At 34.9% G+C, this 57,671-nt stretch carries 54 protein-coding genes and 1 pseudogene (1 of these 55 running past the window's edge); 14 read left to right on the top strand and 41 right to left on the bottom strand.

Going from position 1 to position 57,671, the window contains the following annotated elements:
• Window positions 1-288: 288 nt before the first annotated feature.
• Window positions 289-1,164: a nucleotidyltransferase-like protein gene (locus tag SLH52_RS18810; protein ID WP_320210798.1), complete on the bottom strand. Its 876-nt coding sequence runs from the start codon at window positions 1,162-1,164 to the stop codon at window positions 289-291.
• 191 nt (window positions 1,165-1,355) lie between these two features.
• Between SLH52_RS18810 and SLH52_RS18815 the strand changes: the two genes are divergently transcribed.
• Window positions 1,356-1,721 (top strand): YgzB family protein, encoded by a 366-nt coding sequence (locus SLH52_RS18815; RefSeq protein ID WP_320210799.1) that lies wholly within the window; start codon window positions 1,356-1,358, stop codon window positions 1,719-1,721.
• A gap of 45 nt (window positions 1,722-1,766) precedes the next feature.
• Here SLH52_RS18815 and perR read toward each other — a convergent pair whose 3' ends face one another.
• The 20 genes from perR to SLH52_RS18915 all read right to left on the bottom strand — a co-directional run bounded on the left by perR (window position 1,767) and on the right by SLH52_RS18915 (window position 18,663).
• The gene (perR, locus tag SLH52_RS18820; RefSeq protein WP_250886470.1) at window positions 1,767-2,213 is read right to left on the bottom strand and encodes a peroxide-responsive transcriptional repressor PerR; all 447 of its coding nucleotides are present in this window, start codon (window positions 2,211-2,213) and stop codon (window positions 1,767-1,769) included.
• A 679-nt stretch (window positions 2,214-2,892) separates the two neighbouring features.
• On the bottom strand, window positions 2,893-3,525 hold the full coding sequence (locus tag SLH52_RS18825; protein WP_320210800.1) for a response regulator transcription factor: 633 nt from the start codon (window positions 3,523-3,525) through the stop codon (window positions 2,893-2,895).
• Window positions 3,518-4,564: a sensor histidine kinase gene (locus SLH52_RS18830; protein WP_320210801.1), complete on the bottom strand. Its 1,047-nt coding sequence runs from the start codon at window positions 4,562-4,564 to the stop codon at window positions 3,518-3,520. The genes SLH52_RS18825 and SLH52_RS18830 overlap by 8 nt, the downstream gene beginning before the upstream one ends.
• Window positions 4,561-5,295 carry a cell wall-active antibiotics response protein LiaF gene (gene liaF, locus SLH52_RS18835; RefSeq protein ID WP_320210802.1) on the bottom strand — a complete coding sequence of 245 codons (735 nt, stop codon included), beginning with the start codon at window positions 5,293-5,295 and terminating at the stop codon, window positions 4,561-4,563. The genes SLH52_RS18830 and liaF overlap by 4 nt, the downstream gene beginning before the upstream one ends.
• 154 nt (window positions 5,296-5,449) lie before the next feature.
• Complete coding sequence (locus SLH52_RS18840; RefSeq protein ID WP_320210803.1) at window positions 5,450-6,085, bottom strand: PspA/IM30 family protein; 636 nt, start codon at window positions 6,083-6,085, stop codon at window positions 5,450-5,452.
• 16 nt (window positions 6,086-6,101) lie between these two features.
• Window positions 6,102-6,449 carry a flagellar basal body rod protein gene (locus tag SLH52_RS18845; RefSeq protein WP_320210804.1) on the bottom strand — a complete coding sequence of 116 codons (348 nt, stop codon included), beginning with the start codon at window positions 6,447-6,449 and terminating at the stop codon, window positions 6,102-6,104.
• Between the two features lie 171 nt (window positions 6,450-6,620).
• Window positions 6,621-7,418 (bottom strand): patatin-like phospholipase family protein, encoded by a 798-nt coding sequence (locus SLH52_RS18850; protein ID WP_320210805.1) that lies wholly within the window; start codon window positions 7,416-7,418, stop codon window positions 6,621-6,623.
• A gap of 55 nt (window positions 7,419-7,473) precedes the next feature.
• Window positions 7,474-8,163, bottom strand: coding sequence for a DedA family protein (locus SLH52_RS18855; RefSeq protein WP_320210806.1), 690 nt, complete (start codon window positions 8,161-8,163; stop codon window positions 7,474-7,476).
• A gap of 17 nt (window positions 8,164-8,180) precedes the next feature.
• Window positions 8,181-9,305, bottom strand: coding sequence for an MGDG synthase family glycosyltransferase (locus SLH52_RS18860; protein ID WP_320210807.1), 1,125 nt, complete (start codon window positions 9,303-9,305; stop codon window positions 8,181-8,183).
• A 438-nt stretch (window positions 9,306-9,743) separates the two neighbouring features.
• Window positions 9,744-10,445, bottom strand: coding sequence for an ABC transporter ATP-binding protein (locus tag SLH52_RS18865; protein WP_214480468.1), 702 nt, complete (start codon window positions 10,443-10,445; stop codon window positions 9,744-9,746).
• Window positions 10,442-10,813, bottom strand: a complete 372-nt coding sequence (locus tag SLH52_RS18870; protein WP_214480469.1) for a GntR family transcriptional regulator — start codon at window positions 10,811-10,813, stop codon at window positions 10,442-10,444. The genes SLH52_RS18865 and SLH52_RS18870 overlap by 4 nt, the downstream gene beginning before the upstream one ends.
• A 4-nt stretch (window positions 10,814-10,817) precedes the next feature.
• Entirely contained in the window at window positions 10,818-11,612 is a 795-nt protein-coding gene (locus SLH52_RS18875; RefSeq protein WP_320210808.1) for a hypothetical protein, read from the bottom strand.
• Between the two features lie 312 nt (window positions 11,613-11,924).
• Complete coding sequence (gene bcp, locus SLH52_RS18880) at window positions 11,925-12,395, bottom strand: thioredoxin-dependent thiol peroxidase (RefSeq protein ID WP_214480471.1); 471 nt, start codon at window positions 12,393-12,395, stop codon at window positions 11,925-11,927.
• Window positions 12,396-12,869: 474 nt separating this feature from the next.
• Window positions 12,870-13,496: an FMN-dependent NADH-azoreductase gene (locus tag SLH52_RS18885; protein WP_320210871.1), complete on the bottom strand. Its 627-nt coding sequence runs from the start codon at window positions 13,494-13,496 to the stop codon at window positions 12,870-12,872.
• A gap of 173 nt (window positions 13,497-13,669) precedes the next feature.
• Window positions 13,670-14,377, bottom strand: coding sequence for a pirin family protein (locus SLH52_RS18890; protein ID WP_320210809.1), 708 nt, complete (start codon window positions 14,375-14,377; stop codon window positions 13,670-13,672).
• A 260-nt stretch (window positions 14,378-14,637) separates the two neighbouring features.
• Window positions 14,638-15,081 (bottom strand): MarR family transcriptional regulator, encoded by a 444-nt coding sequence (locus tag SLH52_RS18895; RefSeq protein WP_320210810.1) that lies wholly within the window; start codon window positions 15,079-15,081, stop codon window positions 14,638-14,640.
• Between the two features lie 144 nt (window positions 15,082-15,225).
• Entirely contained in the window at window positions 15,226-15,636 is a 411-nt protein-coding gene (locus SLH52_RS18900; RefSeq protein ID WP_320210811.1) for an ion channel, read from the bottom strand.
• Window positions 15,637-16,075: 439 nt separating this feature from the next.
• Window positions 16,076-16,861, bottom strand: coding sequence for an ABC transporter permease (locus SLH52_RS18905; protein ID WP_214480474.1), 786 nt, complete (start codon window positions 16,859-16,861; stop codon window positions 16,076-16,078).
• Window positions 16,862-16,865: 4 nt separating this feature from the next.
• Window positions 16,866-17,657, bottom strand: coding sequence for an ABC transporter permease (locus SLH52_RS18910; protein ID WP_320210812.1), 792 nt, complete (start codon window positions 17,655-17,657; stop codon window positions 16,866-16,868).
• A complete protein-coding gene (locus SLH52_RS18915) occupies window positions 17,650-18,663 on the bottom strand; it encodes an ATP-binding cassette domain-containing protein (RefSeq protein ID WP_320210813.1) in 1,014 nt (337 codons plus the stop codon). The genes SLH52_RS18910 and SLH52_RS18915 overlap by 8 nt, the downstream gene beginning before the upstream one ends.
• Window positions 18,664-18,837: 174 nt before the next feature.
• Between SLH52_RS18915 and SLH52_RS18920 the strand changes: the two genes are divergently transcribed.
• From SLH52_RS18920 to SLH52_RS18935, 4 genes are all read left to right on the top strand, one after another.
• Window positions 18,838-18,978: a hypothetical protein gene (locus SLH52_RS18920; protein WP_320210814.1), complete on the top strand. Its 141-nt coding sequence runs from the start codon at window positions 18,838-18,840 to the stop codon at window positions 18,976-18,978.
• A gap of 213 nt (window positions 18,979-19,191) precedes the next feature.
• Window positions 19,192-20,487, top strand: a complete 1,296-nt coding sequence (locus SLH52_RS18925) for a glutamate-1-semialdehyde 2,1-aminomutase (RefSeq protein ID WP_320210815.1) — start codon at window positions 19,192-19,194, stop codon at window positions 20,485-20,487.
• Window positions 20,488-20,983: 496 nt separating this feature from the next.
• Window positions 20,984-25,456, top strand: a complete 4,473-nt coding sequence (locus SLH52_RS18930; RefSeq protein ID WP_320210816.1) for a glutamate synthase-related protein — start codon at window positions 20,984-20,986, stop codon at window positions 25,454-25,456.
• Between the two features lie 659 nt (window positions 25,457-26,115).
• The gene (locus SLH52_RS18935) at window positions 26,116-27,201 is read left to right on the top strand and encodes an aromatic acid exporter family protein (RefSeq protein ID WP_320210817.1); all 1,086 of its coding nucleotides are present in this window, start codon (window positions 26,116-26,118) and stop codon (window positions 27,199-27,201) included.
• 135 nt (window positions 27,202-27,336) lie between these two features.
• On the opposite strand, the gene nikC is transcribed toward SLH52_RS18935, so the two are convergent.
• The 9 genes from nikC to fabL form a co-directional block, all read right to left on the bottom strand.
• Window positions 27,337-28,236, bottom strand: a complete 900-nt coding sequence (gene nikC / locus SLH52_RS18940; RefSeq protein WP_320210818.1) for a nickel transporter permease — start codon at window positions 28,234-28,236, stop codon at window positions 27,337-27,339.
• Window positions 28,237-28,248: 12 nt separating this feature from the next.
• Entirely contained in the window at window positions 28,249-29,259 is a 1,011-nt protein-coding gene (locus SLH52_RS18945; protein WP_320210819.1) for an ABC transporter permease, read from the bottom strand.
• A gap of 220 nt (window positions 29,260-29,479) precedes the next feature.
• Window positions 29,480-31,138, bottom strand: a complete 1,659-nt coding sequence (locus SLH52_RS18950) for an ABC transporter substrate-binding protein (protein WP_320210872.1) — start codon at window positions 31,136-31,138, stop codon at window positions 29,480-29,482.
• A gap of 52 nt (window positions 31,139-31,190) precedes the next feature.
• Window positions 31,191-32,159 (bottom strand): dipeptide ABC transporter ATP-binding protein, encoded by a 969-nt coding sequence (locus SLH52_RS18955; RefSeq protein WP_320210820.1) that lies wholly within the window; start codon window positions 32,157-32,159, stop codon window positions 31,191-31,193.
• Window positions 32,134-33,150, bottom strand: a complete 1,017-nt coding sequence (locus SLH52_RS18960) for an ABC transporter ATP-binding protein (protein WP_320210821.1) — start codon at window positions 33,148-33,150, stop codon at window positions 32,134-32,136. The genes SLH52_RS18955 and SLH52_RS18960 overlap by 26 nt, the downstream gene beginning before the upstream one ends.
• 331 nt (window positions 33,151-33,481) lie before the next feature.
• The gene (locus SLH52_RS18965; protein WP_320210822.1) at window positions 33,482-35,242 is read right to left on the bottom strand and encodes an ABC transporter ATP-binding protein; all 1,761 of its coding nucleotides are present in this window, start codon (window positions 35,240-35,242) and stop codon (window positions 33,482-33,484) included.
• Window positions 35,243-35,508: 266 nt separating this feature from the next.
• Window positions 35,509-36,039 (bottom strand): DUF402 domain-containing protein, encoded by a 531-nt coding sequence (locus SLH52_RS18970; RefSeq protein ID WP_214480486.1) that lies wholly within the window; start codon window positions 36,037-36,039, stop codon window positions 35,509-35,511.
• A gap of 411 nt (window positions 36,040-36,450) precedes the next feature.
• Window positions 36,451-36,657, bottom strand: a complete 207-nt coding sequence (locus SLH52_RS18975; RefSeq protein ID WP_320210823.1) for a gamma-type small acid-soluble spore protein — start codon at window positions 36,655-36,657, stop codon at window positions 36,451-36,453.
• Between the two features lie 76 nt (window positions 36,658-36,733).
• Entirely contained in the window at window positions 36,734-37,483 is a 750-nt protein-coding gene (gene fabL / locus SLH52_RS18980) for an enoyl-[acyl-carrier-protein] reductase FabL (RefSeq protein WP_320210824.1), read from the bottom strand.
• Window positions 37,484-37,639: 156 nt separating this feature from the next.
• Here fabL and SLH52_RS18985 point away from each other — a divergent pair, with 156 nt between their 5' ends.
• Window positions 37,640-37,816, top strand: coding sequence for a hypothetical protein (locus SLH52_RS18985; protein WP_320210825.1), 177 nt, complete (start codon window positions 37,640-37,642; stop codon window positions 37,814-37,816).
• 32 nt (window positions 37,817-37,848) lie between these two features.
• On the opposite strand, the gene mutY is transcribed toward SLH52_RS18985, so the two are convergent.
• Entirely contained in the window at window positions 37,849-38,943 is a 1,095-nt protein-coding gene (mutY, locus tag SLH52_RS18990) for an A/G-specific adenine glycosylase (RefSeq protein WP_320210826.1), read from the bottom strand.
• Between the two features lie 41 nt (window positions 38,944-38,984).
• Window positions 38,985-39,278 (bottom strand): hypothetical protein, encoded by a 294-nt coding sequence (locus tag SLH52_RS18995; RefSeq protein ID WP_320210827.1) that lies wholly within the window; start codon window positions 39,276-39,278, stop codon window positions 38,985-38,987.
• A 144-nt stretch (window positions 39,279-39,422) separates the two neighbouring features.
• Here SLH52_RS18995 and SLH52_RS19000 point away from each other — a divergent pair, with 144 nt between their 5' ends.
• The 3 genes from SLH52_RS19000 (at window position 39,423) to SLH52_RS19010 (ending at window position 40,979) form a co-directional block, all read left to right on the top strand.
• Window positions 39,423-40,400 carry a metal-dependent hydrolase gene (locus SLH52_RS19000; RefSeq protein WP_320210828.1) on the top strand — a complete coding sequence of 326 codons (978 nt, stop codon included), beginning with the start codon at window positions 39,423-39,425 and terminating at the stop codon, window positions 40,398-40,400.
• A 215-nt stretch (window positions 40,401-40,615) separates the two neighbouring features.
• A complete protein-coding gene (locus tag SLH52_RS19005) occupies window positions 40,616-40,780 on the top strand; it encodes a small, acid-soluble spore protein K (protein ID WP_214480493.1) in 165 nt (54 codons plus the stop codon).
• A gap of 37 nt (window positions 40,781-40,817) precedes the next feature.
• A complete protein-coding gene (locus SLH52_RS19010; RefSeq protein ID WP_214480494.1) occupies window positions 40,818-40,979 on the top strand; it encodes a YpzG family protein in 162 nt (53 codons plus the stop codon).
• A 43-nt stretch (window positions 40,980-41,022) separates the two neighbouring features.
• On the opposite strand, the gene SLH52_RS19015 is transcribed toward SLH52_RS19010, so the two are convergent.
• Window positions 41,023-41,352, bottom strand: coding sequence for a YfhH family protein (locus tag SLH52_RS19015; protein ID WP_320210829.1), 330 nt, complete (start codon window positions 41,350-41,352; stop codon window positions 41,023-41,025).
• A gap of 296 nt (window positions 41,353-41,648) precedes the next feature.
• Complete coding sequence (locus SLH52_RS19020) at window positions 41,649-43,313, bottom strand: L-lactate permease (RefSeq protein ID WP_320210830.1); 1,665 nt, start codon at window positions 43,311-43,313, stop codon at window positions 41,649-41,651.
• Between the two features lie 560 nt (window positions 43,314-43,873).
• Here SLH52_RS19020 and SLH52_RS19025 point away from each other — a divergent pair.
• Window positions 43,874-44,545 (top strand): SDR family NAD(P)-dependent oxidoreductase, encoded by a 672-nt coding sequence (locus tag SLH52_RS19025; RefSeq protein WP_320210831.1) that lies wholly within the window; start codon window positions 43,874-43,876, stop codon window positions 44,543-44,545.
• Window positions 44,546-45,027: 482 nt separating this feature from the next.
• Here the strand turns inward: SLH52_RS19025 and recX are convergent, their stop codons facing one another.
• Window positions 45,028-45,855: a recombination regulator RecX gene (recX, locus tag SLH52_RS19030; protein ID WP_413785563.1), complete on the bottom strand. Its 828-nt coding sequence runs from the start codon at window positions 45,853-45,855 to the stop codon at window positions 45,028-45,030.
• A gap of 91 nt (window positions 45,856-45,946) precedes the next feature.
• On the opposite strand from recX, the gene SLH52_RS19035 reads away from it, so the two are divergent.
• The 3 genes from SLH52_RS19035 (at window position 45,947) to SLH52_RS19045 (ending at window position 47,536) form a co-directional block, all read left to right on the top strand.
• Window positions 45,947-46,855, top strand: a complete 909-nt coding sequence (locus tag SLH52_RS19035; RefSeq protein ID WP_320210833.1) for a TIGR01777 family oxidoreductase — start codon at window positions 45,947-45,949, stop codon at window positions 46,853-46,855.
• 132 nt (window positions 46,856-46,987) lie between these two features.
• On the top strand, window positions 46,988-47,119 hold the full coding sequence (locus tag SLH52_RS19040; RefSeq protein WP_214480500.1) for a YfhE family protein: 132 nt from the start codon (window positions 46,988-46,990) through the stop codon (window positions 47,117-47,119).
• A gap of 225 nt (window positions 47,120-47,344) precedes the next feature.
• Window positions 47,345-47,536, top strand: coding sequence for a YfhD family protein (locus SLH52_RS19045; RefSeq protein WP_320210834.1), 192 nt, complete (start codon window positions 47,345-47,347; stop codon window positions 47,534-47,536).
• Between the two features lie 159 nt (window positions 47,537-47,695).
• Here SLH52_RS19045 and SLH52_RS19050 read toward each other — a convergent pair whose 3' ends face one another.
• The gene (locus SLH52_RS19050; protein ID WP_320210835.1) at window positions 47,696-48,184 is read right to left on the bottom strand and encodes a DoxX family protein; all 489 of its coding nucleotides are present in this window, start codon (window positions 48,182-48,184) and stop codon (window positions 47,696-47,698) included.
• 404 nt (window positions 48,185-48,588) lie between these two features.
• Between SLH52_RS19050 and SLH52_RS19055 the strand changes: the two genes are divergently transcribed.
• Window positions 48,589-49,410 carry a Cof-type HAD-IIB family hydrolase gene (locus SLH52_RS19055; RefSeq protein ID WP_320210873.1) on the top strand — a complete coding sequence of 274 codons (822 nt, stop codon included), beginning with the start codon at window positions 48,589-48,591 and terminating at the stop codon, window positions 49,408-49,410.
• A 96-nt stretch (window positions 49,411-49,506) separates the two neighbouring features.
• On the opposite strand, the pseudogene SLH52_RS19060 reads toward SLH52_RS19055, so the two are convergent.
• The 5 genes and pseudogenes from SLH52_RS19060 to SLH52_RS19080 form a co-directional block, all read right to left on the bottom strand.
• Window positions 49,507-49,968: pseudogene (locus tag SLH52_RS19060) on the bottom strand (GNAT family N-acetyltransferase); the annotation flags it as partial.
• A 418-nt stretch (window positions 49,969-50,386) separates the two neighbouring features.
• Window positions 50,387-51,322, bottom strand: coding sequence for an aldo/keto reductase (locus SLH52_RS19065; protein WP_320210836.1), 936 nt, complete (start codon window positions 51,320-51,322; stop codon window positions 50,387-50,389).
• 145 nt (window positions 51,323-51,467) lie between these two features.
• Window positions 51,468-52,799 (bottom strand): glycoside hydrolase family 30 protein, encoded by a 1,332-nt coding sequence (locus SLH52_RS19070; RefSeq protein WP_320210837.1) that lies wholly within the window; start codon window positions 52,797-52,799, stop codon window positions 51,468-51,470.
• A gap of 13 nt (window positions 52,800-52,812) precedes the next feature.
• Entirely contained in the window at window positions 52,813-56,004 is a 3,192-nt protein-coding gene (locus SLH52_RS19075; RefSeq protein WP_320210838.1) for a cellobiose phosphorylase, read from the bottom strand.
• 307 nt (window positions 56,005-56,311) lie between these two features.
• Window positions 56,312-57,671: the 3' portion of a response regulator gene (locus SLH52_RS19080; protein ID WP_320210839.1), read on the bottom strand. It continues 167 nt past the right edge of the window; the window shows 1,360 of its 1,527 coding nt (coding positions 168-1,527); its start codon lies beyond the right edge, outside the window; its stop codon occupies window positions 56,312-56,314.

Below are 57,671 nucleotides of genomic sequence, written 5' to 3' on the forward strand. Positions count from 1 at the left end.
GCCGCCAGCGTTCGTCCTGAGCCAGGATCAAACTCTCCAATAAAGTTTGATTGCTCATTTGTTCAAAAAAATTAACGTTGACGCTTTTGTTTTGTTTAGTTTTCAAAGAACATTTTTTCAAGTTATCGCTCATAAGCGACTTTTTTAATATAACATTTTCAAATTGTTATGTCAATAACTTTTTTTAGTTTGTTTTTATGTTTTGCTGCTTTAAAACATTGTTCCGCAGCGACGAATATAAATATATCACGGGGATAATTATACGTCAATATGCTTTTTTATATTTTTTTAATTACTTTCTACAGAATAACATCTGTGATAAATATGTTGACCTTTTGTTTCCACCTTATGCACATGAATATATCCACGCTCTATTAAGAATTCTATCATAATAGAAAGGTCTATTGAATAATGAGTAAGCTGTGAATGATTCATTATATCTTCATAAGTCCATGGTTCATCTTTGCTTGATAAAACCTCAAGTAAATGTTCAGAGCCTAGCTCAATTTTTGAACTAATAAGAAAATCACTAGCTAAAAATAATAACTCTAAATTTTTTTCTAATGTTTCTTCACCTTCAATTAATTTCTCATATAACTTATAAATCTCAGGTTCAATTTGTTTCACTTGTCCCCAAACAAGAACCTCAGGATGAAATCCATTTTCAACAACCGCTAAACGGGCAAGATGATGCAGTGCATGAACAACATAATTAAACGCATCTAGATATTGCTTAGAGTCATAAAATTTTTTACCTTCTAAATATCTTCTAATTAGTTTAGCAAATTCTACGCCCATTTTTAGTTTACGGTAGTCTCTAGGAAACATCTCTAACTCATTTCTAAGGTTGTGAATGTATTCATTTCTATCAAATAAAACCCGTCCATTCATTAACCATTCAATAACTTTTCTATTAGAGCCTAGCAATACCCATTCATTTAATTGGTTTTCATCTACAATATGTAAGGCAGCTTTGTTCTCGTTGAATTCATAATGTTTAATTTGAACCGATTGTTCTGAATCTTTAATAATGACTAATAACACAGCATCAAATGTATCGGTGATAGAACTAACAGCTTCTCCCTTTTTTTCTACGATAATTACACCTATTGTATTTTTATGACTCGCTCTTTCCTGATAAATGGGACGAAGTATATCTTCCATTTTAAGTTCCTCCCTTTTTTGATAATTATTTATTCGATACTAATTTTAAATAACCTTTAATTTTTGAAGTTATTAATATAGAAACTATTGATATCAATAAATATACTCTCTTATGTCTATACAATGCAATTGTTAAGCGTGTACATTTCTATTTTAGTTATGCTATATTATTAAATTAGGAGGTTGACGGCATGGCTAAAAAATATTCAAATAAAATAAACAAAATACGCACATTTGCTCTTAGTTTGATTTTTATTGGGGTTCTTGTAATGTATGGTGGTATATTCTTTCGGTCATCAGTTGTTGCGATGACTGTCTTTATGATTTTAGGTCTTCTATGTATTGTAGCTAGTACGGTTGTTTACTTTTGGATTGGTATGTTATCTACAAAAACTGTTCAAGTAGTGTGTCCATCATGCCAAAAGACAACAAAAATGTTAGGTAAAGTAGATATATGTATGTATTGCAACGAACCGCTAACTCTTGATCCATCACTTGAAGGAAAAGAATTTAATGAAAAATATAATAAGAAAGACAAAAAAACAATTACAAAATAACATCTTATAAGATAAAAGCTGATAGTCTTTTCGACCATCAGCTTTTTAGTGCTTTTTATTTTGTTGACAATCTTCACATACTCCGTAAACTTCCATACGGTGATGGCTTACTTTAAATCCTGTCACATGTTCCGCTAATGCTTCTACCTCATCCAATCCAGGATAATGGAAATCAACAATTTTACCACATTCCTCACATATCACATGGTAATGATCTGTTGTAACATAATCAAATCGGCTGGATGCATCTCCATATGTTAGCTCTTTAACTAAACCTACTTCACGGAACACCCTTAAGTTATTATATACTGTTGCTACACTCATATTAGGAAATTTACCTTCAAGCGCTTTATAAATATCGTCAGCAGTTGGGTGTGACACATTATGGATAAGATACTCAAGAACCGCATGACGTTGTGGGGTAATTCTAACCCCTGTTTGCTTTAACGCCTCAAGAGCTTCTTTCAATTGGTCATGATGGGACACCGTCATGCACCTCTCTCCTAAAAAAGATTCTTACTTTATAATATTTATAATTAGTCTACATTGTTATACTCAGTTTTGTCAATATATACACCTTTACTATATGAGATGAAATCTAATTTTACGCATTTTTCGAAAAAAATAATTCAAATTATTTAATTATTAACCACTTTTCAAGATTTATTCGGACTAGTTATTGTTTTACCTACTAATGCAAAACAATTATGCTACTAGCGTTTAGGCTATGACTAGCGGATAGAGCCTATTCTACATTGTTAATTTTACCAAGAAGTTAACGAAATGATCCTTCTTCACTTCAAATGAATAACAAGCCCCTAACTTCTTGATACACAAAGCTGCCTTCGCATTAATTGCTACTTTTCGTAATAAGAACGATACGAGAATATAAATAATGTTTGAAGCAACTTTCCTTCCCTAAAGGTTATAAAAAGCATATAATAAGCATCAGTTAATCGAATGTAAGTAAAAAAGCAACAAAGTTAACGAAAAGAGCCATACACAAAAAAATGCGGAACTATATCCCGCAAAATGAATTGTATTGAATACTGAGGAGGTATGCCCTACAATACTATCATACTCAACTAAGATGAATTCGTTTGGATGTTTGCCCCTATACAAAAAAAGATAGGCTTTAAGGTGAGATTTAACAGGGGTAATATGTATATGATTACTTAACTAACGAGTGCTTAAAAGCATAAATCACCGCTTGTGTTCGATCTTGCACTTCCAATTTACTTAAGATGTTACTAACATGTGCTTTCACCGTTTTTAATGCAATATATAACTCATCAGCAATTTCTTGATTTGTTTTCCCCTCTGTCATCAATAATAAAATTTCCATTTCTCTACTTGTTAGTTCTTCATGTAGAAGCTGCACATTTTTTTGTCGCATTTTCCGCATCATCTTCCCTGTTACTTCAGGTTCAAGGACTGACTGACCACGATACGTTTCTCGCACTGCATTAGCAATTTCATTAGCTTTTGAAGTTTTTAATAAATAGCTCGTTGCACCAGCTTCTAAAGCAGGATATACTTTTTCATCATCTAAAAAACTCGTAACAATAATAATTTTAGCTTCTGGCCATTGATCGATGATCATCTGAGTTGCTTCTATCCCATCCATCTCCTTCATTACTAAATCCATAAGTATGATATCTGGACGTAATGAAAGTGCAAGTTCAACGCCATCCCTCCCATTATCGGCTTCTCCGACCACCTCTATGTCTGATTGGGCAGATAAATATGATGACACACCTATACGAACCATTTCATGATCATCAACAAATAATACTTTAATCACCAGCTTCTCCCTCATTTCTTAATATCGGTATTTTCACTTCAAGACGGGTACCATTATTTTTCACACTTACTATATTCATCGTACCACCTATTTCGATCGCCCGTTCATACATGTTCTGTAATCCATAAGAACCTGCTTTCGTTTCCTCCACGTCAAAGCCCACTCCATCATCTACTACACGTAAAATAATTAGTTCATCTCTTTGAATCAATAACACTTCAAGTTTAGTAGCCTTCGCATGACGCAATGTATTTGATAGCGATTCTTGTAAAATTCTGAACAGGTGATCTTCCACTCCTTTTTCCATAGGTGTCTCTTCAATTTTCCATTGGATTGACATTGATACTTTTTGGGATAATTCCACTAATAGCATCTCAATCCCTTCTTGAAGAGACTTCCCTTTTAGAGCAGCTGGTCTCAAATGAAGTAACAGGGCACGCATTTCTAGCTGGGATTGATGAATCATTTGTTCAACCATTTTTAACTGTTTCGTTTCACGCTCATTTGAAAGGGGATTTGCTTCGTTAATCGCAGACATTAACATAGATGCTGCAAATAGCTGTTGGCTAACTGAATCATGTAATTCACGAGCTAAACGATTCCTCTCTTGAGAAATCATTTCTTGAATTCGTTGCTCTTGATCCTCCACTATTTCATTAGCTAGCTTTCGTGATAATTTAGTCTGTTCCGACATCTTTCTTTGGATGTTGTCCATTCGATCATGAATAGCTTGAATTTCACTGAGTGGAGCTTTTTCATCTACTTTTATTTTGTGACCAGTTTCCATTTGATGAAGCATACCACTTATTGATATAAGTTGCTTTCTCCAAGATAATCCAGAGATCGCGCCAAAAAGAAGCCCAACAATAATACTTGTTACAACAATAAATAGTACAAACGGTATCTCCATTATTTCTTTCTTCCACAAAACGCTCCATTCTGGTAATGGAAATACTAGAAATGTACCAATCAATGTCACTAGTAAGACAATCATTGACATACTTAAACCAATAATCAGCTGCCTTTGGATTGCATTCATACTCGCTTCACCTCAATATTCCCCACTATCATTGAGGTAACAATTTTTATTTTCTGGTCAACATTATCATATTGAGGGGTTTGTAAGCTAAACACTTGATTAAACATATTAGCATCATGTACTTCAAACACCGTTGATGAACCAATGAAAACTGAATGGCGAATACTAACTTCTAAATCATATGGTATAAGAACTTCAATATTACCTATAAAATTTCTAATAAAGATAATTGTTTCTCCCTTAGGAAGAACAGTATAACTTAAATCTATTACGGTGTTACCAATACCAGCTTGAATATTAACATCGTTCCATTCATATACATGAGATGGTGTTTGTTGTTGCCCAATTAAAATATTTTTCATAAGAGGTGAACGTGTAATTAATGTTTCCTCAGAAGCTATCATTTCAGGTTCTTTTATTGTTGGCTTAATAGTAGATGGTTCTTTTTTCGATTGTACGAAACTATTAATTAAGAAGATAATGATGACCAACAGCAAGAGTTTAAACGTCATCATCCCTGTTACACTTAATAATGTAAAAAGCAACCCAAACCAAAACAGAATTTTCCCACTAGCCTTCGGCATACGTTTGCGGCCAATATAAATTAAACTTATTGATACGATTAGAGAAAAGATAACCCCACTGTTAAAAAATGAAACCTCTAGCAGTAGCATAGCGATTATTATTACTACAATCCAGCTTAATTGTTCAGTAGTTATTTTATTAAACATGGGCTTACTCCTCTCTGTATAAGACCTCTTCTTTAATATTGTATGGCTACTCGATAGAGCTCACACTATAAGTCAATTTTTAGAGCCGAAAAGGCGCAGTTACCTACGCCTTCTAGCATACCATGTCTAGTCTAGAAATTTGAATGCGTTTCTTCTAATTTACTTCTTTTTTTGCTTCCTTTTCTAATTGAGCAATCCGTGCATCAATTGTGTTTCTAAAATATGAACTATTCATATCATGTTCTAATCGATCTAGATAATTATCTATCTCTTCAAATTTAGTGAAAGGACTGTTCGTTGCGTCATTCGAATTTATTACTTTGTTCATACGGTGATGTGCACGAGTAATATTCTCTCGACCCATAAGCTCCATTCGTCTAATGTGCATATCTTTTACCTTATGCTTCATTTCCTCATATTTTCGTTCAAGGACATCTACTTGTTGAGTAGCTTCTGTAAGTAAGTTATTTAAGCGGTATGCTCGCTCTTCATATTGAGCTTGCTCTTGTACTGCGAAATCATATAATTCTTTTTCATCTGCTTGAGAAGCGATTTCAGCTTGTCGTTTTCTTTTTTCTGCAAATTGTTTTGCATGCTTATATTCGCGAGTAAATTCATCTTTTAATGTATATTGACGTTCTAATAATTTGCGGGCTTTTTCTGTTTCTTGCTCACATTGTCGCAAATACTGATTTAAAACCGCCACAGGATTTTTATGTTCTTTTCTATCTAGAGCATCATGTAAATCTGCTTCAATACTACTTCTTATCCTTGAAATTATGTTAGCCATCTCTCGTCATCTCCTTTTAATTATATCTTTTCATTTCTGACCATTGTTTTTCGAAATTTACAAAGGGATCATCTGTTTCTTCAATCGTATCTTGACTAGCATTCCATTTTTTATACACAATATATAAAACATAAGCGGCTGCAAAACCAATAACAGCTGGAATGTGTGACCCAACGATCATAAGAATCACAATACCGATTAACGCCCATCCGAATTTAGCGAATGTAGATTTAGTTTTCATAAACTGTTTGAAAACTAAATAGAGGATGAGAAGATTAATTGCTAATCCAACCATTGGTCCAAGTGATGAAATTAACACCATTGCAGCTATTCCACCGATTATAAACAAACCAACATTTTTCATTATTATGTTCCTCCTTTCTTAAGTCCATCATATCTATATTTACACTTTTTCATAACGCGCCTGCGCTCTATTTTCTATTAAGACTCAAGTCCTAGTAACGATAAGACCCTAATGTCCATTCATAGTGATATGCGTTCTCATTCTATATAAAAAATCCATTTAAACCCAGTATTAAACAACCTTCTGCTTATAAATATTAGCAACATTCTCACGAGCATTCATATTTAAACTAGAAAAAGCTCCACACGCTTGTTGCCTTCCTAATTCAATAAATCTGTCCATAGATTTTCTCTCAGAGCGAGCGACCCCTTGAAGGTCAATATTAATGATTAAATCTGCATACTTCTCTACGAGCTGGCTTGTATGATATTTACTTGCAACTCCTATATATCTTGAAAGCTGATGAAAAATATGTTTTGGGTTACTGTCTTTTGATCCTTTAATGCTCACCGCTGTAATATGTTGGGCCCCCATATCTTTCACCACATCTACTGGATTATTATTTAAGATATAACCATCAACGAGCAGTTGATTTCCATGTTTTACAGGTGCAAATATACCAGGAATAGCGATACTTGCATGAATCGCCTTAGCAACTTCACCTGACTTGATAATAACCAGTTGTCCAGAAATAAGGTCTAAGCTTATAATTGCTAATGGTATGTCAAGATCTGAAAAATGCTTACCATTTGTAAGCTGAACTAACTTTTCATAAATACGTTTTCCTTTTACCCATCCTTTTCTGCCCACTTGTATATCTAACATTTTCCTTATTGATAAATCTTCTAGCTCATGTTCCATTTGTTCTGGTCTCATCCCGCATGCATATAAACCCGCAATTAATGCACCTGCGCTCGTACCAGCAATATGTGTAATATCTATGTTTTGATATTGTAGTTCATTTAGAACTCCAATATGTGCTGCTCCCCTTAAAGAGCCTCCACTCAGTGATAAACCAGTTTCCATCATTAATTACTTCCTCCTGTTTCTATAATTTTTCATATTAGAGATGGATAGGAGCGAATTATTTCATTACCTCTTTTTTTCTCTCCTCACGGACCCCACGAACTAACGTATCGAACACCGGAGCTAAGTTCTGTTGCTTTTCACTGTCTATCATATCCATTTTTTGAACTTGCTCCTTCACTTCATTAGTATTGTTTGTTACCTTCCACCATATATATAAACCATAAATAAACAGCACTACGATCAAGAATGAATAAATATAAACCTGGTATTCTTTGAAAAAATCTCTTATTGCTATTTCGTTCCCAATCTTGCCTATTAATAACACCGAAAATGACCATGGTAAAATACCTAAAAATGTATGAATAGTATAAACGCTAGCCTTCACTTCGCCCATTCCTGCTATATATGAAATATAATTCCCCATACCAAATGGTCTAGATAAAGAAATACTCCAAGTCCCGTACTTTTGAAACCAACACCTGGCTTTGTTAATCCCCTTTTGAAGTTTTTTAGGAAATATAGAACTCATTTTTAAACCAATTAAATAAGGAATGAAGCTTGCCAATGTATATATCATTGCCATGCCAATTGAAATAACAACCAAATTAACATAGCTAGGGTTTAATAAAAATCCATACGATAATACAACTATTACCCCAGGGAAAGGTAATGAAGATCCTTCTAAAAACATTGAGATGAATAAACCAACAACTCCTAAATTTTGGACAATTTCAACAAAACTCAACTTAAAATGCCTTTCTTTTAGCCAACGTAACCAACCTCTATGCGGTTGGTCGTTTTCATAATTTGCAATAGTTGTTCATACGGGTTATGAAAACTTTGAACATGTTCTTCTATTCTACGTTGATGTTCTTCCCAGTTTTCTTTATTATTTAATTTGTCCATAAGTTGTTGATTTAGTGGGGTATTAGTATTTAGTTTGTACACGAGTGCTTTCTCTTGTAGGTATGCCAAATTAAAATCTTCTTGACCTGGTAAGGCAGATTCTATAAAGATAGGTAACCTTTTTTGCAAAGCTTCACTGACAGTTACTCCGCCAGGTTTCGAAACAATTGCATCAACATCTTCGTATAAGTCATTCATTTTTTCTCTAGAAGAGATATATGGATATGGAGTAATATAGGGGTTCTTGCTATTTTTGAGATCTTGAAACAGTTTTTCATTTTTACCACATAATACAGAAAATTGAGTTGTTTCTCCTATATCAACTTTACTCAAGAAGTCTGTTATATTTCCTAAACCACTACTACCACCTGATATGAGAATATGATATCTCTCCTTTTGCTTAAACTGCCTGTTCATGCCATTGAATACTTCACTAATTGGTATACCAGTCAATATAATTTTATCTGGTGATATTCCATTTTCATCTATTAAATATGTTTTCATTTGTTCGCTTGAAACAAAGTGAAAATCAACACCTTCTCTTCCCCATACATTATTAATAAAAAAGTCAGTATAAACATTGACTAAAGGTATGTCGATTTTATTTTTTACTTTTAAACGACTAACTAAAAATGATGGAAAGCCATGTGTAGCTACTATTAAATCAGGTTTCTCTTCCTGCAGGAGTTTTTCCATATTCTTTAAAAAGAGTAACTCATACCATTGTAAGGAGTAGTTTTTAGATGTTGAGTATCCAAAGTTTTTATAAACCCATTCATAAGAGTGCGGAGCTAGTTTAATCCATTTCAGGTAAAACGAAGTAATAAACTTTTCTAAAGGAGGATTTGAATGACTAAGCAAATCTACCTTCTTCGTTTTTACATACTGGTTATGATAATTAATTGAATGAATGAAAGCCTCTGAAACTTGATGATGCCCCGATGGCATTCTTAACAATGGTAAAAATAAAACTTTTTTCATATTTATTTCTCCCTTCTCTTCCACGTATATTGAATTCACTAAGATATTCATCTATTTAAGTTCCATGGTGTAATTGGACTTCTATACAGCACCTATACAAGTTTGATTGACCGTGTAGAAAAGCCTCTCTTCCCAATTCCAATATTCACGTTAACTTAAACAAGCTCACCCTGGATTTAAGACTCACAACTTTACGTAATTCAATCTTAGCTAATACAAGGTTTTTACATAACGTGCCAGAGTATTATACTTCTCTAAGACTTAAGGCTTATAGCTAATTAAGACTAACAATCAAGCTGTTACATTCAGTTTTGAATATACTTAAAATTCAGAAAAATAAACCTGCGCAAATCTTACGCATGAAAAAAAATAACCTCCCCATCCTTTCGTCATATATCTAGGTGAAGGGAGGTACATTTATTTTCTTTTTCAAAATCCTCAACTACTTTTAGGTTCATGTAAACTTTTCAAATAATCTACTATACCAATATTTTTTTCCTCATGTAAATGCTCAACATCAGTAATATTAACTACATTACCATCTCTAATTACAACAACCGTATCCAGTAAAGGTTCAACTTCATCCACTTCATGAGTTGTTATAATAACAGTTTGTTTTTCCAAATTGATAAACGATATGAGCCCTTTGACAACTGACTCTCTTACCATAGGATCTAGCCCTGAAAAAGGTTCATCCATTAATATATAAGGTACATCCCTAGCTAGAGATAACACGATTTTTAATCGACCTCGGTTCCCTTTAGATAAATGCTTAACCTTTTGATTTGGATCTAACTTCATAAACTTCATAATCTCAAAAGCTTTGGATAACTGAAAATCTTCAAACTGAGTTGCAAAAAATTCTATTGTCTGCTTGACGGTGTAAAATGGATAATAATCGTCTAACTCAGATAAATAGGTTACAACATGACAAATTCGTCTGTCAGCTTGCATATTACCTACTTTCACAAAGCCTTGCGAAGGTTGTATTAATCCAGCCATCAACTTCAAAAGGGTGGATTTCCCACTGCCGTTCTCGCCGATAATTCCTATAATCTTACCTTCAGGAAATGATAAACTTACATTATGCAAAGCTGTTTTACCGATATATTTTTTCGTAACATTTTGTAATTCAATCATTTCATATTCTCCTTTACCATAAAGGATTGGATGTCTCTTATAATTTCATCTTGCTTAAATCCCATTGCAGTCATTTCTTGAATGAATTTCATAATGTGATTTGATTTAAGCTGTTCTCTTAACATTTCCAGCCTTTCTTCACTTTCTGATACAAAAGTCCCTTGCCCTCTTCTCGTTTCCACAATACCCACCCTTTCCATTTCGCTATAAGTTCGTTGAACCGTATTCGGATTTACCCCTGATTCAACTGCCATTTCACGAACTGATTTTAATTTATCACCCGGTTTTAACTCTCCCCTAACAATCTTATGACTAATCCGGTCTACTAATTGCATATAAATCGGTCTATTTGCTTGAAAGTCTTCCATTACTTTATACCTCCAACTTCTTGTCAATAAGCCATGATGATATGAAAAACAAACATGCGGTGAATATTAAGAAAAACAAGAGTGAACCTGCATAGATTGCTCCACTAACAAAAATACTAGGATAATATATCTCATAAGCACCCCACTCTAACATTACCTCGATGATTGATAAATTCATCAAAGAGTTAAAGAAATAAAGTGATACGATAATGATAAGGAAAAGTATTAATTTGGATCCTTTACCTATTCTAGTTTTAATGAAACGGTATATTACCCAAAAAAAGAGAACGGTGATTGAAAGTACTGTTGAGATACTAATAATATAGAACATCTCTAGCGAGGCAAAATTAAATATTTCAGCCAAAATTGGTGATTGTAATTCTCCGTATAGCGGAATGAAGTTAATTAATATAAAAATGATGATTGTTGCTTGTGAAATGATTAATGCACAAAAGCCATTTAAGAATTTACTAGCTATTAACTGAAACGATGGTTGAGGATTATGCAGCCATAAATGCATTTTTTTTGCTTCTTTATTCAAGCTAGAAAACATATATACACTTAAAAATAAGACATGCAATACACTAATAGTTAACAACGGAATAAATTTAATTAAATGATCATCTATCACCTCTAACCCATTAAGTCCAATATCAAAGTTAGACCATGATAATTTTGAATAAAGGTACCACCCTAAAACAAAGGCTGCTGTATTTAAAATTAAAACAGCGACTAAATGACTTCTCATTAGTAAAAAATCTTTTTTCAATAACCCACTAAAGGAACTTGTTCCTACCATTTCGCTACCTCCTAATAATTTTATTCAATAATTGTTTTAGTGTTCTAGTTACATAGTACACCGTAACAATATAATTGTCAATATATGGACAAGTCTAAAATGGCATAAAAAAAGTGTAGAGAAATTATGTATCTTCTCTACACTCTTAAAGTAAGTCTTTTTTGCATTAATTGTTGTTTTTCGTACTAAACACAACTCGTACCATCTCTCTCCCATAAAACGATAACAACCGAATATGACCGCTCCTAGTCGTTTGGTATTATTAGCAACAAATGAAGAGAGCCTTATGAAAAACCGATTGATTTACCTTTGTTATTGTAAGTTATCCTTTATAAATTGTAGAGCTGATTCTACATGGTCTTTCACTCTAACTTTTCGCCATTCTTTTACCACATTTCCTTCTTTATCAATGACAAAAGTTGATCTTTCAATTCCCATATACTCTTTACCAAAGTTTTTCTTCAACTTCCAAACATCGTATTCTTCAGCAACTTTATGGTCTTCATCAACGAGTAATAAGAAAGGTAATCCATGCTTTTCAATGAATTTCTTATGCCTTTCGATTGGATCCGGGCTAATCCCTAGAATTACTGTATCTAATTCAGTAAACTGTTCATGTCTATCCCTGAAATCACACGCTTCGGTTGTACACCCAGGTGTCATGTCCTTTGGATAAAAATATACTACAACATTTTTTCCTAAATAATTTGATAGTTTTACTTCTTCACCAGTATTTGATAATAGTTGAAAATCAGGTGCTTTTTGATTAAGTTCTAAGCTCATAGTATGCCTCCATATATTAGCGACTGACATAGCTCGCCTTTTTTGAACACTTCTATGTAAAGTTTAACGCTAATAGGACAATAAAAACAAATGAATTGTTTTCAAACTCAAATACATATCTGTTCTATATGTAAATACTATTAATACTGAGTAATGAAAGCTATTATGCTTTTATGTAATGGCTGTTTTCGCATTGATTGTTGCTTGTCGTACTATGAACAGAATACGTATAAACCAAGTATTCGCTGCATCTTTTCATATTTAAATTGAAGTCAATTGCATAAAATTATTAATTGTTTGTCTAAATTAGTTTCAATGTCAACAAAGTTTACGAAAAGGGCTCGTAATTGACAGCATTTTAGTGAGGGATTTGGAAGTTGGATACATTTTAATTTATTAATACGATTACAACACCTTGGTAAAGCAACAATAAAAAAACCACGTCGCTAATGTGACGTGGTTTTTTTGTCATTATTAAAATGTTTTTGCTACTTCTTTTGCTTTGTTAGCCGCATTTTGGAAAATGTTCTCGGCATTTGAAGGGTCAAAGTTAACACCTTCAACTACAACTGTTTGGAAATTTTGAATGCCTATGAAGCCCATAACAGTTTGTAAATGGCTTACAGTATGTTGCGCACTTGCTGCTGGACCTTCTGAATAAATTCCCCCGCGTGCTTCTAATAAAACAACTGGCTTATCTTCTAATAACCCCACTGGACCATTTTCAGTATATTTGAATGTCTTTCCAGCAATTGAAATTGTATCAATATAAGCTTTTACCATCGGCGGAAAACCAAAATTCCACATTGGTGCAGCAAAGATCACTTTATCAGCTGCTATAAATTGATCAGTTAACTCATTCATTCTACCTACTTTTTCTTGTTCAGTTGCAGTAAGCTCTTCTTGTGCTGCGAATTTCCCCCATGCAGATAACACATCACCATCAATAAAAGGGATATTTTCATTATATAGATCTAGCTCAATAATCTCGTCATTTGGATTTTCAGTTTTATACGCATCAATAAAAGCACTTGCTAAGCGTAATGAATATGAATCTTTCTCTTGTTTTGGATTTCCTTTTACAAATAATACTTTTGTCATTTTTTCTACACTCCCATTATTAGTTTTAAATTTATTTATAATATTATTAATAAATCCCATTGTTTATCCTCCTCATTAACATGTAGAAGTCAATAACCTAATTGGTTAATCACTTCCAATAAGGCATCACCTCCAATATTGTGACAACCTATGATTTCCTAAAGTGTGCTAAGTTATGCAGGCAAATCAATTAGCATAAACCGTGACTGACCAACCCCATCTATTTTTAGAGACGTTACGTCTACAATACGCGCTGAATCTCTCTTATTTAATGTTGTATTTCCATTAAGAAGTAACTCTCCCTCAATGACGAAAATGAGCGTTTTTCTATCTTTATCTTGTGTAAACGCTATAGCGTTATCTGACTCTAAATCAGCTAAATAGATCGTTAGGTCTTGATTAATATGTGCTACTTTACTATTGTTAGGATGATTAGCGACAACAGGTAGTAAATGGTTCTTCATCGCTCCTATATCAAAAGCTGTCTTTTCATATGAAGGAGTTACACCTTGTTCTTTCGGGAAAAACCAAAGCTGCAAAAAGTTAACATCTTCTTCACTTGATGGATTGACCTCCGAGTGAAATATTCCAGTCCCTGCTGACATTCGTTGAATTTCACCGAAAGTCGTCGTTGCCTTATTACCTTGACTATCTTCATGTTGTAATTGCCCTGATAAGACGATTGAGACTATTTCCATTTCCTTATGTGGATGTTTCCCAAAGCCTCGTAAAGGAGCTACAACATCATCGTTAAGTACACGTAATGGACCAAAGGATTCATTTTCTGGGTCATGATATTCCGCAAAGGAAAAACTTAAATGCGTTTTCAGCCATCCATGATTCATCTCATGTCTTGAATTAGCGGGAAATTTTTTAATCATATTCTCTCACCCCTTCATAATAGTGTGTAAAACTTATTTCAACTCAAACCAAAACCTCATACAAATATAATCTAAATATAGAATTCTTTAATTAGAGATATATTTACAAAAAATATTAATTACCATAAACATCTCAATTCTATATATTATTAAATCGAGGTATCATTCGACTATTATTAACACAATTGAATTGTCATGAATTAATATATCACGAATTCAAGATAAATGCAACCAAAAAAAATTTTGTCTCTAAATATTAACTATGACTGCGAAACATGAAACCCTACTTTTTTCCATAATCCAATCATTATTTGTTTTTCATCTTCTGAAAGCACAGAGAAAATCTCATCAATGACCTTTTTATGTTTCGGAAATATATCGTCCATTAACTCGACCCCAGCTTTGGTTATTGCCGCATAAGTTACACGACGGTCTTTCGGACAACCCTTTCGTTCAATAAGCCCTTTTTGCTCTAATTTGTCAACAACATACGTTATACTTCCACTAGCAATTAAGATATGCTCCCCTATTTTCTGCAATGGAAATTTTTCTTTATTATATAATAAATCCAGCACACCAAATTCAGTTGTGTTTAAGCCATAGCTTTTAACATCTTTACTGACAACATCTACAATAGAACGCTGTGCTTTTGACATTACAACAAAAAGCTTAAGTGCAGAATTAATTTCTTTATTTTCTTCCATTATATCAAACCTCTCAATATCCAATATCTTGAATTCATTATACATAACACATCTTTCTGTGTCAATTTATCACCCAGAAGCCTCCCTCTTCCACGCTTCGCTCCGTGGTGAGCTTAGGAAGGTAGATGAGAATATGATTTCTCATTAGCTCTCCTTCTTATCAACCTGGATAACTGTCTTCACGACAAAGGCTGCTGGTATTGTGTATCCTAATAATGCCTCTGCTATCGCAATCCATCTGCCGGCTCCAACTGGTGTTATGTCACCATAACCTACAGATAATAATGTTATTGCACTGAAATACATACTTGTTTGTAGCTTAGTAAGAAAATCCCCTATTATATGTTGACCATCTTCTTTTAATATTGAATAGCCATTTTCCTCAAGTATCGTATAGATTAACCCAAACCCGATTAAGACCGTTATATAAATAGTAACTAACGCAAACAAATTCTCAAAGGAAACTAATTGGTGGGCTTTTCGTTTTAAACTCCATATCGTTCTGACACTCATTATAATGCAAAAAAAAGTAAGCAAGACGATAAAACTCACCATTTCTATCCCTCCAATATTTCACCGAATAAACCTACTCTATATATACGAAAAAAAAACAAGCCTATTCTCTTTTGTACATAAATAAAGTCTTTTTTCGAAAACTTTGTTGCTATAGAGATTAATTTAGGACCGCAATAGATAAATTGACCTCATTTTAAATGAGAAAAGATGCAACGAACGCTTAGCTTATACGGTATTTATTTCTTACGAAAAATAACAATCAACGTGAAAACAGCCTTAATTAATCGAACAAAATAACCTTAGCCTAATAAAATTTAGACTAAGGTTTTACATAAAGTAGCGCCTCGGCGTATAAAATGAAATGATGCCCCGGTATCATAGTTGTTTTTCCAAGTATATTTCTTAGTACGAAAAACATCAATCAACGTGAAACAACCATCGTATTTATATAAAGGGCATAGAAATGAAATCCGTTATGTTAGTTGCCTGCCCCTCTATACTTTTTCACTCCTATGTTCCATATAACTACAGCTAAGACGAAAAACAAACTACCAATAATTGGAGTAATAAAAGAATATCCGTACCACTCTGTTCTCTTAAGAAAATACGCAGCTGGATAAACTCCAACAAATGCAAATGGCAATATCCATGTTAATATGTAACGGATTACTTTATTATAAATATCAACTGGATATCTTCCATAGTTTCCAATGTTATACATCATAGGCATAATTGACGTCCGAGCATCAGACCAAAAGCCTATACTAGCAATCATAATAAAAATTCCGGCATAGACAAGTGCGCCGCCGATTACAAATAAAATAAAAATCACTACATCATACCAGTGAAAAGCTAACTCCAATTGATAAGCTGCATAACTCATTATCGCAATTCCTGTCACGCCACCAAATAATGACTCAAGCTCCATCCTCTCAAGCACAATTTGAAATAAACTATGAATTGGTCTAGTTAAAATACGATCCATTTCACCTTTAACAATATACCTCTCATTAAAATCCCAAATATTAAAAAAAGATGTAAACAAGGCGAACGGTACAAGGAAGAAGCCGTAAATAAAGATGATTTCTTCCCTACTCCACCCATTTAGCAATTGGGTATGACCGAATACCACTAATATAAACACGAGATTTACACCTTGAAATAATAAGTCAGATAAAATTTCAACGACTAAGTTTGCTCTATATTGTAATCTCGTTTTTAAATATTGACTAACGTATTGAAAAAAAGTCGATATGTAAAACACGTTTTTATCCTCCTTGAACGATGAGCTGCTTTTTAGCACTATTCCATAAAAGCTTAATAGGTATGACTAATACGATTGCCCATATAAGTTGGAACATAAGTGCTTCAATGATGTCATTTCCTTTGAATCCTTCAGTAAATATCATACTCGGAATATAGCTAATTGCCTGAAACGGAAAGAACATCATAACTTCTTGTGCCCATAATGGATAAAAGCTAATAGGTAGCAGTAGTCCTGAAAAAAGGTCAATCACTACTCTTTTTGCACGGATTAAGCCATCGTTATTAAATAAAAAGAACGTCATTATTCCCGTAATTAAGTTAATTTGAGTATTTATAATAAAGCTTAAAACAATTGCAATAATAAAATAAAGCCATGTTGATACACTAGTAGAAAAATTAAAAGGAAAAATTAATCCTACAATAAACATCCCTGGTAAAGAAAAAAACAACAAACGAAACAAACCTTCTCCTAAGCCTTGCATCGTCTTCATACCCAAATAGTTGTAAGGACGAATGAGTTCTATCGCTACCTTTCCTTCACGTATCTCCATTGCAATCTCTCGATCAATATTATTAAAATAAAATGCTCTAGCCATCCATGCTACCGCTACATACGTAGTCATTTGTATAACAGACAATCCTTGTAACTCTCCCTTATCACCGTAGATTGCTGTCCATAAGAAGTAGTAGGCACCTATATTTATACTGTAAATTAAAATCCCACTGTAATAGTTTGTTCTATAAGCAAGCATCATTAAGAAGCGTATTCTAATCATTTCTATGTATTTATCCATTAACAACGCCTTCTTCGTATATATTTCTTATAATTTCTTCAGTAGCAACCTCATTAACATTAATATCTTTAATTTGGTATACCGCCACAATTCTTCTAATGAGCTCTGAAATGATTGTTTCTTCATCTCTGACATTTGCAATCCAAACATTCATTCTTTCATGATTTTGCCACTTAACATCTAGATCAGCAGTATGTGACAATAATTCAGCTTCATTTATTTCCTTCGTAAATTGAAACTGTATTTGTTTACCATCACCCCAATTTGATCGAAGGGCTTGTAATGAACCATCATATATTATTTTCCCTTCATCAAGCATGACAACACGCTCACATAATGCTTCAATATCCGATAAATCATGTGTCGTTAGTAATATTGTTGTTTTATATTTTTCATTTATTTCTTTTAAGAATTTCCGAATCTTAAGCTTTACTAACACATCTAAACCAATTGTAGGCTCATCTAAAAATAATAACGGCGGGTTATGGATAAGAGCAGCAGCTAGTTCACAGCGCATACGTTGACCTAAAGACAACTTTCTCACAGGCTTATCCAACAAAGGTCCAATATCTAAAGTTTCAATAACGTGTCCCATATGATTGTTATAGTCTTCATCAGACACTTGATATATTTTTTTTAATAACCTAAATGATTCTTGTACCGCAATATCCCACCATAATTGTGACCGCTGACCAAACACTACCCCGATTGTTCTTACGAATTTTTCACGATCTTTATGAGGATTCATCCCATTCACTCGAACACTTCCAGACGATGGAGTTAAAATTCCTGTAAGCATCTTAATCGTTGTTGATTTACCAGCACCATTCTCTCCAATGTAACCTACCATTTCTCCTTCTTTAATCGTTAACGATATATCATCAACAGCATGTATTAACTTATAATTTCGAGTAAATAAATCTCGAAACGCTCCCTTTAACCCAGCTCGACTTGAGAAGGACTTAAATTCTTTGTTCAGCCTATCTACTTCTATTACATTCTTCATTTTCTTCCCTCCAACTACACACGATAAAAACTAGTTTATATAAATATTGTGAATGAAACAAATACAAAGCATACAGCATACCAAAAATATATTTTGATAGTATAATAAATATAAAAGCGGAGCCGACTGTTTAGTCTCGACTAGCCTTGGAAGCTTTTCAACTGAAGACGCTTTTTGTCTTCTGATGAAAAGGTGAAACGACTCGAGAGGCTAGGAGGCGGAGCTGGATTAATAAAAGCGGAAGCGCCTTGTTCATCACCGACAAGCACTGGAAGTATTTCATTAGAAGGCGTTTTTTGCCTTCAAATGAAATAGTGAAGTGACCTCGAGGGGATTGGCGCTGGAGCTGGATTAATAAAAGCGCAAGTGCATCGTTCATCCTCGACAAGCAAGCGATCTATAAAATATGCAGGTGTATTTTTCCTTGAATGAAGGATCATGATGAATCGAAGAATAATGCACTGAACTGTAGCTTAACCAATCGACAAGCATAACAGGTGTATATTGAAACTATTATGGAGGTTAGTTATGAATTTTACTAAATCTAAACAATTACATAATGAAGCTTTACAACACATTCTTGGAGGTGTGAATAGTCCTTCTCGTTCTTACAAAGCTGTCGGGGGAGGATCACCTGTAACTATGGAAAAGGCGAAAGGAGCCTACTTTTGGGATGTTGATGGCAATAAATATATTGACTACTTAGCTGCATACGGCCCTATTATTACTGGGCATGCCCATCCACATATTACTGAAGCAATAAAAACTGCTGCAGAAAATGGCGTATTGTATGGAACGCCGACACGACATGAAATTACTTTTGCAAAGATGCTAAAAGAAGCTATGCCGTCATTAGAGAAAGTCCGATTCGTTAATTCTGGGACAGAGGCAGTGATGACCACCATTAGAGTAGCACGTGCTTATACAAAGCGTGATAAAATTATAAAATTCGCAGGATGCTATCATGGTCATTCTGATCTAGTTCTAGTTGCTGCAGGTTCTGGACCGTCTACACTTGGGACACCTGATTCTGCAGGTGTTCCAAAAAGTATAGCTCAAGAAGTCATTACTGTACCATTCAATGACATAGAACCATTTAAAGAAGCACTTCAAAAATGGGGAGATCAAATTGCAGCAGTACTTGTAGAACCAATAGTAGGGAATTTTGGAATAGTGGAACCTAAACCTGGCTTTTTACAACAAGTGAATGAGTTAACACATGCGGCAGGAAGTCTTGTCATTTATGATGAAGTTATTACAGCATTTCGATTCATGTACGGAGGTGCTCAAGACTTACTAAGCGTAAAACCAGATTTAACTGCATTAGGTAAAATTATTGGCGGAGGCTTACCTATTGGAGCATACGGTGGCAGAGCTGATATTATGGAGCAAGTAGCACCACTCGGACCAGCGTATCAAGCGGGAACGATGGCTGGGAACCCCGCATCTATTTTATCTGGTATTGCCTGCCTAGAAGTATTACAACAAAACAATGTATATGAAAAGCTAGATAACTTGGGAGCGATGCTAGAAGAGGGCATTTTGACTCACGCAAAAACTTATGAAATCCCTATAACAATTAACCGACTTAAAGGTGCCCTAACTGTTTATTTTACGAATGAAACCATTGAAAACTATGAACAAGCTGAAAAGACAAACGGCGATACTTTTGCTAAATTTTTCAAATTTATGCTTACTCAAGGAATAAACCTTGCTCCTTCCAAGTATGAAGCATGGTTTATTACTATAGCTCATACAGAAGAAGACATTCGAACGACAATAAAGGCTGTCGGGACTGCATTTAAACAGTTGAAAAATGCATAATTATACATTTCAAACAAACACTATCTTGTAATAATTGATAGTGTTTGTTTGAAACACACTTATGAAAACGCTTACACATCAACATTGTTGTTTTGTGTAAAATTGATTGACTATTCAGTATTATGTATATTATATAAACAATTATGAATAAATAATTGATTTTTTCTACAGAACATGTTAGAATAGGTTTTAAATTCTGTGATTTTTCGTTCAATTATTAGTATTCTTATATACTTTTAATTGAATCGTTCGTTCTAGAGGTAAAGACCTCACTTCCACAGGTGAGAGCTTCTTAACAGGTGTAGTAAGTAGTGTCTGTCCTCATTACCCAACACTAACTCATTGCTTAAGACGATTCACCCAAATTTGATTCCTCGTAACCTTATCCAATATGTTTTATAGATCATTCTAAATAGGAGGTGAACGGCTAGAAAGTGGGTACAACTGTGATCAAAATTAACTTTAACATACCATATCCTACTTCAAAGCCGCTTGTATGAAAAACAACTGGAGCCCAAGCTTATTCGAAGATTATCAACACGCCGAGCATGATGCTTGTGGAATTGTATCAGCTATTGAAAAGGAAAAAATCCCTACAAAGGCAAATATCGACACATGTATCAATGCTCTCGTTACTATGAACCACCGTGCCGGATTTATTAACGGTGAAGGTGATGGTGTTGGGATTCATATAGATATTCCAAAAGCTCTTTGGGAAGAAAAGTTAACAAAATCAAATCAAGATCCACAACTCGCTAGTCGACATGATTTCATCGTTGGTCATCTTTTCATTACTAAATCTGAAAACACGAAAAAAATAAAAGATAGCATTAAACATCTCTTCCAAGAACATGAATTGACAATTGTATTTGAATCAGATCAAGTTACTTCATCTAGAGCCTTAGGCCCTATCGCCTCACAACAAGATCCGATCTTTTGGCAAATAGCCTTATTACCAGAAGACACAAATAATAACTTAGCTAATACTCTTTTTGACTTAACAGTTAACATTGAGCAAGATGAAAATGTTCATGTTGCATCATTAAGTAATTACCATGCTGTTTATAAAGTCATGGGTGCTGGAGATATTTTACCAAAATACTACGATGATTTAGCAAATCCATTAGTTGCGTCTACTATGACATTAGGTCATAACCGTTATTCAACAAATACACTGTCCAACTTTTTTAGAGTACAACCTTTTAGTGTATTAGGACATAACGGAGAAATTAATACAATTGCCAAACTTCGTGATGAAGCAACAATGATTGGAGTTCCTTTAACGGATGGTGGGAGTGATTCACAAGATTTAAATCGAACAATAGAAACATTCATAGCTAGAGATGGCTATAGTTTGTTTGAGGCAGTTGATGTCCTATTTCCACCAATTATTAATGAAATAAAAACATTCCCTAACCATCTTCAAGATTTGTATACTTACATTCGAGAAGCTTGGGGACACTTTGCTCAGGGGCCTGCGGGAATTATATCTAGATATAATGACGAAGCTGTATTTAGTGTCGATTCACTAGGATTACGCCCATTATGGCAAGTAGAAACTGAAACTAGTTATCTTTTCGCTTCTGAACAAGGCATCATTTCTGCGAGTGAATTTGTTGCTGAACCGAAACCACTTTCTCCTGGTGAAAAAGTCGGCTTAAAATGGGGAGAAGACAATTATATAAAACTATATGAATATGATAAGTACCAAGAAGAGGTATACAATAGATTTAATAGTAGATGCGATATGACAAATTATAGAGAACGTTTAACTTATCCATCGTATGAAAAACAAGTAATGATCTCTAACGAAACTAAAGTTCATAACCGCCAATATTCTGCATTTGGTTGGGATAGAGAGCATATTCAACTGCTTGAACAAATGGCGGAAAAAGGGGCGGAGCCGATTCGTTCTCTAGGCCACGATGCACCTCTTGCAGCAATTAATAATTCTAGAAAAAATATTGCAGATTTTATTAAGGAAAGTGTCGCTGTTGTAACGAATCCAGCAATAGATCGCGATAGAGAAACTGAACATTTTTCAACTAGAACCATTGTCGGAAAAAGACCATCTCTCTTTGATAACAGCGAGGATAGCTATGCAGTTGAACTTATATCTCCAATTCTTTTAGAAGGTGGTATTGGAAATGCATGTGCTAATGACTTAAGTCAACCATCTTACGATCAATTAGTGCAAACATTCAGCAATCATAAACTTACCCACTTTCTACCATCAGTTTACGAGGACCATGAAACGATTCCAACCGCGTTAAATCGTCTTGTAGAAGAAGCATGTGAAGCTGTAATTAATGGAAAATCTATCATAATTATCGATGATGCTCAGGCACATAGTGACGGGAAGTTATGGATTGATCCTTTGCTCATTACTTCTGCAATTGATCAAGCTTTAGTTAAAAAACAATTACGACGACAATGTTCTATACTATTACGCTCAGGGGCTATCCGATCATTACATGATATTATTGTTGCTTATGGACTTGGAGCTAATGTTATTAGTCCGTATTTATTATTCGCTACTGTTGCTGATGACACAACTATGAAAACCCAAAACCTATTTAATTCATTAAATAAAGGTTTAGAAAAGGTAATATCTACGATCGGCATACACGAGCTCCGTGGATATGGCAGGCTCTTCTCAGCAATTGGATTGCATGATGAAGTGGCAAGTACATTAAACGTTGTAAACTTTTTCGGATCAAACGAATTGAAACATAATTTTGCATCTCTTAAAAATGATGCGATTACAAGAGCACAAGATTTTGAAAACGAAAGCGCGCGTCCGGGAAAAACTTTTCATTTGTTCCCGCGTTTATGGAAAGCCATTAGTGATGTTGCAAAGACAGGTTCATATGATTTATATCGTGAAAAGCTGTCGGAGCAAGAAGGAGCTAACCCAACGACAATACGTCATTTAACAGAATTGAAGCAGACAGAAAAACCAGTACCTACTGAAAAAGTTGACATTAGTGTAGCAAATCATGATCTACCATTTGTCATTGCATCAATGTCATTCGGATCACAAAATGAAATTGCATTTAGAGCATATGCTGAAGCAGCCAATCGATTAAATATGGTTAGCCTTAATGGTGAGGGTGGAGAAATTAAAGATATGCTAGGAAAATACCCTCATACTCGTGGACAGCAAGTAGCATCAGGACGATTTGGAGTAAACGCTGAGCTGTTAAACTCATCAAATTTACTAGAAATTAAAATAGGTCAAGGTGCTAAGCCTGGTGAAGGTGGACATCTTCCTGGATCGAAAGTAACTGCCAAAATTGCAGAAGCACGAAACGCAACGATTGGTTCTGATCTAATATCGCCGTCTAATAACCATGATATATATTCAATTGAAGATTTAGCTCAAATGATATCAGAACTGAAAACAGCTAATGACCAAGCAAAAGTTATAGTGAAAGTACCTGTCGTCCCTAATATCGGAACGATTGCAGTTGGCATAGCAAAAGCTGGAGCAGATATTATCACACTTAGCGGTTTTGATGGAGGTACAGGTGCTGCAAGAATACATGCTTTACAACACGTAGGTCTTCCTGTAGAGATTGGTGTAAAGGCTGCACATAACGCCTTGTTAGAAGCTGGTTTACGGAACAAGGTTGAACTTTGGGCTGACGGTGGTATAAAAAGCGCAAAAGACTGTTTGAAAATAATGCTGCTCGGCGCAAACAGAATTGGTTTTGGAACCCTATCTATGATTGCGATTGGATGTACGACATGTAAAGGATGTCATCTTGATTCTTGTCACGTTGGAATTGCGACGCAAATCGAATCAGAAGCTCAGGCGAAAGAGCACGGACTCCGTAGGTTCGTTCCTAGACAATTTGATGCTGCAGTACAAGGACTTGAAAATTTATTTACCGCTTTTGGCAAGGAACTGAAAGCTTTAACCGCTTCATTAGGCATGACTAATTTGCAAGATATTGTAGGTAGATCTGATTTACTTGAACAGGTTCACGGGATTGATGCGATGGACTTATCACGCTTATTATCAACACTTGATGTTGAGCAATTTTCTTATCGAGATACACCAGTTGAAAAAGCAGAAAAGCAATTAGCTACAGCTGTAGGTGCAGAGTATTTAGATGACAAAGTAGAAGACTTACATCTCTCTCGTGAATTTACGACCGTAACGGCAGAACAACGTATTCTTGGAAGTCGCGTGTCATGTCACCGTGTACGTGGACGTCTCGATGGCTCATATGAACAACTTCCAAATGTAACATTAAAATATACAAACGGATCCATCCCTGGGAATGGTTTAGGTGCTTACAACAGTAGTGGTATTAATATCCAAGTTGATGGTGGTGCACAGGACGGCATTGGAAAAACTTCCTTTGGTGGCAATATCTCAATCCTTAAATCTAAAGGAAAAGATGGAAAATACTATAATGGTGCTGTTGGAAAGGGCTTCGGTTATGGAGCACAAAAAGGCTTACTCATTGCCCAAGGTAATGCGGATGCTCGTGCAGGAATTCGTTTATCTGGTGCAGATATGATCATTGGCGGAAAAGTAACAACGCCTATTCCAGATAAAGAACATGGCAATATAGGTGTACATGCAAATATTAAAGGATTTGCTTTTGAATATATGACTAACGGTCGCGGACTCGTCTTAGGTGATCCAGGCCCTTGGATTTGTGCAGGTATGACCGGTGGAGTAGTTTATTTAAGACATCAGCCTGAAATGGGTCTTACGAAAGAAGCTATAATGAAAAGAATTGCAAAAGGTGCAAAAGTTTCTATAGAGCCATTAAGTAGTAAAGGCATTGACGATGTCAAAGAGCTACTTAACAAATATATTGAAGCACTTAGTGAAACTGATCAGTCTGATGAAATAAAGGAATTGAATGTATTACTTGAAGATCTTGAAAACAACTTTTTACAATTGATTCCATCAAAAGAACAAGCTGACCCTTCTGTATCAACTGAATAATAAAGTCCTTTAGTTTCGAATTCAATAAGTAAAAACAGAGTCTTCAAAAGCTAATTTAAGCCCCGCCTTCTTGAGGTAAGGGGCTTACTTCTTTTTATAAAGCTGTTTTAGCATTGATTGTTGCTTTTCGTTCAAAGATATAAGCACGTAGTCAACTAGCGTTCGTGGAATCTTTTCTATTTTTAGATTTATTGAGCATTCATAAAACTCGTCATATTGTCCATTTTTTAAAAGAAGTAGCAACAAAGTTTACGAAAAAAACCTTTTATAAATCTTATAACATTTAAACATTTATAAGTAGATTAAAGCGCTTGTCATCATATGACCCAAAAAGATACTAACTACACTACGATAAATAGCAGCGGATGAAGCAACCTTTCTTTTTATGTATCAAAGCTAAACTAAAAACCTTTGCTCATATTTAAGCCCCTGATCTAATACAATTTTTAACTACCTATTTATTCTAACTATATTAATGTTCACCTTTACAAATAATTAAAATCGATTGACACATTCTATCTCTTGCCAATAAATCATAATCATTGTATAGTACATTATTATTTACATTTTGCTAGGCATAGTAAAAACAAGTGTAGATTATTAGAAATCAGTTGTACGTTATTTTTTTACTTAGCCTAAATGAAAGGACATTGTTAAAAATGAAACTCGGTGCCCGAATGTTAAAAACGGGAATTGCAATAGCTCTTGCATTATTTTTGGCTCATATGTTGAACCTGCCTTCCCCTGTGTTTGCAGGGATTTCAGCTGTTTTTGCAATACAGCCTTCAATTTATCGGTCATATTTATCTATCATTGAACAAGCTCAAGCAAATATTATAGGGGCAATTTTTGCTGTGATCTTCGTACTGATTTTTGGTAACGACCCTTTTATTATTGGATTAACTGCCATTATCGTAATTGCTATTAATTTAAAGCTTAACCTAGAAAAAACAATTTCTATATCATTGGTTACAGTTATCGCTATTATGGCAAGTCCAACCGACAACTTTATTCAATTTTCATTCATACGATTTTCGACCATTATGCTTGGGATACTATCAGCTTTTTTCGTAAATTTAATTTTTTTACCACCTAAATATGAAACAAAGCTCTACTATAATATAGTTGAAAATACTGAAGAAATTATAAAATGGATCCGAATGAGTACAAGAAATGCCTCTGAACATGGGTTCTTAAAGAACGATATAAATAAACTAAAAGATAATATGATAAAGCTTGATCAAATGTATTTATTATATAAAGAAGAAAGAATCTACTTGAGAAAACATAAATATGTAAAAACAAGGAAACTTGTACTATTTAGGCAAATGATTATCGTAACAAATCGGTCGCTTGACACATTAAAGCTATTACACCGACTAGAAAATGAATTACGCCATATGCCAAAAGAATTTCAATCTATGATTATATCTGAACTCGATTGCTTATTAGGCTTTCATGAACAGATTCTATTAAAATTTATCGGAAAAATAAAGAGTCAACCAACTGAGGATGCAAAAAAGGAAGCACACAACGGAAGATATTTTCTGTTACAATCATTTATTAAAGATTTCAATGCACAAAATATTAATGATCATTTAAATCATTATCAAGTGTTACCTTTAATTGGAGTAATTATTGACTATTATGAACAACTACTGCACCTCGATCATCTCATTGATAGTTTCCAACAATATCATAAGGACGAGAATGAATTTCAAATTGCTAATAAAGAGGATATGTAAGAACTGTACAAAACAACTGGGGTGTATCGGAATCATATAACCGGAAGATTACCTTATAACCTTCTTTGGTACTATTATTATGACTGTGCCTTTAGTAATAATAAAAAAACAGCTAACAAGTGAGGTTAGCTGTTTTTACGTTTTCATTTTTGGATCTAATGCATCTCGAAGACCATCGCCCATTAAATTGAACCCTAATACAGTAAGCATAATGGCAAGGCCAGGAAATATCATCGTCCATGGGGCTTGTATTAAATAATTTTTTGAATCTGCAAGCATTTTTCCCCATTCTGGTTCAGGAGGTTGTGCACCTAACCCTAAAAACCCTAGTGCTGCTGCTTCAATAATTGCTGTGGCAACAGCAAGTGTTCCTTGAACGATAATTGGAGCCATACTATTTGGCAAAATATGATGTAATAGTATTCTTGAGTCACTCATGCCAATAGCCTTTGAAGCTACTATATACTCTTCCTGTTTTACACTAAGGACTTTTGAGCGAATTAATCGGCCAAATATAGGTACATTGATGACAGCTATTGCAATTAATGCATTCCTAAGTGATGGACCCAATACAGCAACGATTCCAATCGCTAGTAGCATACTTGGAAAAGCAAGCATAATGTCAAATAATCTTGAAATTACAACATCAACCCAACGACCGTAGTATCCAGCGATAACACCTAGTAATGTTCCAACTACAACAGAACCTAATACAGCAAAAAACCCTACTGTTAAAGAGATTCTAGCTCCAAAAATTATGCGGGAAAATATATCTCTACCAAAGTCATCAGTACCTAACCAATGGTCACTAGATGGTGGCTGTAAACGGTTAACAATGTTTTGTTCAGCATAATCATACGGTGCGATGTAAGGTGCTACTAATGCCACAATAACAAAGAATAAAATGATAAACATACCGATTACCGCAAGTTTATTTTTCTTAAAGTTTTTCCATGCATCTCTCCATGGAGATGACACATCTTCTTTCGTATCTGTTTGTTTTAAAGGGGTTTTCTCCCTCGCAAGTTCCGCCATTTTCCCCTCCTGTTACTTTGTGTCATACTTAATACGTGGATCTATAGCTGAATATAAAAGGTCAATAATTAAATTAATCAGCACAAAGATAGTAGCAACAATTAACATTCCAGATTGAACAACAGGATAGTCACGAGCAAAAATTGCATCAACTATATATCTTCCGATACCAGGCCAGCTAAAAATCGTCTCTGTTAAAATGGCTCCACCTAATAATAGTCCTGTTTGTAAACCAATAATTGTTAAAACTGGGATAACAGCATTTTTCAAGGAATGTTTATAAACGACCCAAAACATTCGTACTCCCTTTGCTCGCGCTGTACGAACATAATCTGAGCGCATAACTTCCAGCATACTTGATCGTGTAATCCGAGCAATAATTGCCATCGGTATCGTTGCTAGTGCCAAGCTCGGCATAACAAGATGTTTAATAACATCTACAAATTGATCAGTTCTACCTTGTAGTAACGTATCAACTATAAATAAGTGCGTTATAGGTTCAACTGGGTCACGAACTGATTCTCTCCCGGTTGTCGGTAACCATTCTAATTGCACTGCAAACACCCATTGCTCCATTAATCCAAGCCAAAATATTGGCATCGAAACGCCAATTAAGGCTAATAACATCGCAATATAGTCAAACCAAGAATTTTGAAACCAAGCACTAATAATTCCAGCATTAACACCAAGAATAATAGCAATAAGCATTGCAGCAAATGAAAGTTCAATTGTTGCTGCAAGATAAGGCCAGATTTCTTCATTAATTGGCTGACTCGTCGTAATTGATTCTCCCAAGTCACCAGTTAACAAATTACCTAAATAAGAAAAATATTGAATATACCAAGGTTGGTCTAAACCAAGCTTTATTGACAATGCTTCAATGGCTTCTTTTGAGGCAAGCTGACCTAACATAATTTGTGCAGGATCACCTGGAATTGCACGTAGCATTACAAAGACGATAAGCGACATACCTAACAGAACTGGTATGAGCATCAAGATACGGCGAATAGTATATGATAGCAATATGTTCACCTCTTTCTTACAAACTAATCAATACAACTAAATAAGCTCTTTTCATAAACTTTCTTGCAATTGTAATCAACTAAGTGTTTATATAAAGTTGTCCTCATTTGACAAATGACAAATTGCCGCAAATGCTAGTTTTGTACATGGTTATTACTGAATAAGAAAAACGCTAATAGATAAGAAAGGAGAGCTTTTACACTCTCCTTCCAAAAATTCGTTATTTAAAGTCAACCTTCGTTAGTTTATCAGATCCAGTTGGATGTGGTAAAAACCCAGTGATATTTGCTTTACCAGCTAACATTGGTTTAGAGTGAACGAGTGGAATCCAAGGTGCATCATCTTTAATAATTTCTTGAGCTTGTTTATATAAGTCATTACGAGTATCTTCATCAGCTGTCGTTTGTGCCTCTTTTAACAGCTCATTTACTTCAGCATTATTATAGTATGAATAGTTATTACCTCCGATGCTATCTCCACCTAATAATACATTTAAGAAGTTATCAGCATCTCCATTATCACCAGTCCAGCCTAATAAGAATGTATCAGCTTCACCATCACGAGCCTTATCTAAATATGTTCCCCAGTCAAATGTTACGATGTTAGCTGTTACTCCGATTTTTGCAAATTCAGCTTGTAAAACTTCTGCTACCTTTTGTCCTTCTGGCATATAAGGTCTTGGTACAGGCATTGCCCATAATTCCATTTCAAAGCCATCAGGATATCCTGCTTCTGCAAGTAATTCTTTCGCTTTGTCTAAATCGTAAGGATAATCTACAATGTCATCATTATATCCTGAAATACTAGGTGGCATTGGGTTTTTCGCTGGCTCTGCTTGGCCTGCATAAAAGGCTGTAATTAATGCTTCTTTATCAACAGCATGATTTAATGCTTGTCGAACGAGTTTCTCTTGTAATGGTCCTCTCGTACTCGTTAACCCTAAGTAGCCTACGTTCATGGAAGGACGTTCAAACACTTGTAAATCTCCATTGCTTGCAGCTAAGTCCACATCTGAAGGATTTATTCCGTCCATTAAATCAATTTCACCGCTTTGTAGCGCATTAAATCGTGCAGCATTATCTGGTATTGCCATGAATGTTACTTTATCTAATAATGGGTAGTTCGCTAACCAATAATCTGTATTTTTTTCAAGAACGATACGCTCATCACGCTTCCATTCTTTAAAGACAAATGGACCTGTACCTACAGGGTTTTCTGTAAAGTTATCACCAAACTCTTCAATTGCTGAAGGGCTAGCAATACTAAATGGTGTCATTGCTAAGTTTTTCAAGAAAGGTGACTGTGGTACAGCTAATGTAAATTTCACTGTATATTCATCTTCAGCTAATACTTCACTAATAACGTGACCTTCTTCACCTTTGAAGCCACCAAACATTGAGCCGTAGTAGTAGAATTCACCTTTGCTTCCATTTGCCCAGCGCTCAAAGTTATATACAACAGCATCAGCATTAAAATCAGTTCCATCATGGAATTTAACGCCTTGTTGTAACTTAAACGTATAAACTAAACCATCATCAGATATATCCCAATCTTCAGCTAATGAAGGGTTTATAGTTGTATCTTGATCACCATATTCTACTAACGTATCATAAATATTTTTAGCAACCTTCATAGACTCGCCATCTGTAACGATTGCAGGATCTAAGTCTACTGAGTCACCACCACGTCCGAAGACAAGCTCTTTTGGCTTTGCTTCCTCTTCAGGCTCAGTAGCTTCTTCTTCTGTTTGCTCTTGCTCTTGTTCTGTTTCTTCTACGCCTTCACTTGAGCTCGTATCTTCTGTTTTACCACAGGCAGCAACGACAAGTGACAGCATAAGTATAAATATGAATGTCATAAATAGATTTTTTCTCTTCATTTGCACACTTTTCCCCCTTGTAATAATTGTTATTTATCATCAATATTGCTTACTATTCAAATAAATGGCAAGCAACATAATGACCCTTTTCAACTTCCTTTAATTCAGGTCTTTTTGACTTACAAATATCCATGCATTCACTACACCTCGTGTGAAAAGCACACCCTTGAGGAGGATTTGATGGACTCGGAATATCGCCTGACAAAACCTCTGTTTCCATTTGAAAATCAGGGTCAGGTATTGGCACAGCAGATAGTAAAGCTTTCGTATACGGGTGTAGCGTATTATTGTAAAGTTCTTCACTATCTGCTAACTCTACTAATCTACCTAAATACATTACACCAACACGATCGCTAATATGCCTAACAACACCTAAATCGTGAGCAATAAATAAATATGTTAAGTCAAACTCCTTTTGTAAATCTTCAAGAAGATTAAGTACTTGCGATTGAATAGATACATCAAGAGCAGATACTGGCTCATCAGCAATGATAAGCTTTGGTTTTGTCATTAGTGCTCTCGCAATACCAATTCTTTGGCGTTGACCTCCACTAAATTGATGTGGGTAGCGCTTCGCATGGTAGTTGCTTAGCCCAACGACTTCAAGCATTTCTAGTACTCTTTTTTTTCGTTCCTCTTTCGTTCCGATACCGTGAACAATCAGCGGTTCTTCTAGTATTTTTTCCACAGTATGACGTGGATTTAGCGATGCAAACGGATCTTGAAATACCATTTGCATATCGCGCCTTATTTTTCTTAAGTCATTTTTTGAAAGGCGAGTGATGTCCTTATTCTCAAATAACACTTGGCCTTCAGTCGGTTCTAATAGTCTAAGTATCGTTCTACCTGTTGTGGATTTCCCACAACCACTTTCACCGACTAAACCTAAGGTTTCGCCCTTTTTAACGTAAAAAGATACACCGTCAACAGCTTTCACTTCACCAATCTTTTTATTTAGCACTCCTCCATTAATTGGAAAGTGTTTCGTTAATCCTTTAACTTGTAGTAACTGTTCTGTCATAACTGTCTACCTCCTTTTCATCATGTAAGAAGCAGCGTACACGGTGCCCTATTTCATCTGATTGATAGAGTGGAGGTGTTTCTGTGAAGCAACGTTCCATTGCATGAGAGCACCGTTCAGCAAAGCGACAGCCTTGATTGATAGAGCCTGGTTTAGGAACATTACCTGGTATTGAATAAAGACGTTCTGCTTTATGACGAATATCAGGAACAGATTTGATTAATCCAACTGTATATGGATGTTTAGGATTTTTGAAAATTGTTCTAACGTCGCCTTCTTCTACAATCTTACCTGCATACATGACAACAACTCGCTGACAAACTTCCGCTACCACGCCCAAGTCGTGGGTGATTAACATAACCGCAGTATTCATTTTTTTATTTAAATCTTTCATCAGTCGTAAAATTTGTGCTTGAATCGTAACATCAAGTGCAGTTGTAGGCTCATCAGCTATAAGAATTTTCGGATCACATAGCATGGCCATTGCTATCATTACCCGTTGCCTCATACCTCCAGATAACTGATGAGGATATTCATTTATTAATTCTTCAGCCCGTGGGAGGCCTACTAAATTTAATAATTCAATTGCACGCTGCCGTGCGTTTTTTCTATTTAAGTCAGTATGTATTCGTAATGCTTCAATTAATTGCTGCCCTATCGTGAATAGCGGATTAAGCGAGGTCATTGGCTCTTGAAAAATCATCGCTATATCATTCCCTCTAATATCACGCATTCTTTTTTCTGAAGACTTTGTTAAGTCTTCATCGTTATATAGTATCTCACCTGCAACTATTTTTCCTGGAGGTTTTGGAATCAACCCCATTATCGATAGAGAGGTAACACTTTTTCCACAGCCGGATTCACCAACTATTCCTAACATTTCTCCCTCTTGAAGGTAAAAATCTATGTCGTCAACTGCAGGAACTTCTCCACTATCAGTAAAAAAGGACGTTCTTAATCCTTTCACTTCGAGAATTGGACGTTTTCGCAAAAAAATACCCCTCTCAAAACATATTATTAATTCAAAATTATTATACTAGTTAAAATAAATATATGTATCATTATGCCATTCATTTTATATTATTACAATACTAAATTTTCCGAATTTTTCACTTTCATCTTCTCCTTTAACGAGATAAAGTTGAGAAGCATTATAATACTTTTTTGTCGCTTTCACATTCTAAATAATCGAAGCGTATACCTTACAACTCTTTCACCTTCTACAATTATTATACCTTTAGTACTTTTTTCCTAAATGTGAATGAAAAACCTATTATAAACAGGCATTGAAGTAGACAAAAAAACATAGAACAACGAGTGTCCTATGCCATTTCTTCTTGATTAAGCTGTTGTACTGTAAACAATTGATAATAGCTACCTTTTTTGTTCATTAATTCATGATGAGTACCTACCTCAACAATTTGACCATGTTCAATAACAACTATTTTATCTGCATGAGTAATAGTCGACAAACGGTGAGCAACGATAAACGTCGTTCTTTCCTTCGCAAGTTGTTCTAACGCCTCTTGTATAAGGTGCTCACTCTCCAAATCTAATGCAGAAGTTGCCTCGTCTAAAACTAGTAGTTGCGGATCTTTTAGGAAGACACGTGCGATTGCAACTCTTTGCTTTTGTCCCCCTGACAGCTTAACTCCACGTTCACCTACTTTTGTATCATAACCTTCAGATAGATTTACAATAAACTCGTGGGCATTTGCTGCTTTTGCTGCTGCAATCACCTCTTCATCAGTAGCATCTGGCTTCCCTAGTAATATATTCATTTTCACAGATTCACTAAATAAAATACTATCCTGCAATACCATCCCAATATGATTTCTTAATGAACGAACCTTGTAATTACGAATATCGACACCATCTAATTTAATTGAACCTGATGTTATATCATAAAAGCGTGGAAGTAGACTTACAAGAGTCGATTTTCCACCACCACTCATTCCTACAAATGCAACCGTCTCACCTCTATTGACATGTAAAGATAATTGATTAATAACAGGAGCTTCACTTTCGCTATACTTAAAAGAGACAGAAGAAAAAGCTACTTCCCCTTTCACATCTTTACATTCAATTGCATCCTGACGGTCAGTAATATCGTATTTCTCATCCATAAATTCAAATACACGGTCCATTGAGGCAAATGCTTGAGTAAGAGTCGTTGATGAATTAACTAATCTCCTTAACGGATTATACAAACGATCTATATATCCTACAAAGGCAATCATCGTACCGACTGAAAGACTTCCTTGAATGACTTCATAACCTGCATAGCTAATTACAATAAGTGGTGATATATCTGTAATTGTATTCACTATCGAAAATGCCTTTGCATTCCAACTTGTATGTTGCAATGCCTTTGTTAAAAAATGATTATTATGATGATCAAATTGCTTTTGTTCATAATCCTCAATAGCAAAGCTTTTGATGACTGGTATTCCCTGAACACGTTCATGTAAATGTCCTTGTACTTGTGCCAATGCCTGTGAACGTTGTCGTGTTAATGAACGAAGACGCCCAAAAAAGAATTTGACAGATACCGCAAATAGTGGCAGTAAAATGATAGAAACAAGCGTTAGCTTCACATCCATTGTAAACATTATAATGATGGCTATGACAATGGTTCCCATATCTAGCCATAAATTCATTAAGCCGGTAATAACAAAGGATTTTGTTTGCTCCACATCATTAATCACTCGTGAAATTACTTCGCCAGCTCGAGTGTTCGCATAATATGAAAGCCCTAGTTTTTGCATATGTTGATAGAGATTGCTACGAATATCAAATAATACTTTACTAGCTGTCCATTGGGCGAAATATTGACGAAAATATTCAACCGGGGGACGAACAAGTACAAAAATAATGAACATAATCCCCATAATCGTCATTAACTTTTCAGTTTTAGTGTCTGTTGTTAAATTTGGATTACCTATAACATCATCTATTACGTATTTTAATAACAGCGGAATAATTAAAGGTATAGAAAATTTAATAATGCCAATTAAAACTGTTCCTATTACATGCCATTTATACGGTTTGACAAACCGTAAATATCTCGTAATATTATTCAAATTAACACCTCAAAATGGTGAACTTGTCTAAGCTAAATAAAAATGATCAAGTGAAAGATTTACTCAACTTGACCTCACTATCGTACATTTAATAAAGCTGTTCCATCGTATCAAGGAATAAATACAAATAATTCAAATGTTCGTGCATTTCTTGTCTAAAAAGGATACCAACTGAAAAAATCATTATTTGCTGTTCTCATTTAGTAATCACAACAACAAAGTTTACGTATAGAGGCATGATACAAATGAGAACCTATATGTAAGAATTATCCCCGAAATGTTAAAAAACGCTCATACCACATGTCTATAAAATCAGGCGAAAAAGGACCTTTTCTTTGTCGAATCCAATGAACTAATTGTTCAACATTCATTTTCAAAATGCGATCAATTACTTCAGGGTAGTTCATTTGATTGCGGTGTTGCTCATATTCATCCTCATCTAAAAGTACATACGTCATATCTGGGAATACTTTTATATCCAGATCATAATCGATGTATTTTATAGCTTCCTTATCCCATACAAAAGGAGAGCTAATATTGCAATAGAAATATACCCCATCTTCCCTTAGCATACCTATCACATTAAACCAATGTTTGGCGTGGAAGTAGCAAATTGCTGGTTCTCTCGTTATCCATGTTCGACCATCAGATTCAATAACCATCGTCCGATCATTTCCACCTATAACCAAGTTTTTCGTCCCTTTTAAAACTGTGGTTTCTTCCCAAATGCGATGAATATGTCCATCATGTTTGTAGCTATGTATTTGTATTTTGTCTCCTTCCATGGGAAAACCCATCTTTCTCCCCTACTTTCATTGGACGCTTTGGAAACTATTGAACCTAAATTTGCTTCAAAATGTTACCAAAGAATTATTTCCTGTTTCTCTTATTATAACGGTTCAATTGAGAATTTAAAACAATTGAACTTAATAAAAGCTCTGATACTGTCAATTCCTCTCATAATAAGTCCAAATTCTATGGATAGAAGCAGGGTATCGTCAAGCTGAATTTCACATTGCCTTTTGTTTGAAATAGCAAATTAACCCATAGGAACAATTGAGCTTATAGAAATATGATTTATTTCGCCTCATATCGTATTTTTTACACAAAACATTCTTCTGAAATATTTAGAAAAACAAGCTATTTAATAAGCCTATATTTAAAAAGGCACTTCTTATACGTGAATAAGAAGTGCCTGTTGGTGATTCTTAGTATTGTTGGTTATTTTGGTTATTTTGGTTATTTTGATTTTTTTGCGCTTCTGCTTGTTGATTTTGTTGTCTCACTTCTTGAGCATTAGTTTCACCCGCAAATTCTGTTCCGTACTGTCCAGCTTGCGCGTTTTGCTGCTTTACCTGTTGAATATTCGTTCCAGAAGCTGTTTTGTTAGGCTGTTGATTTTGGTTTTTTGCCACTATTAATCACCTCCACGACATATAATGTAACCAGAAGGTGAAAGGACTATCCAAAAAAAATGATATTTTTCATATTCTAAACGAGCAATGATCTTCCTCCATCAACTATAATCGTTTGGCCACGTATCATCTGTGCATCATCCGAAACTAAAAATAATACTGTTTTCACAATATCTTCTACTTCTACCATTCGACCAGCTGGTGTATGATTACGGGCATCTTCCAACATGTCTTTTCTGTTAGGAAAATGCTTTAGTGCATCAGTGTCAACAGCACCTCCTGATACTGCATTGACTATAATGTTTTTAGAAGATAATTCAACAGCTAAGTATCGTGTTAAAGCTTCTAAAGCAGCTTTCGACACTCCAACTGCTGTATAATTCTCCAAATATCTTATGGATCCTAATGAGCTAATGCTAACAATTTTTCCACCGCCATTTTTCTCCATCAGGTTGGCGGCTTGTTGAGCACAAAATAATAATGCTTTACTGTTGATATCCATTGTCCAATCCCAATGAGACTCTTTTAGCTCCATGACAGGACGTTGTACACCTGATGCAGCATTATTTACGAAGATATCAAGCCTACCAAATGTATCCTCAATAGCGCTGAACATGTCATTTATTTTTTCAATACTCCCTACATTAGCCTTTATAAGCAATGCTTTTCTACCTAGAGATTCTATCTCCTTTGCCACTTCGAGAGCAGCACTTTTGCTTCGGTTATAATTAATTACAATATGATATCCTTTTTGCGCTAGCTCAAGTGCAATTGACTTTCCAATCCCTCTACTACTTCCTGTAACGAGTGCTACTTTATCTGTCAATTAAATCAAGCTCCTTTTCCTTTATTCACATGCTGATGAATATTTTATCACATCATTGATTCAGATGAACAACTTCTATAATTCAGTATATATAATCATGAGAAAAGTAAAAATAACAATGGGAGAAATTACGCAAATAAAAAGGGGTGAATAAACATGTATTCAGGTCGTGATCTAACCGAGTTGTCAATGATGGCAAAAAACAAATGGAAGAACGAAGAGTTGTCTTTTTTTCATCATTCGCTACAGCAAATAACACCTTATTTAAATGTGGAAGGTCAAACAATCCATAGAGAGATTATTGAAGAGATCGAGTCAAGAGGAGGAGTATAACATTCTTAACCCTTAACTCGATTAGTAGAAGCTTATTTTACCATTTGAAATTGTTCATATATACGTTGATGTGAAACAGGAAAAGCGTATTTCTCCATTTCTTCATTTGTTACAATTTCACAATCTAGTGTATTATCGACATTACCAATGATTTCTCCTTGATATACAGTAATATTCCATATAAGGTGTGTGAACACATGTTCAATAGTTGCTATTTGACTACCTATTTTACAATTCACCTTATACTCACTCTCAACAAAGGCTTTTATTTGTTCTTTTGGAGTCCCTAAGTCTGTAAACAGCTCACAATTTGGAAATTCCCATAAGTTAGCCAAAAGACCTGTTTTCGGTCGTTTATGAATCAATACTTTGCCATCATTCGTTGTTAACACAACCGCTACCATCGATTTACGTTTAGGTGGTTTCTTTTTGCTTTTAACTGGAAGGTCACCCTGTACACCTTCAGCCACTGCTCGACAATGCTCCCGAACTGGACATAATAAACAAGCTGGCTTACCGGGTACACAAATCAATGCACCAAGTTCCATTAAAGCTTGATTGAAGTGTGATGGATTCTCCTTTGAAATCAAATCTCTAATCAATTCTTCAAATAATTTTCTCGTACTAGTTTTAGCTATATCCTCCCAAATAGACAAAATTCTTGCTAATACCCGCATTACATTTCCATCTACTGCAGGTTCTGGTATTCCATAGGCAATACTTAATATAGCACCTTTCGTATATGGGCCTATCCCCTTTAGCTTTGATATCTCTTCAGGGTTATTCGGAACGACACCATTATATTTCTCGTTCACTTCTTTTACCGCAGTATGTAAGTTACGTACACGTGAATAATAGCCTAGTCCCTCCCAAGCTTTTAACACTTCATCTTCATTTGCTTCTGCCAGCACTTCAATCGTAGGAAACTTATCAATAAAACGTTGAAAATATGGGATTACAGTGTCTACTCTCGTTTGTTGTAACATGATTTCCGATACCCATACTTTATAAGGATTTTGATCCTCTCTCCAAGGTAACTGACGCTGTTCCTTTTCAAACCAATGAAGTAGATCATCTTGAAATTGTTCAATGTTAAAGTTTTCTAAAATATTGTCATAATATTTCACGATATACCTCCTAGATGTTACACTAAAGATGAAATTGATACCTAGCTAACAATAGCCCAACTGTGGATATTTTTTAACCCACCATCGACAAACTTTTCAAATTGACCAAAAATAGAATGATTTTTTTGCTTACGAACTTTTCGAAGTGCAAAATAATGAGATCTTGTAGGAAGATAAAATGATTCAATATAACCGCTAGAAGTTCTATACCATTCAATCTTTGCTGCTTCAAATTCTGTTAGAAAGAATAACACATCCTCCATAACTTGTTCATATTGATAAATATGGAGATCATTTATAGGATACTCAACAAACATCTTTAAGCTTACTTCCATTAAAAAAACCCCTTTAGAAATCTTGGTATTTGGTTACATTAAATAAGAATAGAGCAAAACCAATATGTTTGTATTATTGACATGTTCTTCTGTTCCCCAGAAACGTTCAAATGCCATATAATATTCCATTAAGGAGGATCAAGATTGGATACTGGAACACATATAGTTATGGGAATTGCTATCGGTGGTTTAGCAACACTTGATCCGATAGCAGGAGCTGATTCAATAACTGCACAAGGCATCATGATAGGAGCTATTGTTGGCTCACTTGCACCCGATCTAGATACAATATTGAAATTTAACAATGCAAAATACATTCGAAATCACCGAGGCATTACACATTCTATTCCTGCGGTATTACTATGGCCTTTGTTAATCACTTTCGTTTTATATTTTATATTTCCTAGTGGGAATGCGCTACATATATGGATTTGGACATTTCTAGCTGTAATCCTCCATGTTTTTGTCGACATTTTTAATGCTTATGGGACACAAGCTCTGCGACCTTTTACAAAAAAATGGGTTGCTCTAGGCGTAATAAATACCTTCGACCCTTTTATATTCATTATGCATATTCTTGGTATTTTCGTATGGAAGCTAGGAGCCTATCCAGGTTATACTTTTTTGACAATGTATATGATAATTGCTATCTACTACGTGATACGACTGATTAAACAGCGACAAATTACTAACTCGATTTTAAAACATCATAAAGATGTCGAAAGTATAACAATATCTCCTACATTTAAATTTAATCAATGGCATTTGGCTATAGCTACAAAAAATAACTTTTATGTAGCAAGAGCTATGGATGATGATATTATTTTACATGATAAATATGAAAAGCATCCTGTTCCTAATTCACCGATCATTGATGCTGCCAAAAAAGATGAAAACTTGTCAGCATTTTTATCATTCTCACCTATTTATCGTTGGGTAATCAATGAGTTTGATGATTATTACGAAGTAAAATTTATTGATTTACGGTATCGTAGCAAAGGACATTACCCATTCGTCGCAGTTGTTCAACTTGATTTAGACTTAAATATAATAAGCTCATATACAGGATGGGTATTTAGTGATCAAAAGCTTAGAAAAAAATTAAACATGATGACATACTAAGCTAGAACTTCTAAAAGGGTCAAACTTCACACTTTTCAAAAAAGTTGTCACGTCTGACCCTTCCCCAAGCTGTTGTAAAAATTAGTAGAAAAAAGAAAACCGTCTATTATTTGTTTATCCACATATTTTCATTTCTACTCATACATATGCCCCGTGTATCTCCTCATACTAATAATGTGTTCCTGAACACATCTATAATTAGGAGGTGGAGAGATTTGGTAAGAAATAAAACGACAGGATTTCCCAATCAAAACAACCAAAAGTTCGAAGGAGAACCACGTGCGAAAGCTGAATATGCATCTAAACGAGCAAATGGAACGATTAATACTCACCCTCAGGAAAGAATGAGGGCTTCAGGTCAAAGGCAAAACTCTTATTAAATAAGTATTACTTTTCCTTAACCTTGGAGGTGTAATAGTGGCTAAGCATACTAAAAAACGTTTTTTTGATAACCGTTATTCTAATCCGTATCAACAGCCAGGTGCTAACCCTAAACATGCTCATGCTCAAGTAAATGGTGAAACACAGCAAGCACAAAACTTAATCATATTAGAAAATCAAACGAGAAAGCGCAGTTAATAATTGTATGTAAAGACAAAATAAGAGAGGGGTATACCCTCTCTTATTTTGTCTTTACTTTTTTCCCTAGCATTGAAATCGGAATACCTTCCTCACTATCTTCTTGACCTGTTCGATTCCCCCAAGCGAATATGCCATTTATATATTTCACTACAAAATGAACTCCTACATCGCCTTCTAATTCATACACTTCATCAGGCAAAAAATCTTCAGGATTTAATAAATAAGCCTTTGCTATAACAGCTTTTCGCTCTAGTACGGCAAATTCATTAACCATGCCAAGTTGTTCTGCTTTACGCGCTTTTTCTAAAAGGTGTCCAATTTCACTCTTTAGTTCAAACTCAGACATTTCACTAAAACGTTTCTCACCCATGTGTAGCTACACTCCGTTATCGTATTAATGAACTTATTTATGAGAAATGATAATCAGGTGAAGTAGTGTCCCCCACCTGATTTCCCATCTATTCATATTCATATTTATTAATGACTTTGATCCAAATTTATCGCTATTAGATTAAAATAGCTATGCGATTGTTATCTTATGAATGGAAAACTGAAGCCACGCATACTACTTGTAAGAGTGTCACTCCTTTGTACAAAATACAACAATCACTGCGATAATAACCTATTAATAGTATAATGCATTATTAACAAGATACAAAGCAGGATTTAAACAATAAATGAAATAATTAAACCTATTATACCTGCTGTTATTGCATAATATAACATCGGAATAATCGTAAAACGGATAATTTGTCCCTCTTTACCTAAGAGTCCTACAACAGATGCAGCAGCAACAACATTCAGTACACAAACCATGTTACCTGCATTTGCCCCTAATACTTGTTGTGATAATACTAATTGATTACTTACACCAATTTGATCAGCAACACTAAATTGGAATAACGAGAACATCATATTACTAAACGTAGCACTACCAGATATAAATGAACCTAGTGCCCCAATAATTGGCGCAACAAGAGGCCAAGCATTTCCAACAGCATTTGAAACCATTAGAGCTAACTCCATTGGCATACTTAATAAATCCGCACTATTTTCCCCAGAGTTTATGAAAATCCGAACCATCGGTAGAGCTGTACCTAATGCGATCGCACTTCCTACTAGCGTTTTTGCTGAAGTAACAAAGGACTGTTTAACTGCTATTGCTGACATACGGTGCAAAAACACTGTTATTAATACGACTACGAGAAACACAGTTCCTGGTAGATATAACGGCTCGAAGGAATTACTTATGTTTGTGCCAAGAATATTACCCATACCAACCTTTACTGAACGGAGCATATCTTTAAATGGCAGCACATCAATACGTGTAAGAACGAGTAACAAGGCTACTAACAAATATGGAATCCATGCCATTAGTATAGAAAGTGATTGTTTACCTTCACCTTCTGTCTTTATATGTTCATTAATTTCATGTTGCTGTTCATTATCACCAAAACCCCAATGCTTTGTTGGTAAAAGGAAACCTTTTTTAGCGGCAGGAATAACGATAGCTAGACCAACAAGTCCACCGATAATTGATGGGAACTCCGGCCCAAGGAAGGTAGCCACGATAAAGGCAGGCACAGTAAAGCTTAACCCTGCAAACAAAGCAAATTTCCATACTTGTAAGCCTTCCTTCCAAGAACGGTTTTCACCGAAAAAGCGCGTTAAAATGATAACGAGGATTAAAGGAATAAATGTACCAATAAGAATGTCAATTGAAACAGCTTGTTTAGCAACATTTTGTAAATATACTCCTAATGAATCAGTACCAAGTGATTCGACCACTTGAGGTGCAACTGAGGAACCTTGCTGAAGACCTTGATTAACTCCAACAATAACTGGTGTACCAACTGCACCAAACGATACAGCACTACTATCTGCAATGAGTGCTAAAACAACTGCGGCTAAAGGAGGAAAACCTAATGCAACTAGTAAAGGTGCACCAATGGCAGCAGGCGTTCCAAAGCCAGCAGCTCCTTCAATAAACGAACCAAATAACCATGCTATAATAATGACTTGTACACGTCTGTCTTGTGTAATTCCTAAAAATCCATTCCTAATTGAATCCATTGCACCACTATTTGTTAACGTATTAAGCAATAGAATTGCACCGAATACAATCCACAAAATTGAAATGGTTATAATCCAACCTTCAATTGTCGCAGCTGCAACTTGAACAAATGGCATCTTCCAAAAAAGCAACGCCATAATGCCTGTTAGAACTAAACTAATCGGCATAGCCTTTGTTGCAGGTAGCCTTAAAATGACTAAGAAAATAAAAACTGCTAATATAGGGGATGAAGCCGTAATAATTTCTAAAAAATTCATATCGATCACCTTTTTCATTTATTAAGAAAGCTGTTTCCGAGAAGAAAAAACATGTACACTGTTCTTTAAATCATGTCATCTATATATGACTACTTCTTTACGGTTCACATTAGGTAACAAAATTTACGAAAAGAGCCATTAAGAAAAGTACATACTTCCTAACAATACTTAAACAAGCCTACATTCTCTGTAGGCAAAGGTAAAAAATTGTTTGTTCATAAGAGTAGCAAGTGGGATAGTACTTTTTCATTTTAGATGGCAGTAAGTGCCCGAAGCAATAACAACAAAATTTGATCATCTAATCTAAACACACAGATCATTATACTCGAACTATGTGCTGGATTTCACAATCTTTTATGGCTTATTTGTGAACGTATTTGATTATAGTTTATGTAAAGCGTTTTCCTGATAAAAAGTACTCATTTTACTTAAAAGATTCACATAGTAAATTTCATTATAAGGATATTTTCACAATATTTATTAGTTTAAGCATAGTTGTGGTAAAATATCAATAAAATTTTGAACCACAATCATTTTTAAACGCATAAGGAGAATTCAACATGACAGAAACAATCTTAATTACTGGAGCAGGTTCCGGCTTAGGGCAAGAACTTGCCGTCCAATACAGTCAAAGTGGCAAGAATATTGTCTTAGCTGGCCGATCACTAGATAAGCTTTACAAAGTTCAATCTATGATTAATGAAGCTGGAGGACGCGCCTTTGTATACAAAATGGATATACGCAAGGCTAATGAAATTGAATTACAAATTCCTAACCTATTAAAAGAATATAATGTGTCAATGCTTATTAACAACGCCGGCATAGGTTACTTCGGTAGCTTACCAGACCTAACATATTCGAATATTAATGATATGATTGAAACAAATGTAACTGGAACTATCAATTTAACAAAGGCATGCTTACCTTATCTTTTATCATTACCTGAAGCCAAAGTTATGAACATTATATCCACCGCTGGTTTGCGAGGGAAAGTGAACGAATCTGCATATGTAGCTAGTAAGTTCGCTATTAGAGGTTTCACTGAAAGTTTAATTAAAGAATTAGAACATACTTCTGTATCATTGACAGCTGTATATATGGGTGGTATGGATACACCATTTTGGGAAGAATCCGACCATATAAAGGATAAAAATCGCCTTCGGTCACCTTTAGAAGTTGCACAAAAAATCATTGAACTAGACGACGGCCGTCCAGAAATTATCATAGAGTGATAAGGAAAGCTGAGCGAACTCAATTCAACTCTACCTAACACCAGCACCGGCCTTTGGTAGCAGTGGAATTTCATCGTCCATATTTCGGGTGAAATTTTCAGTTATATGGGTCAATTCACTATATTTGCGGGTCAATTACTCAGTTATACGAGTCAAATCACCGTATTTACGAGTCAAATATGCGATTAGCATTGGAGTCAAAGACTATGATTGCGTTTTTTTGCCTTGAAATGGTGAAGTGACCTCGAGGGGATAGGTGCTGGAGCTGGACAACCAGAAAAGAAGAGCCGATTGTTCAGACTCGACAAGCGTTGGAAGCTATTAAACAGAAGACGCTTTTTGTCTTCTGTTTAATAGCTGAAACGACTCGAGGGGATAGGTGCTGGAGCTGGACAATATAATAGCGGCAGCGCCTCGTTTCCCCGACAAGCATTAAAGCTCTTTCACTTGATGAGGCATTTTGTCTTCTAGTCTTATACCTATTACTCAAAGGGCTTGTTCTTTTGAATAAATTCCTCAATTAACTCAATAGAAAACCCTTTGCGGTACAGTGCTTGCTTCAACTTTTGCTCATATTCCCACCCAGTATATTTCTTCAGACGGTTGTTTATCTTGCTAGCTTGATGCTGTAACGCCTCCAACTCATTATTTTCTTCTTGACCAGTAATTTCTGAAATTTCTTCTATTACAATTTGTATAATATCCCAATAAAACCCTTTTCGAACTAAAGTTTGTTCAATTTTTTGTTTTATGTTTAGTATTGAAAGCTTAGCACTTTGTTTAGCTATTTTCTCAGCATGTTTCATTGCGTGTTGAATTTGCAACTCAGTAGTATACGTATTCATCGCTTTTTCTGCATATCTTGCTGAAATTCCTTTTTCTTTCAATTCTCTTTTTATTCTGTCCGGACCTTTTATAGACGTTTTAATTTGTGTTTGTACGTAAGCCAACGCAAATTGCTCATCATCTACATAATTAGCTTCTTGTAACTTATGTACTACCTCTTGAATGATTTGCTCTGGGACTTCATTTTTTTTCAAATAATCATCAATTTCTTTAATCGACCTTATTCGATAAGACAAATATCGTACTGCAACGTTATGAGCTTTTTTCACATCATCTGCAAACTGAATTTCTCCAACATCTAGCTCATCAACTTCTTTGCCTTTTGTAAGATTATATTTTATAAGAACATCTTGATCGACACTAAATGCATATTCTTCACCTTTTCCTCTATCAAGATAAACATTATATCGCTCAGAGTTCTTCTTTTGCGTAACTATTTTTGTAATAAAAGCCAAACTTATCACCCCTCATTTAATTTTAGCAAAAAATTAGTGTTAAAAGGAGTATACGATTTATAATGAAGGAAATGGTATTTAATGGTTAGGAGTGAGTGGAGTGAAAATAGCTATTGCTGGTGGTACAGGGTTTGTTGGTAAAGCAATTACCCAATATCTTGTTGATCAAGGGCATGAATGCTTCATTTTAACTAGAAAGGAAAATCTAATTCATAACAACCCACTTATACACTATGTTACATGGCTTAATGATGATAGTAACCCTGAGAGTCAGTTGAACGGAATGACTGCTTTTATAAACTTAGCAGGTGAGTCTCTTAATAGTGGTCGATGGACTGAAAATCGTAAAAAAAGAATTGTTAATAGTCGGCTCAATGCCACAAATGAAATAATTAGAATCATTACAAATCTAGAAATAAAACCTGATATCTTAGTAAATGCAAGTGGAATCGGTGTTTACGGTACATCTGAAGCTTTTACTTTTACAGAACAAGACGAAACCATCGGAACTGATTTCCTAGCAAAGACAGTTTCAGCATGGGAAAACTCGGCTAATGCTTTACAGTCATATAATGTTCGAACAGTATTTGCTCGGTTCGGAATTATCCTCGGAAAAAGTGAAGGTGCATTACCTAAGATGATGACTCCATACAAGCTGTTTATCGGAGGTACAGTCGGTTCAGGAAAGCAATGGCTTTCTTGGGTTCATATTGATGATGTATGCAGAGCTATCGCTTACGTAATTAGTAATAAAAACGTGCATGGGCCAGTTAATATTACTGCTCCTAACCCCGAAACGATGAAAGGGTTTGGCATGAAAATAGGAGAAGCTTTGAGAAAACCTCATTGGCTCCCTATGCCAGCTATCGCCCTTAAGCTACTACTTGGCGAAATGAGTATGCTTATTGTTGAAGGGCAGAAAGTTTTGCCAGATGTCCTTTCAGTAGAAGGTTTTACATTTCGTTATCAGCATTTAGAGGATGCGTTGTCAGCACTACTAGTGAAATAACTACTTACCTTCACCTTGTATGCCTCAATCTAACATAGAGATACTGACATGAAAAAGGATTCAATGATTTATGCATTGATTATCATATGTATGGTGACACTAAAAATACATACCTAAAAAGGGGGTTGAATGATGGTAGATAGAAAAAAAAGACGCGATAAGACAAAAAGCACATTAAGTAATGCCCAAGAAGTTTCATATGCTAGAGATTTCAAAATGGCTGATCAAGCTGGTGGATTCACAAGTAAACAAGCCCATCATTAACAAAGACTATGGAAAACAGCTTTGACAAAGAACTGTTATTTTATCATGCATATTTTACCTAAATCTGTTCACCCTATTAATGTTTGTTAAAGAATCTTTTTTGTAGTGTTTTTAAGAGACGGTTTTGCATGTAAATGGATTTAATAGTTGACAGCAAAAAGGTCAACACCGCGAAACAGCTTTACAGTTAAATGTTCTTAAAATAATTAAAGGAGTGATCGTATTATGGGTAGAAGTCGTGGACAAAATTCGCGAGATAAGAACAAGGCAGGTCTTCCACAAGTCCCTAGAAATTTGAAGTTTGATGGGATTAACGAGGAATTTTCACGGGAGTTGGCTGATCAAGAGGATTTAGAAGCTCAAGCCCGTGCCGATGCTGCAGGCATAAGACAAAGTAATGCTAGACAAAAAGGTTAATTACTTATACCATATAAAAATTTACGTGTTTTAGCTCTAACTTTCAGATATGAAATCATAGAAAATAGAAAAGGTCTGAACCTCACTATACACGATGTGTATAAATTAAAAGGTTCAGACCTTTTAGACACAAATCTATTTTTTTACATGCTATTTTGGTTATTGCTTAAAATTAATGCTCTCTTTTCCTTGCCGGTTTCTAACGTAGTTAATTACAAACCGATCGACACCCCAATAATAGCTTGCTGTACCTACTCCTAATAATATAAATGCTACAGTGTATAGAATCGGATTTGTACTAGTTGTTCCTGCCAATAAAAAATTTAGGTTCATAAATGCTCCTGCAATTAGTGCTGGAATTGTTGCAGCACCTAAGATTAGTCCTATACCAACTAATAGTTCTCCCCAAGCTACTAAAAAGTTAAATAACCCTACATTAGGAACCGCCACATTTTCTAAAAATGTTGCGTACCACCCACTAACAGCTGGATGATCTCCTGAAGCTTTACCGATAGCACCTTGCAGAAAACCAGACGCATCAAATTCGCCTGTAACTTTCTCCCAACCTGCTTGTATCCATTGTACCCCTAACCAAATTCTAAGTAATGTCCATAAAACAGCCATTTTAGGACCCTTTATCCAAGACATCATTATTCAACTCCTTTATTTTGTGAATGTTTTCACATGTAATCTTACTAAACCACGCAATATACGACTAATCCCATACTCTTGAAAAAGAGAAAGTAAATTATTTTATCTTATCTTCCTCATTTCTAATATATACCATTAACATTATATCTACAATATAATGTAACATCATTTCACAGTTTCTACATAACATCACTCAATTGGTAATATATTTTTCATTATGTACAACTGCACAAGTATAAAATCTTAGGAAACTTAAGTGTATACGCTAATACATTATATTGCTTTTAATACAATTTAATTACTATAAAAATAAATGTACTATTTTTTTCATTTCTAACAAATGTTATTTGTAGTAGTATAATAGAGTTCAAGCAAACAAGAAAGGAACTACCAAGATGACTATTCAATATAAAATGATTGTACTTGATTTAGACGATACCTTGCTCAGAGATGATCAAACTATTTCACCCCGCACAAAAAATGCATTAATGATGGCACAAGAAATTGGCGTAAAAGTTGTTCTTGCTTCTGGACGTCCAACATTTGGAATGCTTCCCATTGCATCAGAGCTCCAGCTAGAAAAATTCAGAAGTTATATTCTGTCTTATAATGGAGCAAAAATTATTGATTGCCAAACAAAAGAAGAATTATATAGTAATGTACTTTCATCTGAAACGGCTCACCGTTTGTACGATTTAAGTGCGCGGGAAGAAGTTGCAATCTTAACGTATGTGGGAGATTCAATTGTTACAGAAACACCAAATAAATTTTCCGCCATCGAAAGTCAGTTAACAGGATTACCAGTGCAACAAGTAAGCAGTTTCAAAGAGGCAGTCAGTGATTCTGTCGTGAAAACATTAATGTTAGCAGAGCCTGAAAGGTTAATAGAAGTAGAGAACAAGCTACAAGCTGAGCTAGCTGGGGAATTATGTGTCCTGCGATCAAAACCTTTTTTCTTAGAATTTACATCTTTAGGTGTTACAAAAGGAGCCAGTTTAGATTTCCTCATTAAGCAGCTCGGAATAAAGCAAGAAGAAGTGATCTCATTTGGCGATAGCTATAATGATCTTACGATGATTGAATTTGCTGGTCTTGGCGTAGCCATGGGTAATGCTCCTGATGACATCAAAGCAAAAGCAAACCTTGTTACCGATACAAATATGAATGATGGTGTAGCACAGGTTGTAGAGGAATATGTTATCAATAAATTTTCACTCGTATAGAATACGAACAATCAGAGTGTATACATCCTATTCTTCGCCATTTCACTGGGACGTTCATTTCTTTAGATGATATGGCGAAGTGACATAGGTTACAAGTTAATGAGCACTGTAGTGTTCAACCCACTCTCTTTTTAATAGTGAATATGAGTAATGATCATAATACTTCCTACGATATAAGTGTTTTTCACGATAGATTCCTTCATTTTGGAACCCTAAAGATTCAAGTAAATATTTGGATTGATCATTCTCTATCTCCACAAATGCATTAATTCTATTTAGATTCATATTTTTAAAGCCACTATCAATCACAGTAGTCAAGGCTTCCTTCATATATCCTTCCCCCCAATAATCAAGCCATAAATCATAGCCAATTTCCCCAATATGATTATAACGGTCCCAGTAATGGAATACACATGTACCTAATTGTTGATTATCTTCTTTTCTAACGATACACCACCTATTTCGACCTTTTGCCTCAGCATGACTATACTCTCTTATAAACTCTTTTGCATCATCCATACTCGTATACAATTCTTCATCATATAGATATTTACATACTTCTTCGTTACTAGAGGCTACTTACGCATTAGTTGTTCCTTTTCGTAAAAAGAACTAAACACGAATATGAATAACGTTCGAGGCATCTTTTCTTTCTCAGTAACAAAATTTACGAGAAACGCCTTCACTTAAAACATTTTCTAAGTATTATCTAGTCAAGGTTTCCCTATTCTAGTTAAAAAACAATACATCAAGGCAACTGGTGGCGACTCTGCCCTAACTAATTAAAATGACCCTGCCTATAAAGGTTAGGGTCATTAAGTAAGGCTCTTTCATAAAATTTGTTGCTAATTAGACTAATTTAACGTTTTAAATGAGAAAAGTTACCACGAATGCTTTGTGTATTCGTATTTATTTCTTAGTACGAAAAGAAATAATCAAGTCGAAAACAGCTAGCTGAAAAAAACTAACCATAAAATTACCAAGGTAACGGCTCATTTTCAAGTTCTTTCTCCCAAAGGTGTCGGATTTGTTTTACATCCTCATCCGACAATGCCATCTCAGTTGCTGATACGTTTTCTGTCAATTGCTCAATATTTTTACATCCAGGGATTACGGTTGATACTTCAAACCTAGCTAGAATAAAACGTAAGGCAGCCTGTGCCATAGTTGCTCCATCAGCTGTTAAAAATGATAACTGCGTCAATAAGTTTGCTCTTGTTTCAATTTGTTCTTTCGACCAACGGCTACGTACACCTTCAAATGTACTATGTGCGTTATATTTGCCAGAAAGCCAACCAGAATCTAGTGGAACTTTAATAATAAGGCCAGCACCTTTGTCTTTTGCTAGTTGAAATGCTTTTGCAGGTTCCTGATGGAAGATGTTATACATGACTTCAATCACTTGGCTGTTTGTTGTTTCTAGTAATTCAAATAATTCACGGCTGGAATCAACCGATGCACCATAAGCACGTATTTTTCCTTCTTCTTTTAAACATTCTAGCAATTCATAATGCGGACTATTTCCATTTAGAAATTCAAATGGCGGATTATGCAATAAGATCGAATCGACATAATCAGTATTTAAACGCTTTAAGCTAGCTTCAAGAGATTGTCTTAATAAACTCACATCAAAATCTTGAACATTATTAGGATGGTGACCAAATTTAGTATTAATAATTACTTGATCTCGCTTGCCCTCCAACGCTTTGCCGAGTAACTCTTCGCTTTTCCCTAATCCATAGTTAGGAGCTGTATCAAAAAAATTACAACCTTGACTAATTGCTTCATGAATTAGTTGAATCGCATACTCTTCACTCATTTCCCCCCAATCTTGTTTGTTGCCTAATTGCCATGCACCAAAACCTATCTCTGATACTTGCATTCCTGTCTTTCCTAGCTCTCTATAGTTCATATTAATCACCTTTCATTCTATTAGGCTCTTTTTCGTAGTTATTGTTTGTCGAATATAACAAGAAAAACGGGTGAAAGTACTATTATTTCACGTATAGTTACTTTCTCCCGTTTTATTATTAACTCTATATGATAGCCCCAGTTGTTTATATAAGTATTGTTGTAATTGAATGCTCTGGTAATACTAGCTCTGAATGTTTACCATCTAATACAATACTAATTTTTTCATCTTTGTCAGTAGCGTTCATCATAACTACTGCAATTGAACCGTCTTCATTTTGAAATGCAACTGTTTGTAGTGAATCATTATTTAATTCATGTCCAATTCGTGTTGCATTTGGCTTAACGTATTTACTGAAATGACCAATATAATAATATGAGCTATTATAATGGACTTCACCTGTTTTCGTATTAACGATAATAGGTGCATCACAATAATTACCTACATGATTTGGCCCACCTTGTTCATTTAGCACGATATTCCAGTCAAGCCAGCCTTCAAGCCAATTATTAAAATCACCAATCATGTTACGAGCATAACGTTCCCCTGTATGCCATGCACCAAGCTGTACGCCACCTTCGATACATCCTTCTGTAAAAATAAGATGCTTATCAGGAAAATCATCATGAATTTTTGATAAGTTTTCAAATTCCTCTGAGACATACCAATGGATGCCTGTTCCCCAAATATAATTTGCAGCACCAGAATCTGAAAGAATTGTTTTTGCACGTTCATATGCAATATCCCTGTTATGATCCCAAATGACAATCTTTTTGTGCCCTAGACCTTCTTCTTCCATTGTAGGACCTAGATAATTCTTTACAAAATCTCTTTCTTCCTCAGCAGTATAACGACATGAATCCCAAACCTGAGTAGCTTCTGGTTCATTTTGGACAGTAATACCCCAAATGTTAATACCTTCTTCTTCCATTGCTTTAATATATTTTGTGTAATAAAGAGCCCATGTTTTGTAGTATTCTTCTTTTAATTTGCCCCCATGATTCATGTCATTATTTGTTTTCATCCACGCTGGTGGACTCCAAGGTGAAGATAGTATTGTCAACTCTTCACCTCTTGAATTAATAGCATCCTTAATTAATGGAAGAACATATTTATGCTCACGATCAATTGAAAATGTTGTCAATTCTTTATCATTTTCTTCTACATACGTATAGTTCTCAAGTGCAAAATCACAGCTATGGATATGTGTTCTTCCAAGTGAGTACCCTAAACCCTTCTCAGGATGAAAATAGCTTTCAATGATGCTCCTACGTTCTTCTTCTGGAATTTGGGACAATGTATAAGCAGCAGCCTCTGTAAAGGCTCCTCCGAATCCAATGATTTTTTGATATTTTGTGCCTTTGTCAATCGTTAGGACATTATTAGACTTCGGTTGACCAGCTAAAAGCTCTACTGTTCCTTTATCTTCAAAACGCTCGTTACTGTTCTTTGCTGTTTGTATGACTTTCATTTGCATAGTATTTACACCTCTAGTTTAAATGGACGTCTATTTTGTTAATATTTCCTTCACGGATTAGCAGTGCATATTGCTCTTCCACCTTCTCACCTTGTACTTCGACAGATGAGCTATCACTGTGTAACACATACTTTGTTATTTTTGCACCGTTCTCACCAAATGTATCCTTGCGATTCGGGTTATGATAAGTAACTTTTGTCTTCCCTAAGAAAGTAAATTCAACTTGATTATTATTATCAAATAGCCATTCTGGAAGTATAGGCTGTAGCGTTAACATCAGTTGCCCTTCCTCGACAGTAAATAATGTTTTACCTGTCATCATCATTTGCCACATCGTTAAATATTCAGCTGTTGTTCCACTTAATCTCGCTACAAAACCTTGTCCGTGTACAGTTGGATCTGGATTACAGCTACTAGCAATAAATGATGAATGCTCTAGTACACTTCTTCCATACACTTCAGGATTCATAAATGGTGGCAAGGCAGTTCTTAAATCCTCGAAAAACTCATCATATAGACCTGCTTTTAATGCACTCAATATATACTTGAACTCCATATGCATAAAGATAGATTCACGTTCTAGCCAACCAGGAGTAAATGCTCTAGAACGACCAATTTCGAATGTTTCATCTTCAAGTGAACTTGATGTTTTGTACATTTTCAAGTCACGGTCAAACATGTCAGAAGCCTTCACTTTTGTATAAGTGTCTGATGCTTCTTGTTTTGTCATACTCTTTAATGCTCTTGCAGGACCTTCTAAGAAATGTGGTAATGTGTGAACCGTAAATGACGTTACTTCTACTAGCTGTTGACCTTTGTCATTCAGAATTAATGATCCATCAGCTGCCGTTCTCTCAACATATTGTTCTGCCTCAAAGTAGAAATATGTTGGTACGAGACCATTTCCAAGCTCTTTTGCTTTAGTGATCCCCTTGTGTATTTTAGTTAAATAAATCGTGACCATTTCCTCTATTGTAGCTAAAGAAACAGCTGCTTCTTCCCCACTGAAGCCTGAGCGAATAGCTTCTCGATACTGTTCGCGTGCAGATGTAACAGCATTCCAATAATGATAATCATCTACAGAATTTGTTATAGACTCATTTATTACCTTGTTCACGCTTTCGAATAATTTATGCACTTCAACTGGAAGTAAAATCGAGCTCTCTTCAGATGTTGCAGCAGCAACCTTCACAAATTGAAGCAGTCGTTTCAATTCAAATGTCTCACTCATACCAGATCCAAAAAGCCCTGGCAAGCCGTTCATTGAATCATTCCAACCTGGCTTGTTAGCCTCCATCTCAACTCCCATACCGTATGGGTCTAATGTAGCAAATTTCACGAGGCTCAAATTAAATAATTTCACAAACAAGTTTGTTGTATATTCTTCTCCACTTTTCGTTGTTAACCAATTCCCACTTAAGGCTTGCTCTTCTTCAAGTATCGCTCCATACTGTCGAACTTTATCGTTCGCAAGTACGTACTTTTCAGACCTTGGCTTGACGAACACAGGGCTATAAAAATATTTATATGATTGGTCTTTAAACAGTAAGGAAGCTTTATTTTCTGGGAATATTTTTAAATAGTTTTCTATTAAATCAAGGTTGTACGTCCAGTGATCCATCCAATAACCTTCACCAAATTCAGCTTCAATGTTTTGTTTACTTTTAGAAAGTATGACTGTTAAAAATTCATCTAGAGAAATTGATAGGGAAAGTTGTTTATCTACAATTGTTTGTAAAACATCGCCTGGTGTGAACGTCTTATTTAGCTTTTGCTTCATAAATTGACTATCTTCTAAAGAACTAAACAACTCGCTTAGCCACTCCATATCAGTGTTATCAACTAGCTCAAAGCTTGCACCTTTTACTACTAATGGGTTGTAACCATCAGCTTGGACAAGGCTCATAAATAGCTTAATATTGTAATCCCCAACCTCTGGATGGAAGAATACATCATTTCTTCTATTTTGATTCACATCACGAAAATTCCCGTTTCCTTGCGAGAAAAATTCTGGTGCAAGGGAGAAAAAGTTATAGTCTCGTTCTAAATCTCCATGCTTACGAGAGTACACGTAGTAAACAAATGGATTTTGATCAGTTCCAAGTGTAATCGGGTATCCTCCACGTAAAATATTGTCTAAATAGCTTTGCTTGCTGTATGCATCAAATAACGGATAAGCAGTTTTAGTCGTAACATCTTCTGTAATATCATTAACGATCGTTTTTGCTTCTTCATATTTTAAATTAATAAATTGGGAAGTAACAATCTCATCTTTTTTGTTATTAACAATTTCTATGTCGTTCACATGACCAATAATTGTATTTAAGACAACGTTTTCATTCGTTTGCAACGACGCCTCAAATGCAGAAAATCCACACGGCACTTTGTTGCTTGTAATTGGAGTCTTATCCACTAATTGCGAAACAGTATACTGTTCAAACATATTAGGATATGACATTGAACTATTGTGACCGAAGATTAAATCTCCATCTACAATAGGGGATAACAGCTCACCATCATTTACAAAACTTAAATAAAAATGACCCTTTGTAATTTCTTCAACTTCTGCAGTATCATTAGTTGATGATCGTACACGATAATATGGGATGTTATTCTCGAGATTAAATACATCCATCCAGCTTTTTAGTGTATTACCAACTGCTTTATAAGCTGCATCATCTATTCCAAATGGAATAATTGCTGGAAGGCCATCAAGAACCTCCATTTGCACTGCTTTGTCAGAAATATTCTCAATCTCAACTTTACGAATTAATGCACCAAAGTTTTCATTTGGAAGCGTGAAATAAGTGACTACCGTTTTAATTCCACTTACTTCGTCAATCTCTTCAATCTTTAATTCATTTTCTTTTATTTTCATGCTCCTACCTTTACCATTCGAACCCCCGTAGGAAGAGAACGGCTCAATGATAGATTCACCAGCTTCACTTTTAACCTTAATAAATGTACGAAAACCATTCATTGATACGCGTTGGTATGCTTGGTTTGCCGGAAAAAATTCTGTAATCGCATGGTTTTTATCTTGAACACCAAAAGACACCATAGCTTGGCCACGATTTACATAAAATGCCCACATTGGAACACCGTACAGACCTGCTACCCCAGGTAAGAAGCTTGAAAAGTTTTTTGCGTTATCGTAATCTTGAATGACAAAATAGCCTTCATTATCAAATTTGTATTTTTCCATAATTAACACCTCTATTAATGTTATTAAAATTACTTGTCCTCATAGCACAAAATATCATTGACCTCCATTTTGCGCATGCTTACTAAACGTAGGAAAAATTCCTTTTCCTTCAACAATCATTTTTATTTCTCATCATTATTTTACCTTTGCTATAAGCACATCTTTAGATATATAATTTTGTATTCGGTTACAAAATTTTAGGGAGAGCTATAAACCTATAATAAATATAAGAAATAACGAACTATTTTGTTCAGTTAATCACTGTATACATAATGATTTTTAAGGAATATTTAGAAGTCAATTCATTTTATTTTATTTTTTCACGATATTCCTTTGGTGATATGCCTTCAATTTCACGGAAAACTCGTGTAAATTGTTTTGGATTTTTATAACCTACTTGTTTACTAATTTCATAAACCTTTTCTCCAGTATCTACCAATAGTAACTTCGCTCTGCGAATACGTACCTTTTTTAAATAATCTACAAAGTTAAGCCCTGTGTATTCTTTAAAAACATGGCTGAAGTATGAATAATTTAAAGAGATATAATTCGAAACTACCGCCAAATTTAAATCCTTATGAAAATTATCTTCAATATATTTGAGTGCCTTATCCATATACTTTTGTTCAGAATAAACAGATTTAACTTGTTTAATATATTCATGTAAACGCATCGTCAAATCTTCAATCGCATGAAAATACTGATGGAAATCGTTAAAATTGTATATATCTGCAACTTTGTGAACGAGCTGAAAATTCTCAATAGATTCTTCCCCAAGTTTTGCAAAAGATTTCTCGAAAACAAGAGTATTCAACTTTTTACCTATCGTTTCCATGTAACTAATATCATATTTTGATATTTTTTCGTAATCAAGAACAGCAAAAAGAAGTGTTTTAATTTCTTTTTCTCTCTCTGTCCCTAACATATTCGATATTTTATTAATTGCTTCAATAGGTGGCGCAATATTTTCTTTCCTATTTTTTATTTCTTTATACGAAATTACTTGCCTTTGAGGAAATAAAAACTGATATTTCACAGCATAGCAAGCTTCAAGATAGGATTTCTTCAAGTGCTTAATCTCTGCTCTCTTCTCACTTACACCAATAGAAAATGAAGGATATTTTTCTTTCTTAAATTGATCTTTTATAAAAGTAAATATACTCTCACTTCCTGTTATAACTACCGTATGACCGTCCTTATCTAAAAAACAAAAAATATCATCAGCATCATTTTTTCGATATGTTGTGATTTGATTTCTTATATGTTGAAGAAAGTCTTCTCCTTTTATTATGCGATCTTGTTCAATCACACCTACATAAAAACCATTCGGAAAAACATTAATGTTCATTTTTGTACAAATGTGCTGAACTTGTTCCTCTTTTATATTTGGATTTAATAAAATGTAATTTAATTGGCTCGTCCGAAAATCATCTAAATGTTGATGTAAAGCTAAGCGATTTGTAGCTAGTTCATCAATTGTAAGTTGCAATGCTTCGAACAATTCTTTACGATTTACTGGTTTTAATAAATAGTCTCTAACTTTACATTTAATCGCTGCTTTCGTATATTCAAAATCATCATAGCCACTTAAAATAAATAGGATTGGCTTCTCTTCACTCGTATGAAGCTCTTTTATGAGTGCAACACCATCCATCCGAGGCATTTTT

The organism is Cytobacillus sp. IB215665 (assembly GCF_033963835.1).
In the GTDB taxonomy this organism is placed as follows: domain Bacteria; phylum Bacillota; class Bacilli; order Bacillales; family SM2101; genus Nanhaiella.

What these genes read in the sequence shown, in the direction of transcription:
- SLH52_RS18810 (WP_320210798.1), bottom strand. Translation starts at nt 1,164, where the DNA reads ATGGAAGATATACTTCGTCCCATTTATCAGGAAAGAGCGAGTCATAAA.
- SLH52_RS18815 (WP_320210799.1), top strand. Translation starts at nt 1,356, where the DNA reads ATGGCTAAAAAATATTCAAATAAAATAAACAAAATACGCACATTTGCT.
- perR (WP_250886470.1), bottom strand. Translation starts at nt 2,213, where the DNA reads ATGACGGTGTCCCATCATGACCAATTGAAAGAAGCTCTTGAGGCGTTA.
- SLH52_RS18830 (WP_320210801.1), bottom strand. Translation starts at nt 4,564, where the DNA reads ATGAATGCAATCCAAAGGCAGCTGATTATTGGTTTAAGTATGTCAATG.
- liaF (WP_320210802.1), bottom strand. Translation starts at nt 5,295, where the DNA reads ATGTTTAATAAAATAACTACTGAACAATTAAGCTGGATTGTAGTAATA.
- SLH52_RS18840 (WP_320210803.1), bottom strand. Translation starts at nt 6,085, where the DNA reads ATGGCTAACATAATTTCAAGGATAAGAAGTAGTATTGAAGCAGATTTA.
- SLH52_RS18845 (WP_320210804.1), bottom strand. Translation starts at nt 6,449, where the DNA reads ATGAAAAATGTTGGTTTGTTTATAATCGGTGGAATAGCTGCAATGGTG.
- SLH52_RS18850 (WP_320210805.1), bottom strand. Translation starts at nt 7,418, where the DNA reads ATGATGGAAACTGGTTTATCACTGAGTGGAGGCTCTTTAAGGGGAGCA.
- SLH52_RS18860 (WP_320210807.1), bottom strand. Translation starts at nt 9,305, where the DNA reads ATGAAAAAAGTTTTATTTTTACCATTGTTAAGAATGCCATCGGGGCAT.
- SLH52_RS18865 (WP_214480468.1), bottom strand. Translation starts at nt 10,445, where the DNA reads ATGATTGAATTACAAAATGTTACGAAAAAATATATCGGTAAAACAGCT.
- SLH52_RS18870 (WP_214480469.1), bottom strand. Translation starts at nt 10,813, where the DNA reads ATGGAAGACTTTCAAGCAAATAGACCGATTTATATGCAATTAGTAGAC.
- SLH52_RS18875 (WP_320210808.1), bottom strand. Translation starts at nt 11,612, where the DNA reads ATGGTAGGAACAAGTTCCTTTAGTGGGTTATTGAAAAAAGATTTTTTA.
- bcp (WP_214480471.1), bottom strand. Translation starts at nt 12,395, where the DNA reads ATGAGCTTAGAACTTAATCAAAAAGCACCTGATTTTCAACTATTATCA.
- SLH52_RS18885 (WP_320210871.1), bottom strand. Translation starts at nt 13,496, where the DNA reads ATGACAAAAGTATTATTTGTAAAAGGAAATCCAAAACAAGAGAAAGAT.
- SLH52_RS18890 (WP_320210809.1), bottom strand. Translation starts at nt 14,377, where the DNA reads ATGATTAAAAAATTTCCCGCTAATTCAAGACATGAGATGAATCATGGA.
- SLH52_RS18895 (WP_320210810.1), bottom strand. Translation starts at nt 15,081, where the DNA reads ATGGAAGAAAATAAAGAAATTAATTCTGCACTTAAGCTTTTTGTTGTA.
- SLH52_RS18900 (WP_320210811.1), bottom strand. Translation starts at nt 15,636, where the DNA reads ATGGTGAGTTTTATCGTCTTGCTTACTTTTTTTTGCATTATAATGAGT.
- SLH52_RS18910 (WP_320210812.1), bottom strand. Translation starts at nt 17,657, where the DNA reads ATGGATAAATACATAGAAATGATTAGAATACGCTTCTTAATGATGCTT.
- SLH52_RS18915 (WP_320210813.1), bottom strand. Translation starts at nt 18,663, where the DNA reads ATGAAGAATGTAATAGAAGTAGATAGGCTGAACAAAGAATTTAAGTCC.
- SLH52_RS18925 (WP_320210815.1), top strand. Translation starts at nt 19,192, where the DNA reads ATGAATTTTACTAAATCTAAACAATTACATAATGAAGCTTTACAACAC.
- SLH52_RS18930 (WP_320210816.1), top strand. Translation starts at nt 20,984, where the DNA reads ATGAAAAACAACTGGAGCCCAAGCTTATTCGAAGATTATCAACACGCC.
- SLH52_RS18935 (WP_320210817.1), top strand. Translation starts at nt 26,116, where the DNA reads ATGAAACTCGGTGCCCGAATGTTAAAAACGGGAATTGCAATAGCTCTT.
- nikC (WP_320210818.1), bottom strand. Translation starts at nt 28,236, where the DNA reads ATGGCGGAACTTGCGAGGGAGAAAACCCCTTTAAAACAAACAGATACG.
- SLH52_RS18950 (WP_320210872.1), bottom strand. Translation starts at nt 31,138, where the DNA reads ATGAAGAGAAAAAATCTATTTATGACATTCATATTTATACTTATGCTG.
- SLH52_RS18955 (WP_320210820.1), bottom strand. Translation starts at nt 32,159, where the DNA reads ATGACAGAACAGTTACTACAAGTTAAAGGATTAACGAAACACTTTCCA.
- SLH52_RS18970 (WP_214480486.1), bottom strand. Translation starts at nt 36,039, where the DNA reads ATGGGTTTTCCCATGGAAGGAGACAAAATACAAATACATAGCTACAAA.
- SLH52_RS18985 (WP_320210825.1), top strand. Translation starts at nt 37,640, where the DNA reads ATGTATTCAGGTCGTGATCTAACCGAGTTGTCAATGATGGCAAAAAAC.
- SLH52_RS18995 (WP_320210827.1), bottom strand. Translation starts at nt 39,278, where the DNA reads ATGGAAGTAAGCTTAAAGATGTTTGTTGAGTATCCTATAAATGATCTC.
- SLH52_RS19015 (WP_320210829.1), bottom strand. Translation starts at nt 41,352, where the DNA reads ATGGGTGAGAAACGTTTTAGTGAAATGTCTGAGTTTGAACTAAAGAGT.
- SLH52_RS19020 (WP_320210830.1), bottom strand. Translation starts at nt 43,313, where the DNA reads ATGAATTTTTTAGAAATTATTACGGCTTCATCCCCTATATTAGCAGTT.
- SLH52_RS19025 (WP_320210831.1), top strand. Translation starts at nt 43,874, where the DNA reads ATGACAGAAACAATCTTAATTACTGGAGCAGGTTCCGGCTTAGGGCAA.
- SLH52_RS19040 (WP_214480500.1), top strand. Translation starts at nt 46,988, where the DNA reads ATGGTAGATAGAAAAAAAAGACGCGATAAGACAAAAAGCACATTAAGT.
- SLH52_RS19045 (WP_320210834.1), top strand. Translation starts at nt 47,345, where the DNA reads ATGGGTAGAAGTCGTGGACAAAATTCGCGAGATAAGAACAAGGCAGGT.
- SLH52_RS19050 (WP_320210835.1), bottom strand. Translation starts at nt 48,184, where the DNA reads ATGTCTTGGATAAAGGGTCCTAAAATGGCTGTTTTATGGACATTACTT.
- SLH52_RS19065 (WP_320210836.1), bottom strand. Translation starts at nt 51,322, where the DNA reads ATGAACTATAGAGAGCTAGGAAAGACAGGAATGCAAGTATCAGAGATA.
- SLH52_RS19070 (WP_320210837.1), bottom strand. Translation starts at nt 52,799, where the DNA reads ATGCAAATGAAAGTCATACAAACAGCAAAGAACAGTAACGAGCGTTTT.
- SLH52_RS19075 (WP_320210838.1), bottom strand. Translation starts at nt 56,004, where the DNA reads ATGGAAAAATACAAATTTGATAATGAAGGCTATTTTGTCATTCAAGAT.